At 35.6% G+C, this 57,671-nt stretch carries 41 protein-coding genes and 3 pseudogenes (2 of these 44 cut by a window edge); 18 read left to right on the top strand and 26 right to left on the bottom strand.

Annotated elements, in window-relative coordinates; genetic code table 11:
- Positions 1 to 1,655, top strand: the 3' portion of a protein-coding gene (gene cydD / locus BN1066_RS09905) for a thiol reductant ABC exporter subunit CydD (protein WP_077319287.1). The gene continues 82 nt to the left of window position 1, outside the view; the window shows 1,655 of its 1,737 coding nt (coding positions 83-1,737); the start codon falls outside the window, past its left edge; it ends in the stop codon at positions 1,653 to 1,655.
- Positions 1,652 to 3,361, top strand: coding sequence for a thiol reductant ABC exporter subunit CydC (cydC, locus tag BN1066_RS09910; protein WP_077319288.1), 1,710 nt, complete (start codon positions 1,652 to 1,654; stop codon positions 3,359 to 3,361). The genes cydD and cydC overlap by 4 nt, the downstream gene beginning before the upstream one ends.
- A gap of 558 nt (positions 3,362 to 3,919) precedes the next feature.
- Here the strand turns inward: cydC and BN1066_RS09915 are convergent.
- From BN1066_RS09915 to BN1066_RS09930, 4 genes are all read right to left on the bottom strand, one after another.
- Positions 3,920 to 7,057 carry a hybrid sensor histidine kinase/response regulator gene (locus BN1066_RS09915; RefSeq protein WP_143695779.1) on the bottom strand — a complete coding sequence of 1,046 codons (3,138 nt, stop codon included), beginning with the start codon at positions 7,055 to 7,057 and terminating at the stop codon, positions 3,920 to 3,922.
- A gap of 563 nt (positions 7,058 to 7,620) precedes the next feature.
- Positions 7,621 to 8,724, bottom strand: coding sequence for a bifunctional diaminohydroxyphosphoribosylaminopyrimidine deaminase/5-amino-6-(5-phosphoribosylamino)uracil reductase RibD (gene ribD / locus BN1066_RS09920; RefSeq protein ID WP_077319289.1), 1,104 nt, complete (start codon positions 8,722 to 8,724; stop codon positions 7,621 to 7,623).
- A complete protein-coding gene (locus tag BN1066_RS09925; RefSeq protein WP_143695780.1) occupies positions 8,724 to 9,476 on the bottom strand; it encodes a GTP cyclohydrolase II in 753 nt (250 codons plus the stop codon). Before BN1066_RS09925 ends, ribD begins: the two co-directional genes overlap by 1 nt.
- Before the next feature lie 468 nt (positions 9,477 to 9,944).
- Entirely contained in the window at positions 9,945 to 10,550 is a 606-nt protein-coding gene (locus BN1066_RS09930; RefSeq protein WP_342745601.1) for a TetR/AcrR family transcriptional regulator, read from the bottom strand.
- Between the two features lie 618 nt (positions 10,551 to 11,168).
- Here BN1066_RS09930 and BN1066_RS09935 point away from each other — a divergent pair.
- The 4 genes from BN1066_RS09935 to brnQ all read left to right on the top strand — a co-directional run bounded on the left by BN1066_RS09935 (position 11,169) and on the right by brnQ (position 19,002).
- Positions 11,169 to 12,056, top strand: coding sequence for an ABC transporter ATP-binding protein (locus tag BN1066_RS09935; RefSeq protein ID WP_077319291.1), 888 nt, complete (start codon positions 11,169 to 11,171; stop codon positions 12,054 to 12,056).
- A gap of 2 nt (positions 12,057 to 12,058) precedes the next feature.
- Positions 12,059 to 13,663, top strand: coding sequence for an ABC transporter permease (locus BN1066_RS09940; protein ID WP_077319292.1), 1,605 nt, complete (start codon positions 12,059 to 12,061; stop codon positions 13,661 to 13,663).
- Positions 13,664 to 15,200: 1,537 nt separating this feature from the next.
- Positions 15,201 to 16,946: an ABC transporter ATP-binding protein gene (locus tag BN1066_RS09950; protein ID WP_077319294.1), complete on the top strand. Its 1,746-nt coding sequence runs from the start codon at positions 15,201 to 15,203 to the stop codon at positions 16,944 to 16,946.
- Between the two features lie 691 nt (positions 16,947 to 17,637).
- Complete coding sequence (gene brnQ / locus BN1066_RS09955) at positions 17,638 to 19,002, top strand: branched-chain amino acid transport system II carrier protein (RefSeq protein ID WP_077319295.1); 1,365 nt, start codon at positions 17,638 to 17,640, stop codon at positions 19,000 to 19,002.
- 575 nt (positions 19,003 to 19,577) lie between these two features.
- Here the strand turns inward: brnQ and BN1066_RS09960 are convergent.
- Positions 19,578 to 20,234: a GntR family transcriptional regulator gene (locus BN1066_RS09960; RefSeq protein ID WP_077319296.1), complete on the bottom strand. Its 657-nt coding sequence runs from the start codon at positions 20,232 to 20,234 to the stop codon at positions 19,578 to 19,580.
- 291 nt (positions 20,235 to 20,525) lie between these two features.
- Between BN1066_RS09960 and BN1066_RS09965 the strand changes: the two genes are divergently transcribed.
- Both BN1066_RS09965 and BN1066_RS20775 read left to right on the top strand, forming a co-directional pair.
- Positions 20,526 to 21,260, top strand: a complete 735-nt coding sequence (locus tag BN1066_RS09965) for an EcsC family protein (RefSeq protein ID WP_077319297.1) — start codon at positions 20,526 to 20,528, stop codon at positions 21,258 to 21,260.
- Positions 21,261 to 21,341: 81 nt separating this feature from the next.
- Positions 21,342 to 21,557, top strand: a pseudogene (locus tag BN1066_RS20775) (radical SAM/CxCxxxxC motif protein YfkAB); the annotation flags it as partial.
- A gap of 740 nt (positions 21,558 to 22,297) precedes the next feature.
- On the opposite strand, the gene BN1066_RS09975 reads toward BN1066_RS20775, so the two are convergent.
- Positions 22,298 to 22,789, bottom strand: coding sequence for a nucleoside 2-deoxyribosyltransferase (locus BN1066_RS09975; RefSeq protein ID WP_077319298.1), 492 nt, complete (start codon positions 22,787 to 22,789; stop codon positions 22,298 to 22,300).
- A 438-nt stretch (positions 22,790 to 23,227) separates the two neighbouring features.
- On the opposite strand from BN1066_RS09975, the gene yfkAB reads away from it, so the two are divergent.
- The 5 genes and pseudogenes from yfkAB to BN1066_RS10000 all read left to right on the top strand — a co-directional run bounded on the left by yfkAB (position 23,228) and on the right by BN1066_RS10000 (position 28,719).
- The gene (gene yfkAB, locus BN1066_RS09980) at positions 23,228 to 24,361 is read left to right on the top strand and encodes a radical SAM/CxCxxxxC motif protein YfkAB (protein ID WP_077319299.1); all 1,134 of its coding nucleotides are present in this window, start codon (positions 23,228 to 23,230) and stop codon (positions 24,359 to 24,361) included.
- A 360-nt stretch (positions 24,362 to 24,721) separates the two neighbouring features.
- Positions 24,722 to 25,675: a mechanosensitive ion channel family protein gene (locus BN1066_RS09985; protein WP_342745603.1), complete on the top strand. Its 954-nt coding sequence runs from the start codon at positions 24,722 to 24,724 to the stop codon at positions 25,673 to 25,675.
- A 417-nt stretch (positions 25,676 to 26,092) separates the two neighbouring features.
- Positions 26,093 to 26,236: pseudogene (locus BN1066_RS09990) on the top strand (flagellin); the annotation flags it as partial.
- A gap of 312 nt (positions 26,237 to 26,548) precedes the next feature.
- Positions 26,549 to 28,159 carry a T7SS effector LXG polymorphic toxin gene (locus BN1066_RS20780; RefSeq protein ID WP_245799840.1) on the top strand — a complete coding sequence of 537 codons (1,611 nt, stop codon included), beginning with the start codon at positions 26,549 to 26,551 and terminating at the stop codon, positions 28,157 to 28,159.
- Positions 28,156 to 28,719, top strand: a complete 564-nt coding sequence (locus BN1066_RS10000) for an Imm43 family immunity protein (RefSeq protein ID WP_077319301.1) — start codon at positions 28,156 to 28,158, stop codon at positions 28,717 to 28,719. The genes BN1066_RS20780 and BN1066_RS10000 overlap by 4 nt, the downstream gene beginning before the upstream one ends.
- Before the next feature lie 86 nt (positions 28,720 to 28,805).
- Here the strand turns inward: BN1066_RS10000 and BN1066_RS20220 are convergent, their stop codons facing one another.
- From BN1066_RS20220 to BN1066_RS10015, 4 genes are all read right to left on the bottom strand, one after another.
- Positions 28,806 to 28,964 carry a hypothetical protein gene (locus tag BN1066_RS20220; protein WP_179104351.1) on the bottom strand — a complete coding sequence of 53 codons (159 nt, stop codon included), beginning with the start codon at positions 28,962 to 28,964 and terminating at the stop codon, positions 28,806 to 28,808.
- The gene (locus BN1066_RS10005) at positions 28,933 to 30,249 is read right to left on the bottom strand and encodes a helix-turn-helix domain-containing protein (protein WP_077319302.1); all 1,317 of its coding nucleotides are present in this window, start codon (positions 30,247 to 30,249) and stop codon (positions 28,933 to 28,935) included. The genes BN1066_RS20220 and BN1066_RS10005 overlap by 32 nt, the downstream gene beginning before the upstream one ends.
- 838 nt (positions 30,250 to 31,087) lie before the next feature.
- Positions 31,088 to 31,327: a DUF2599 domain-containing protein gene (locus tag BN1066_RS21240; protein ID WP_077319303.1), complete on the bottom strand. Its 240-nt coding sequence runs from the start codon at positions 31,325 to 31,327 to the stop codon at positions 31,088 to 31,090.
- Positions 31,324 to 31,692 (bottom strand): hypothetical protein, encoded by a 369-nt coding sequence (locus tag BN1066_RS10015; RefSeq protein WP_077319304.1) that lies wholly within the window; start codon positions 31,690 to 31,692, stop codon positions 31,324 to 31,326. The genes BN1066_RS21240 and BN1066_RS10015 overlap by 4 nt, the downstream gene beginning before the upstream one ends.
- A gap of 120 nt (positions 31,693 to 31,812) precedes the next feature.
- Between BN1066_RS10015 and BN1066_RS10020 the strand changes: the two genes are divergently transcribed.
- Positions 31,813 to 32,109, top strand: coding sequence for a hypothetical protein (locus tag BN1066_RS10020; RefSeq protein ID WP_077319305.1), 297 nt, complete (start codon positions 31,813 to 31,815; stop codon positions 32,107 to 32,109).
- A 579-nt stretch (positions 32,110 to 32,688) separates the two neighbouring features.
- Here the strand turns inward: BN1066_RS10020 and BN1066_RS10025 are convergent.
- Complete coding sequence (locus tag BN1066_RS10025) at positions 32,689 to 32,904, bottom strand: hypothetical protein (protein WP_143695783.1); 216 nt, start codon at positions 32,902 to 32,904, stop codon at positions 32,689 to 32,691.
- A gap of 180 nt (positions 32,905 to 33,084) precedes the next feature.
- Positions 33,085 to 33,843: a DUF3891 family protein gene (locus BN1066_RS10030; RefSeq protein WP_077319307.1), complete on the bottom strand. Its 759-nt coding sequence runs from the start codon at positions 33,841 to 33,843 to the stop codon at positions 33,085 to 33,087.
- Between the two features lie 732 nt (positions 33,844 to 34,575).
- Here BN1066_RS10030 and BN1066_RS10035 point away from each other — a divergent pair.
- Both BN1066_RS10035 and BN1066_RS10040 read left to right on the top strand, forming a co-directional pair.
- Positions 34,576 to 35,427, top strand: coding sequence for a VOC family protein (locus BN1066_RS10035; protein WP_077319308.1), 852 nt, complete (start codon positions 34,576 to 34,578; stop codon positions 35,425 to 35,427).
- Positions 35,428 to 36,006: 579 nt separating this feature from the next.
- Complete coding sequence (locus BN1066_RS10040; RefSeq protein WP_077319309.1) at positions 36,007 to 36,960, top strand: calcium/sodium antiporter; 954 nt, start codon at positions 36,007 to 36,009, stop codon at positions 36,958 to 36,960.
- Between the two features lie 1,089 nt (positions 36,961 to 38,049).
- Here BN1066_RS10040 and BN1066_RS10045 read toward each other — a convergent pair.
- The 8 genes from BN1066_RS10045 to BN1066_RS10080 form a co-directional block, all read right to left on the bottom strand.
- A complete protein-coding gene (locus BN1066_RS10045) occupies positions 38,050 to 38,655 on the bottom strand; it encodes an alpha/beta hydrolase (RefSeq protein WP_077319310.1) in 606 nt (201 codons plus the stop codon).
- 12 nt (positions 38,656 to 38,667) lie between these two features.
- On the bottom strand, positions 38,668 to 39,090 hold the full coding sequence (locus BN1066_RS10050; RefSeq protein WP_077319311.1) for a MarR family winged helix-turn-helix transcriptional regulator: 423 nt from the start codon (positions 39,088 to 39,090) through the stop codon (positions 38,668 to 38,670).
- 461 nt (positions 39,091 to 39,551) lie between these two features.
- Positions 39,552 to 41,132: a Vga family ABC-F type ribosomal protection protein gene (locus tag BN1066_RS10055; protein ID WP_077319312.1), complete on the bottom strand. Its 1,581-nt coding sequence runs from the start codon at positions 41,130 to 41,132 to the stop codon at positions 39,552 to 39,554.
- 847 nt (positions 41,133 to 41,979) lie between these two features.
- Positions 41,980 to 42,687 carry a trehalose operon repressor gene (treR, locus tag BN1066_RS10060; protein WP_077319313.1) on the bottom strand — a complete coding sequence of 236 codons (708 nt, stop codon included), beginning with the start codon at positions 42,685 to 42,687 and terminating at the stop codon, positions 41,980 to 41,982.
- 130 nt (positions 42,688 to 42,817) lie between these two features.
- Positions 42,818 to 44,482, bottom strand: a complete 1,665-nt coding sequence (treC, locus tag BN1066_RS10065) for an alpha,alpha-phosphotrehalase (RefSeq protein ID WP_077319314.1) — start codon at positions 44,480 to 44,482, stop codon at positions 42,818 to 42,820.
- 270 nt (positions 44,483 to 44,752) lie between these two features.
- Positions 44,753 to 46,660: a PTS system trehalose-specific EIIBC component gene (gene treP, locus BN1066_RS10070; protein WP_077319315.1), complete on the bottom strand. Its 1,908-nt coding sequence runs from the start codon at positions 46,658 to 46,660 to the stop codon at positions 44,753 to 44,755.
- Positions 46,661 to 47,176: 516 nt separating this feature from the next.
- Positions 47,177 to 47,737 carry a hypothetical protein gene (locus BN1066_RS10075; protein WP_077319316.1) on the bottom strand — a complete coding sequence of 187 codons (561 nt, stop codon included), beginning with the start codon at positions 47,735 to 47,737 and terminating at the stop codon, positions 47,177 to 47,179.
- 866 nt (positions 47,738 to 48,603) lie between these two features.
- A complete protein-coding gene (locus BN1066_RS10080) occupies positions 48,604 to 49,740 on the bottom strand; it encodes a conserved virulence factor C family protein (protein WP_077319317.1) in 1,137 nt (378 codons plus the stop codon).
- 462 nt (positions 49,741 to 50,202) lie between these two features.
- On the opposite strand from BN1066_RS10080, the gene BN1066_RS10085 reads away from it, so the two are divergent.
- The gene (locus BN1066_RS10085; protein WP_077319318.1) at positions 50,203 to 50,676 is read left to right on the top strand and encodes an acyl-CoA thioesterase; all 474 of its coding nucleotides are present in this window, start codon (positions 50,203 to 50,205) and stop codon (positions 50,674 to 50,676) included.
- Positions 50,677 to 51,382: 706 nt separating this feature from the next.
- Here BN1066_RS10085 and BN1066_RS10090 read toward each other — a convergent pair.
- The 5 genes and pseudogenes from BN1066_RS10090 to BN1066_RS10110 form a co-directional block, all read right to left on the bottom strand.
- Positions 51,383 to 51,838, bottom strand: a complete 456-nt coding sequence (locus tag BN1066_RS10090) for a YaiI/YqxD family protein (RefSeq protein ID WP_077319319.1) — start codon at positions 51,836 to 51,838, stop codon at positions 51,383 to 51,385.
- A gap of 160 nt (positions 51,839 to 51,998) precedes the next feature.
- Complete coding sequence (locus BN1066_RS10095; RefSeq protein ID WP_077319320.1) at positions 51,999 to 52,406, bottom strand: ectoine synthase; 408 nt, start codon at positions 52,404 to 52,406, stop codon at positions 51,999 to 52,001.
- A gap of 260 nt (positions 52,407 to 52,666) precedes the next feature.
- A pseudogene (locus tag BN1066_RS10100) lies at positions 52,667 to 53,446 on the bottom strand (alpha/beta fold hydrolase).
- A gap of 629 nt (positions 53,447 to 54,075) precedes the next feature.
- On the bottom strand, positions 54,076 to 55,533 hold the full coding sequence (locus tag BN1066_RS10105; RefSeq protein ID WP_077319321.1) for an aldehyde dehydrogenase family protein: 1,458 nt from the start codon (positions 55,531 to 55,533) through the stop codon (positions 54,076 to 54,078).
- 199 nt (positions 55,534 to 55,732) lie between these two features.
- Positions 55,733 to 56,398, bottom strand: coding sequence for an RluA family pseudouridine synthase (locus BN1066_RS10110; RefSeq protein WP_077321437.1), 666 nt, complete (start codon positions 56,396 to 56,398; stop codon positions 55,733 to 55,735).
- A 401-nt stretch (positions 56,399 to 56,799) separates the two neighbouring features.
- On the opposite strand from BN1066_RS10110, the gene BN1066_RS10115 reads away from it, so the two are divergent.
- Positions 56,800 to 57,303 (top strand): GNAT family N-acetyltransferase, encoded by a 504-nt coding sequence (locus BN1066_RS10115; RefSeq protein ID WP_077319322.1) that lies wholly within the window; start codon positions 56,800 to 56,802, stop codon positions 57,301 to 57,303.
- A gap of 127 nt (positions 57,304 to 57,430) precedes the next feature.
- Here BN1066_RS10115 and BN1066_RS10120 read toward each other — a convergent pair whose 3' ends face one another.
- On the bottom strand, positions 57,431 to 57,671 hold the 3' end of the coding sequence (locus BN1066_RS10120) for a glycoside hydrolase family 2 TIM barrel-domain containing protein (protein ID WP_245799760.1). The gene runs 1,976 nt beyond the window's last position; the window shows 241 of its 2,217 coding nt (coding positions 1,977-2,217); its start codon lies off the right edge, out of view — the gene reads right to left on this strand; its stop codon occupies positions 57,431 to 57,433.

Below are 57,671 nucleotides of genomic sequence, written 5' to 3' on the forward strand. Positions count from 1 at the left end.
CCATTGTAGTACAAGCTTACTTACTTGTTTCCATTATTGATGGCGTCTTTTTAAAGGGACAAACATTTCAGGAAATCCTCCCATTATTGGGAGGATTATTCTTCATTCTATTAGTAAGGAGTTTTATTCCTTACTTTAGTGGGAAAATTGGAATTCAACTAGGTTCTAATGCTAAACAGCAATTTCGTCAAAAGCTAATCGCACACTTTGTAAAGAATCCGGTTTCAGCATCTTTAAAGGGACAATCTGGACAAAAGGTTAGTGTGTTGATGGATGCTATTGATGAAGTAGATAGCTATTTTAGCAGTTATATTCCACAAGTTATTCGTTCAGCGATTATTCCTCTCATTATCATTATATTTGTGTTTATCGAACATGTTAATTCCGGATTAATCATGCTAGTAACTTCACCATTTATTCCGATATTTATGGTAATTATCGGTATGCAGACAAAAAAGAAGTCTGAAGAGCAAATGGAAGAATTGGCTGCTTTTTCAGGTCGCTTTCTCGATACATTACAAGGGCTCGTCACGTTGAAATTATTCGCAAAAGCGAAGCAGCAAAAGCATACAATTCAAACGAGTAGCTTACGTTTTCGCGATGCAACCATGGAAATCTTAAAAGTAGCATTTATGTCGTCATTTATGCTGGAGCTTATTTCCATGCTGGCGATCGGGTTAGTTGCTTTGGAGGTAGCATTGCAATTAATTGTGTTTGATGGTATTTCATTTTTCAAAGCTTTTTTTGTTCTTGTTCTGGCACCAGAGTACTTTACATCACTGCGTGAACTGGGAACAGCGTTTCATAACGGAAAAAGCAGTATGGGAGCTGCCCAAAAGGTAGAAGAAGAGCTGGAAAAGGATAAGGAAGCAAACCGTGTATGGGGAACGCGTCCACTTGCTAAAACATCAATACCTGTACAGATTGAACTACAAGGTGTAGGGTTTCAATACGGTGAAGATCAGTTTTCCTTACAACCAATTCATACATCATTCTTGCCATTAACGAAAAATGCAATTGTCGGAAAAACCGGTTCTGGAAAGTCAACGTTATTGCATTTAATTGCAGGGATTATTACACCCTCAGAGGGACAAATCCTGGTTGATGGGAAACCTTTATGGAACTATCAAGAGGAAGACTGGTTTAGGCAACTTAGCTATATTTCTCAGCATCCGTATATATTTGCTGGAAGTATTGCTGATAATATTACTATTGGTAATAAGACAGAAATATCAAGAAAAGCTATCGAGAGAGCAGCTGAACAAGCAGGAATTTTAGAAATGATTACTTCACTAGATAACGGATTTGATACGCTAGTAGGTGAAGGCGGAAGAGGACTTTCGGGTGGAGAAAAACAGCGATTGGCCTTGGCAAGAGCATTTCTAAAGAAACCGACCATTGTTTTGTTTGATGAGCCAACAGTGGGGTTGGATTTAAAAACGGAACGAGTCCTTCAATCCTCTATTCAGAAATTGGCTGAGACTGCTACGGTTATTACTGTTGCTCATCGACTACACACGATAAAAGATGCAGACCATATCCTGTTTTTGGATAATGGGCAGCTGATTGCAGAAGGAACACATGAAAAATTACTTCAAAACGTGGATGAATATCGCGAAATGGTCGAAGTGCAACGAGGAGGGAAAGGAGAATGAAGGAACTGGCATTTGTGGCAAAAATGATGATGAAGGAAAAAAAGGACCTTATTCTTTCGATTGTTTTTGGGTTTATTGCCGGAATTGCGACGGTTATGCTGTTTTCTGCTAGTGGTTATCTGATTTCGAAAGCTGCCTTTGCCCCACCTTTTTATACATTAATTATTTTAATCGCTTCGGTAAAATTGTTAAGCTTTGTACGGGCCTTTAGCCGTTATGGAGAACGATTTGTTTCGCATCGGGGGACATTTACGATGCTTAGTCAATTGCGAATGGCTTTTTATGAAAAATTGGAGCCGTTAGCGCCCGGAATATTTCAAAAGTACCGAAGCGGGGATTTACTTGCACGTATTGTTGGTGATGTCGAAAGTTTACAAAACTTCTTCTTACGAGTTGTCTATCCTCCTATTGTGCTTGGGCTTGTATTTCTTAGTACGATCTTTTTTACAACCTTTTATTCTATTCAAACCGCTATCTTGCTATTGATCGGCTTCTTACTGACTACAATAGTCATTCCTGCGCTTTTTGCAATTCGTCAGCGTAAAATTGATAGCCAAGTACGTATGAAACGGGCAAGTTTATCGACAGAGGTAACAGAGTTATTATATGGTTTTCGTGATTTGAAAATTTATCAACAGCTGCAAGAGAAGGAGAAGCGGTTGTTAGAAACCTCATATTCATACATTAAGGAACAAGAGCAAGAAGAAAGAACGACACTATTCAATCAGTCTTTAAATAACTTTGTTTCTCTCCTCGTTACTTGGGCAGTACTTGCAGTAGGTGCTTACCTCATTGGTCAAGGGAATCTGGAAGGGATTTTCTTAGCAATGCTTGTTATGATTTCACTTACGGTCTTTGAAGAAGCGCCAGCAATGGCAGTTTTCCCTATTCATTTCAATGAAAGTAAACAGTCATCCGAGAGATTATTTCAAATGGTAGAGAAAAATGACGAACCAAAAGACCTAACTAGTCCGCTTGAAATTTCTGGTGCACCGACGGTTGAGATGACAGACGTTACATTTTCCTTTTCGGATGAGCAACGTGCTGCAGTAAAGGCTGCTCATATTCATCTTCCTGCTGGCTCAAAAACAGCTATTGTCGGAGCGAGTGGTTCCGGAAAATCTACATTAATGCAGTTAATACTGAAATTAGTTACACCGAATAAAGGAAAGGTCTGTATGAACGGTAAGGATATTTCGGATATTCATCCGGAAGATATCTGGCAGATTTGCAATGTTGTACTTCAAGAAAATCATTTCTTTTATGGAACGATTCGTGACAACTTATTGTTAGCTGATGATACTGCGACGGATGATGCATTACATTCCGTTCTTGCAAAAGTTCAATTAGATCATTGCCAATTGGATGATTCGGTTTATGAAAAAGGAGAAAATTTATCTGGCGGGGAAAAACAACGGTTAGCAATAGCTAGAGCAATGCTAAAAGGTGGTAGGTTTTGGCTGCTTGACGAACCTGCTTCTTCCTTAGATGCGATTACGGAACAAGTGATTTATCGTCATTTATTTAGGCAAGCGAAAGACGATACGGTCGTCTTAATTAGTCACCGATTAGCTGGAATGGAGCAGATGGATCAAATTATTGTAATGGAAGATGGGAAAATCGTCGAAACAGGTACGTTTACTGAGTTGATGCAAAAACAAGGCTATTTCTATGAAATGAAAGAACTGGAGAGCAATTTATTATAAGCTGATAGGATAAAGTGAAACTTGGGAGTAGTAAAGGAATAGTAATAAGAGGAAGAGAGCGTAAAAAGTTTGTGTAAATGGATATGTCTACAATTCCTATTTACACACAAAATGGTTTATACTCCCAACAGGAATTTTACTGCTTCATTTAATTGAAGGAAATCTCATTCTGGTAGCTTCATTCTCTCCCGGAATGAGGTTTTGTCATTTAGGGATTTATACCTGCTATCCAATGGTAGATATCTTTGTGTAGCTTATGCGCTCGAGCTGGAGCAAACGTCACTCTTCTTCCTACGATAAGCAACATCTACCCGAATCTAAAGGAAGGCCGACTAAAAGCGTACTTGCCGCTCAGGCGTCGGCATACCCCTGTTTTAGAGGCATGTTTCCTTTATCCCGGATGGAAGAGTCCGTATTTTACTCATTTCAAAAAAGAGCTTGAGATTTTGCATACGGATGAGAAAAATGACTCCTAAATTCCCACTTCGACTTCTCGATAATCTCTACAACTCTTAAAGTGGAGTCTTACGATACCTACATTCAGGCAAATAGACTTTGTCATGAAAAGTTATAAAGTTTTGCTTTATTGACTTTCATCATTTCATCTCTTATTACAAAAGATACCTTTGTTCCGTGCCCGGGCGTGCTGGCGATTTGCAGCCCCGTTCCAAAGAAGCGTTTTAATCGCAGATCGGTATTAATTAGTCCGACTCCTGATTTATGGTCCGTTTTTCTTGCAAAAATTTGTTGTAATGTCACTTGATCTATTCCAACTCCGTCGTCTTCCACTGATATTTCTGTATATGACTGAAAGACAGAAATGCGAATAATAATTGTCCCGCCTTCGATACGTTTCATAATACCATGGCGGATAGCATTCTCTACCAAAGGTTGTATGGAGAGGAATGGAATTTTTAAGTCATCACATTTATCTTTCTCCCAAACAACTTGAAGCCTATTTCCAAATCGCACTTGTTCAATATACAAATAAGACCGAACCATACTTAATTCCTCTTCAATCGGAATTAATTCATTCATATTTTTGAACTTAAATTTATTCCTTAAAAAATGGCTAAACTCACTAAGTAAATCTCGCATTTTTTCTAAATCCATTATACTTAGACTTGCTAACGCATTTAAGGTGTTAAATAAAAAGTGAGGCTGGATTTGCGCTTGTAGCCAAGCGGCCTCTAATTGCAACTGCTCTTGAACAACTCGTTTAATCGTAGTTAATGCCTCAATCCGTGATCTTATTTCCATTGCTTCTACCGGTTTGGTTACATAATCATTTGCCCCAGCTAAAAATCCGCTACGGATATCATGCGGCTGACTTCTAGCAGTAAGTAATAAAATTGGCAGCTCCGTTAGCGAAAAACGTTTACGTATTATTTGAGTTAGCTCATATCCGGACATTTGTGGCATCATAATGTCGGAAATTACTAAATCCCATTCTTGCTGATGCAATACAGCTAGTGCTTCTTTTCCGCTTGTTACTGCGGTAATATCATATTCCTCCGGACGAAGGATTGCTTTTAACACCTCAAGATTTACTGGATCATCATCAACAATCAATATGTTTAATCGATTAGTAGTACGATTTTGTGTGGTTGTATGATTATTATCTGGATAGATCTCAAATTCTTCTGTATCCAATTGGCTATCGTCTGGAAGCGGTTTAGTACGTAATGTCAATTGTTCAGAAGACTTAGAAGTTAGCTTGTTCTCGTCTGCCAATTTTAGAGAGAAAATGAATTCTGAGCCTTTTCCTAAATTGGAATTCACTTCTAATGTACCACCATGAAGTTCGACTAATTGTTTAGAAATACTTAACCCTAAGCCAAACCCTCCCTCTATCATCGTCTCATTAGGATTTGCTTGTTCATAAGGTTGGAACAGGCGTTTTAGCAAATCTCTATCCATGCCAATTCCTGTGTCTTTAATTGCGATGAATGCTTTGTCGTCTTTTATAAAAGCGCGGATATAAATCTGACCTTCGCTTGTATATTTCACAGCGTTGTGAAGTAAATTAAACACAATTTGAATCACTCGATTTTCATCAGCAAATACTGGAGGAAAGTCCTCAGGTATTTGATTAATAATTTTTACTGGTTTACCTTCTACCGTAAACTGTAATATATCGATTACCCCTGTAATAATTGGTTCCACGGCTATGCATTTCCTGTGCAGACGCGGATTTCCTTGCTGAAGGCTCATCACATCAAGTAAATCATTTAGTATTAAATTCATCCGCCTTCCTACAGATAAAATAGTTTCAAGCTCTTTGACACTTCTTTTCTGTAATAATTTTTGTTCCCTTTTCAAAACAGCTTGTGACATGTTTAAAATGCCATGGAGTGGATTTTTGAATTCATGTGATGTGTTTGCCAAAAATTGATCCTTATGATCATTCATCCTTTGCAATGTAGCTGCAAGTTCTTTGGTGTCACTATGCATTTTAAAATAATCCTTAAACCATACAGCTGCAAAACTTCCCATTGCAATATATAAATCAAACGGATAGTGGATAACAGTAACTCCATTTTCTCGCCAAAAGATTGCCCAAGTAAAATGATGAAGTAGTGCAGTAAGAGAAAAGAGCAATAAAAGATTACTTTTTGGATCTTTTATAAATTTATGCAATATAGCGTTAGCTGTAATAATGGTTGCCGTTGCAACCAACAGAAAGTAAATAGGAAAAATTTTAATGATTTGCGTTGGATTTAAAAATAATGTGATTCCGGCAGTGCTCAAAAGAATTACTGAATAAATAGGATAAATCCTGCGCCAATACGGAAGAAAATGATGATCTGTACATTTTAACATCGCATAGAATCCAATGAGTAGAGCAGCATTAGCTAAGCGAAAATCCCACACATGGCCAATATACAATAATTGGTGGAATAATTTTTCATCATTACTTAATAAATTTGTGAGCATTGCAGAAAAAGTAAGTAAAGAGAAATATAAGAGTTTCTTTTCCTTGTTTCCAAGAAAAAATAACATGGCTGCATAAATAGAATGAACTAGAAAAATAATTGCAGTTGAAATCTGCAGTGTATAGGAATTTTTCATGTCTTTGATAATAGCAGTTTCTGAACCAAACTTAATAGAGCGAATGATACCACTGCTACGGATATCAACAAAGTTTGCAGCTTGTATCCAAATGTCAATAACTCCGTTTTCGTCTGCTGTAAAGGTTGTGGAATAAGGTAAGTTTTTCGGTGAGTAGCTGTTTTTATTTTTTGCCACCTGCCCGGATTTTTCTAACAAACGACCATTGACATAGACTTCTGAAGCGCTTCGTATACTGGATACTCGCATACTATAATTAAGGTCTTCATCAGGATTAACAAGAATACGCAAACGGTAGGTAGCAAATCCATACGGTGAACGTAATGCTTCGTTCCATTCGCCTGGAACTTGAATAAGTCCCGGATTACCTATGTCTTGTTGTCTTTCTTGTATTAACAGTGTTGAAGGGTAAAATTCCCACTCGCCATCTAATAAGAGAACCTTATCATCTTTTGCATTCCAGCCTCGTAAATCTAATTGCCCATCCTTAATAGGTGGTAGCTCTTGATTCTGAAATGATTTCATCCACAATAATCGAGAACTCGACAACACAATTAAAAATAATCCTAGTAATAAAAAAATAGTCCTTTTTTTCATCAGAAAACTTGCCGATTTTTTTACCAAATTGATTTCTCCTTATACACAGATTAGTGGAATAACTAAAGCATACTCAAAATGTCTCTTCAAAAGAAGGAGAAGCGTCGTAAAGTTTGAGGGCATAGTTTAAACTGAATGGATGCATTTCAAAGATAGACTTGTAAGAAACAAGCCATTTTTCCTAGCTTTTTAAAAAGCCACAAAAGAGAGGATTAATTCTATTATAGCTGTAAATACTATTTTGTTCATATCTATATCTCCAAACTTTTCCCAGATTGTTTTTATAAATAAACTCTACTATACTGCTATTCTTAATAATAAAATAAAGATTTGTATATTATCCTATTTTTGTGAAAATTTAGCAATTGATTGGAGGGATTAATTATAAGGAGAGACTAAGTAAAATCTAATTGTAAAGCTTAGATGTATATATAAATTCTAGCGCAAATAATGAAAGTTTTCTTTTAGTAAGGTTCTGGATGTCGGGGTACGACGAGGATTATTAGACTTAAGTTCTGTAAAATCCCCTCACTTATCAAAAAACAGCAGCAAGCATATTATTATACTTGCTGCTGTATATTACGAGCTATTCAACGATGATTTTGTTTGTACATTGGATATCCTGCCCACTTCATATCTTTACCAATTTTTTCAATCGTAATATCTGTTAGCTCAATTGCTTCTTTCATTGTTTCTACTCCTGTACCTTCTAGGAAGGTAGGTGCATCTTTTCCACCAATTAATTTTGGAGCCATATATAAGATCACCTTATCAATGAGCTGCTGTTCTAAAAAGGCGGCATTAATCGCACCTCCTGCCTCCAAAAGAAGGGAGGATACACCTTCTTTTCCTAGATACATTACTACTTGATGGGGGTCTACCATGCTTGTATCCTCTGTCACAATCACCGTTATGCCCAAAGCCTCTAATGCTTTTCGTTTTTCTTTATCATGGTTCATTGTTGTGAAAATCCATGTTTCCGCCTGCTGATCCTGAACAAGTTGATAGTTGAGTGGAATTTTTAATGTAGAATCCATCACGATACGGATTGGATTACGTCCACTTGGAATACGTGCTGTCAGCGCCGGATTATCCTTTAAAACCGTATTTATTCCTGTTAAAATCGCCATATGTTGATGTCGAAGTTGGTGAACATCTTTTCTCGCTGCATCGGATGTGATCCATTTGCTGTGAGAAGTATGTGTAGCTATTTTACCATCCATGGTGATGCCTGTTTTTAGCGTAATAAAGGGTCTTCTTTCTACAATAAATGTGTTAAAAACCTCGTTCATTTTATTTGCTTCTCTTTCTCGAATTCCAATCTCGACATCAATTCCAGCATTTTTCAGTATTGCAATGCCACTACCAGAAACAATCGGATTTGGATCTAAGGTAGCAATTACCACTTTTTTAACCCCAGCATTGACGATCGCTTCTGCACAAGGGCCTGTCCTACCATGATGTGAGCAAGGTTCCAGTGTAACGTACAGTGTCCCTCCTCGCGCCTGTTCTTTCGCCATACGTAATGCGTGAATCTCGGCATGCGGCTCTCCTGCCTTTAAGTGTGTGCCGATACCAACAATACGTTTATGATTGACAATAACACACCCGACTAATGGATTCGGGTCGGTTTGTCCTTTCATAGTACGTGCATGATTTAAAGCAATGTCCATATAAAACTCATGTGTCGTCATTACAACAGTGCTCCTTCCGGTTGAAAATGCCCGGATTTGTTTATCTTTGTTTGCAAATATTTGCGGTTATATTCAGATATGTCGCCCCATAATGGGGTTCTTCCATTAATAGGAACCTCAGCCTTTTTAAAAGCCACCAGCTTTTCGGGATTGTTAGTAATGACCGTTACAGGTTTTGATCGTAACCGTTTTAGTACATAGAGGGCATCTTGATAATTTCTTGAATCATTCACAAAGCCTAGGCTTTCATTTGCTTCGACTGTATCATATCCATTTTCCTGAAGGATATATGTCATCGCTTTACTAAATAAGCCAATTCCTCTGCCTTCATGATTAGCCAAATAGAATAATGCCCCAGAACCGTTTTCCTTAATTCGTGTCATTGCTTCTCGCAATTGAAAACCGCAGTCGCATCGCTTGCTGCCGAAAATATCGCCTGTATGACAAATAGAGTGCATTCGGACGAGTGCATTGTCAGTATTGGCAAAGTCACCATAGACTAGCACACTGGATTGTTGAGACTCAGCTAAATTTACGGAGGATAACTTCTCAATGATTGATTGATAATCGTCAGTGACTACTTTAGAGTTAAGCCAGCAATACCAATGAAATAGGCTTGTCTCTCCGTATAAATTGACAGGCAATTGAATAGGACCGACTAAATATATTGCATCGTAATCTGTATCTATCCGTTGTATTTTATCTTGTAAAATAGAAAAAACATGAGGATCTAGCTTCCTTTGTTGTTCCATTTTGTCATCTCCCTTCATTATTCTTAAGTATAATGAATTCTTTTGTGAATGCAAAGATTGAAAAAACTGCCCTTAAGTTTCCCTCTATTACTCAATGCACTCACATTACTATCATTCAATGGTTTTATAGATTCATTCTCGATATACTCAAAATTGATAAACTAATCGAAGCATCGAAACAGCAGCTTGCAAAGTCAGAGCAAATTACTACAAAGTTAAACCACTAATCTCAAATAAACGATCCAACGTCGAACCAGATGCAAGCTGTATAAATTAAGGAGAGCGTCACACCAAGCCAAAAGGATATGAAACAAAGTGGAAAAGAACTGTATAAAGTGCTAACGCATGAAATGGCAGGAGCTTGTCCGCAGAAGTATTAACAATAGCAAAAAATCAAGCTAACAATAAAAAAGTATTAGGCAAAATATTACTTCTACGGAAGGGAGAGCAGTGCAATTAATTTTGACTTCATGTTCCTTCTCGCCCATCTTTCCCAACAATTCCGTAAAAAAACAGTTTGATGATATCTTCTGTCAAAGGCAGAATTTGTTGATAGATATCTTCTCGTTGCATCGCTTCCTGAAAGATTTGTAAATACATTAGCAGCGACTGGTTAGACAATTGTGGATCAATATACCCTTGCTTTTTCCCTTCATTAAACAAGTCCATCGTCATGGGTAATGCCTTATTGACGTATACTTCTTGAATATAACTGTTGTCATTCTTATATTCTCTCATCATCGTTTGAAAAAAATTGTCGTTTATTTGTTTAGATGTCTCTGTTTTAGCGAAAACAATCGCTCTCATTTTTTCTTGGAATGGCTGATCACTATATATGATCTGTTCATATCTTTTTAGCTCTTGATTTATATAAAAAGCGATTACATCATGGACTAATTGATCCTTACCCCCAAAGTAATTATATATGGTAACTTGAGAAACATTTGCCTTTGCAGCAATTTCTTTGATGGAAACCTTTTGTATGCCAAATTCCATAAATAAAGCTAGTGCGGCTTGTAAAATATGTGATTTTTTTAGTTCTCGTCTTCTTTGGAAACCATCCAATTGATTCACCTCCACTTTAGTTTATTAAAAAATATGTAATAAAACAATAAAATTATTTCATATCCTATTGCAAAGGGGAAAAAATTTGTATATTATGAATAATATTATTAAAATTATTTCATAACTTCTTGTTGCTTAGGAAATTATAAAATTAATTCATTGTCGATAATTTTTTTAAAAAAGTAGCTTCATCGTCTAGCTTAAAAAAGCACTGTAGTTATAGCAAACTTCGACCTTTTTTTTCTACGATAAGTTAATGTTAGAGCGAATCTAAAGGAAGGCCGACTAAAAGTGGGCTGCTGCTCGGGCGTCGGCATACCCCTGTTTTAGAGGCATGTTTCCTTTATCCAAATGTAAGGGGATGTATTTTTCTCATTTCAAAATGTGCTTGATATTTTTCGTGCTGCTGAGAAAAATGCTCCTAAATACCCGTTTCGTTTGGGTCGACAGGACAGGGTTGCTACGTCAGCGATACATCGCGATTTCTCAAGGAACAGAACTCCTTGAATGAAGTTTCATTTTATCGCTTTTCAGAAGGTTCTAGTTTTGTACGTCACTAACCGAGTGCTTCTAACTTTTGTTTATTACTTTAGGTTAAAGAAGCCAAATATGAGAGGAGTGAATTTCATGACGGTTTTGCAAACAAGAAATTTAACCAAAAAATTTGGCAAGTTTACTGCATTAGATCAAGTGAATATAGAAGTAGATAAAGGCCAAGTATATGGTTTTATTGGGCCGAATGGTGCTGGAAAATCAACTACGATACGAGTGCTACTGGGAATTTTAAAAGCGACAAGTGGAGAGGTTAGGATTTTTGGTAAGGATGCTTGGCAAGATGCTGTAGCTATTCATAAGCGAACAGCTTATGTGCCGGGTGATGTTAATCTTTGGCCGAACTTAACTGGGGGAGAGGTAATTGACTTATTTATCAAATTGCGTGGTGGAATTAATAACCATCGTAAGGAAGAGTTAATTGAGCGCTTTGAACTGGACCCCACTAAAAAATGTCGTACGTATTCCAAAGGAAACCGACAAAAAGTAGCATTAGTATCAGCTTTTGCTATTGATGCAGATTTATATATCTTAGATGAGCCAACGTCAGGACTCGATCCATTAATGGAGCAGATTTTTCAATCCTGCGTTTTGGAGGCTAAGGAGGAAGGAAAAAGCGTTCTACTGTCCAGTCATATCTTATCTGAGGTAGAAAAATTATGTGATCACATTGGCATTATTCGTCAAGGGAAAATAATTGAAACCGGATCCCTCTATGAATTACGTCATCTGACAAGAACCAATTTGCGAATCGAAACAAAACAGCCAATCCCTTCCCTTGTTGATATAAAAGGTATCCATGATGTTAACAAAAAAGATAATAAGCTTTCTTTTCAAGTGGATACAGAAGAACTCGATTCAGTAATTCGCTATCTCAGCCAATATGGAATTGTAAAATTGGAGAGTACTCCGCCAACATTAGAGGATTTATTTATGCGGCATTATGAGGGGGATGTGCAATAGCCATGATAAATCATTTAACGAAACATACAGGAAACCTGTGTCGCTTTTTACTAAAACAAGATCGATTGCGGATTTCGCTTTGGCTAATCTCTTTATTTCTTGTAACCGTAATCGTAGCTATCTCATTCTCTGATTTATATCCGACTAAAGAAGATAGGCAGATACTAGCTGAAACGATGCGTAATCCGGCGATGACAGCGATGGTCGGAACAGGATATGGTCTGGAAAACTATACTTCCGGTGCTATGATGGCTCATCAAATGCTACTCTTTACTGCAATCGTTGTTGCAATTATGAGTATTTTGTTCGTTACCCGTCATACACGAGCAGAGGAAGAAGATGGGCGAATGGAGCTAATCCGTTCATTACCAACAGGAAGATTGTCCAGTCTACTGGCAACATTGATAATGGGATTACTAATCAATTTAATTTTAGCATTCATGACAGGCTTGGGGCTTGCAGCTCTTCATATCGAAAGTATTGATTTAAACGGATCGATCCTATATGGAGCTGCTTTAGGGGCAATCGGCTTTTTCTTTACATCAATAACCGCTATCGTTGCCCAATTAACGGAAAGCTCCCGACTAGCAACAGGATTTGCTTTTTTTATATTAGGTCTTGCTTATCTATTGCGCGCTATTGGCGATGTTGGTAATGAGGTATTATCTTGGTTATCACCTTTAGGGTGGATTCTCAGCTCAGAAGTATATGTTAATAATTATTGGTGGCCGATTTTATTAACTGTAGGAACAGCTTTTCTTCTTTGTCTTATTGCGCTTTATTTAAACACGATACGTGATATTGGGGCTGGTTTTCTGCCTTCCAGACCAGGAAAACGAAACGCTTCTGTTTTATTACTGAGTCCGTTTGGTCTATTATTTCGATTGCAGCGTACAGCTATGATTTCGTGGGGAGTTGGCTTATTTATAATTGGCGCTGCGTATGGATCAGTACTTGGCGACTTAGATGCTTTTTTAGCAGACATAGATCTGATGCAACAAATGCTTCCTTCTATAAAAGGATTTTCGTTGATCGAACAATTTATTCCAATGCTAATGAGTATTATGGCGATGTTAAGTACAGTACCGGTGTTAATGGCGGTGCTAAAGGTCATTAGTGAAGAAAAAAACAATCGAATGGAGCATCTATTAAGTAGAGCGGTGTCACGATCAATTTTGCTAGGAAGCTCGTTAGCTATCTCTATAATTGTTTCTGTGGTAATGCTTTCCCTTTCCGCTATTGGATTGTGGGTAACAGGAACGGTTGTTGTTGATGGAGGGTTGGATATAAAGGTTGTTTTTCAGGCCGCTTTCATTTATTTACCTGCTGTTTGGGTAATGATTGGGTTAGCAGTACTTCTCATTGGGATTTCACCTAAAGTTAGCAATTGGATGTGGTTATATTTAATTTATTCTTTTATTGTTGTATATTTGGGAAACTTAATTCAATTTCCAGAATGGATGAGTAAACTGTCTCCATACGGGTACATTCCGCAATTTCCAATTGAAGATATAAACTGGTTCACGATATTGATATTAACTGGTGTCTCTTTTGTATTTATGGTCTTAGGCTTTATCGGTTATAAACAACGAGATATGGAAGGATAATTCTAGTTTAATGACTTCTCTAAAGTCAGTGATTCGAGCGAGCGTTAATTTTTGAAGAGGAGCTGTAGATCAGCAAATCTTCCGTTGTAAAAATAAAAATGTATTTGAAAACTAGAAATAATAAAATGTATAAACAATCCGCTTTCCCTAAAAATAAGAGCTTATTAGGCTCTTTTATTTTTAGTAAAAATTTAAATGGTCAAATTGTTTTAGCTATCATATAAAAATTGAATATCTTAAATCATTTCATTTTGTTCTACTCACTTCCTATTTTTTCTATAGTAACCTTCATAAATGGAACTAAAAGCTGTATCTAGATCACTACTAAAAGGTTTGTTTATCTTTTCTCGATATTCAAAATACATTATGGGGAAACCAATTACAAATATGTTTACAAGCTGCAAAAAAACATTTAGGAAACTCTTTCAGGTAAAATTCACCTGTATAGTAAGCTACTATACTAGCTATTATTAAATAGATAAGATGTCTTGCCTATCCATTTTATCGTATTCTCGCTTGTTTCACTGTATCAAGCGGTGATTTTTTATTAAAAAACACTTCTTCAAATCATCTTATAAAAGCGATGTGATACCATTATTATTGGCGGTTCCATGACAGTTGTGAATAATAACTGAAAAATTCCGAATCTAGGACTTCTTTTATCTGTGAAAAAAATATATACAAAGCTTCATCTGATTTTATAGAATGCACGTAGTTAATCGATTTATGTTCTTTTTCTAGTAAATCTATATACTTCACTTCTCAATTCTTGTTAATAATAGCATAATATATGTACAATGGAACAAAAAAGTAAATAACTAAGTGTTTCCTTTATATTTAAACCAATCGAAAAGTAAATAGAAGCACTCTTTTTATTATTTTACTTGTGCATTACCTTACGTCATATTTTATATTGAATATGGAAAGAGGATTCCTGTTCAAAATCAGGGGCTTAAAAATAAGACCTTAGCCCCCCTTTTTTGTAACGTTGCGATTAAGCACAATCGCTATATAGCGAAGTTAAATAGCAGCATGAACGCTTTAGCTGATGCGAGACGAGATATCTTTCAAAAAAGTTATCTACTATGCAGGAACTGATATTGTTTTCTAAACCACGAAGGCAATCGTGTCATGTTCACCTTGCTTTTTGAACAACCTCTTGATTTTATCCCGCATGTAAGGTGCCGTAGTCTCCCTCATCAAGAGTTGAAGGAACATGGAGAAGTTCAGGAGAGAGAAAACGGCACCTAAATGCCCGATTCGTTCAAGGGCCTTTAGGTCATACCCTTGCGGTACTAACATTCCGTGTTCCACGGAAAGAAGTTTCACTTTATCCCGCATGTAAGGTGCCGTAAGTCTCTCTCATCAAGAGTTAAGGAATATAGAGAAGCTCAGGAGAGAGAAAACGGCACCTAAATGCCCGATTCGTTCAACTAATATTCCGTGTTCCACGGAAAGAAGTTTCACTTTATGTTCGAATCAAATTACGTATAACAATAAACTGTCCAATGTGTAAAAGTGGAGGTAGTCTATTTAAATGAAAAAGGATAATCAAGGTTTAAAACAGTTCATTTCTTTTATTTTATCTACAAATATACCAAAATTTGCTTTATTTGTTGGCTTAATCGGCAGTGTAATTACCACTATTATTGGCTTATCTATTCCGGTATTGACAAAGGAATTAGTAGATGGCTTTTCGATTGAGTCTATCAGTTGGATGCTTATTTTAGCGATTAGTGCAGTGTTTATTTTTCAGGCAATTATTGATGGTATTTCGATTTACATGTTAGCTGCAGTTGGTCAAAAAATTGTAGCAAGATTACGAGAACGTATGTGGTTAAAATTTATCCGTTTGCCAGTTAGATATTTTGATAAGACGAATAGTGGAAAATCGGTTAGTCGGATTGTTAATGATACGGCGGTAGTAAAAGACTTAATCTCACAATATTTTCCACAATTTATAAGTGGGATTATATCAATAATTGGTTCGATAATTATCCTGCTCGTTATGGATTGGAAAATGACGTTAATGATGCTTATATCTGTACCAGTTACGATTGCGTTCATGGTGCCTTTAGGTAGAAAAATGTCTAAGATTTCACGTAGTTTACAAGATGAAACAGCTGTATTCACTGGTGATATTCAACAAACATTAAGTGAAATTCGCCTAATGAAATCTTCTACGGCAGAGCATTATGAAGCAGAAAAAGGAATTAAGGGGATTGGTAAACTGCTTTTGCTTGGATTGAAGGAGTCAAAGATACTTGCATTAATTAGTCCAATTATGTATTCCATCATAATGGCAGTAGTTGTTATTATCATTGGATATGGAGGCATCCGTGTTGCAAATGGTACGATGTCGACGGGATCACTTGTTGCTTTTCTCCTATATTTATTTCAAATTGTAATGCCAATCACGTCATTTGCTATGTTCTTTACTCAATTACAAAAGGCAAAAGGAGCAACCGAGCGAATTATAGCAATATTAGAGCTGGACGAAGAGACTACAGAACAAGGTACAACTCGTATTCACCAAGATATTTCGCATCAGCCGATTTATTTTCGTAATGTATCATTTGCGTATAATGACAAAGATATGGTATTAGAAAATATCACCTTTACCGCTTATCCTGGAGAAATGATTGCTTTAGCAGGCCCAAGCGGTGCAGGAAAAACAACGTTATTTAGCTTACTTGAACGGTATTATCAGCCAACAAAAGGAGATATTCTTATTGGTGATACATCTATTCAGGATTTATCGTTAACCGACTGGCGGAAGCAGATAGGTTATGTTTCCCAGGAAAGTGCGATGGTTGCAGGGACGATACGTGAAAATCTTACCTATGGACTCGAGAATGCGAATGAAATTCCGGATGAAAAACTATGGGCAGTAGCAGCAATGGCTTATGCAGATGAATTTATTGCTGATTTTCCAGATCAATTAAATACGAAGGTAGGAGAGCGAGGTATTACACTATCCGGTGGTCAAAGGCAACGGATTAACATTGCTCGTGCATTTTTACGGAACCCGAAAATCCTTATGATGGACGAAGCAACTGCGAGTTTGGATAGTCAATCGGAAAAAGTCGTCCAACAAGCTTTAACGCGACTAATGAAGGGGCGAACAACTTTTGTTATTGCTCACCGTCTAGCAACGATTGTAGATGCGGATAAAATTATTTTTATTGAAAATGGTCAATTAACAGGAATGGGAAAACATGAGGAGTTATTAGAAAAGCATTCGTTATATCGGAAGTTTGCTCATCAGCAACTAGCTGATTAATGAGAGACTGATTCGTCAGTCTCTTCTTTATTGTGTAGTAACGCATATCTGTTTTTAGATGATGAACATCTTTTTTAAAAGAAGCTTCGTCGTCAGCTTAAGCCGCTTAGGACTAACAAACTTATGATAGCAACATCGGTTTTTCTGTCTCTTGCTCTTTTAACCTAATGTAAGTGTGCTTTATTTCTCTCGCCTAAAAATCTGCTGTTTTTTGCGAAGGTTTTAGAAAAAAGCCATCTGAAAAACCCTTCTTTCAGGGTGACGGGGTAGAGTTTTGATTGTTTAATAAGGTATTTTGCAGCAGTTTACTGTTTCCATACCGAATTAAAACCCTTTTATCCCGCACGGAACTGGCCGTAGACCTCTCATCCATGCCATGAGGTGAACCCTAGCAGAATAAGCGTGAGATCCAACGGCATGTTAGAAGTCTGATTATGTTCATTCTAACAATCAGTGGGGTTTTTTTATCTCTTATTGATTGAAGATTTACTTGTTTTTTCCAATGCTAATGGCATTTTTCTTTTATAATCAATATTTTTATAAAATGGATATGTGACAATTTTTCGACTATACATCGAAATGTGGAAATAATTTGAGTAATATATTGCATGTTAGTATAAATAATAGTATGATATATTCCAGCGATATATTGCATATATTATAATTTACGACTGGGAGAGTACACCATATCATGAAGGAAAAACTATCATTTTCTACTTATACTGCGATAGGCGTAATGTTATTCGCACTATTTTTCGGAGCTGGAAACTTGATTTTTCCCGCCCAACTAGGACAATTATCAGGAGCAAATGTATGGCAAGCAGTTGCCGGTTTTTTAATTACGGGAGTAGGATTACCGCTATTAGGTGTGTTAGCGATGAGCTTTTCAGGCAGTGAGAGTCTTCAAGACTTAGCCAGCAGAGTTCATCCAATCTACGGAGTATTATTTACATCTTTGCTCTATTTAACAATTGGACCTTTTTTCGCTGCACCAAGAACAGGTACTGTTGCATATGATATTGGTATTTCTGGTTTTATAGGCGGAGAATTCGCACAAATCGGACTATTTATTTTTACTTTGCTGTTTTTTGGGGTTACGTTAGCATTTTCTCTTTATCCTTCAAAAATTGTTGACTATGTCGGTAAACTGTTAGCACCAGGAATTGTAATTTTACTGTTTATTTTACTTGCAATGGTGTTTATAAAACCAATGGGTTCGTTTGAAACTCCACAAGAAATATACCAAAATGGACCTTTTGTAAAAGGATTTATCGAAGGTTATAATACCATGGATGCACTGGCATCACTTGTGTTTGGGATTATTGTAATTAAAGCAATTCGTTCCTTTGGAATCAGCTCAAAAAAAGAAATTTTACGGGCAACTGCTAAGTCCGGATCTGTTGCAATTGTTTTGCTTGGTTCCATCTACCTAGGGATAGCTTATTTGGGGGCTACAAGTACGGAGGCTTATGGAATATTTGATACAGGTGCTCCTGTTTTAAGCAGTGCAGCAACGCATTATTTTGGAACATTCGGTATGATTCTATTAGCTATTGTAATTATTTTGGCTTGTTTAACGACAAGTATTGGTTTAACAATCTCCTGTTCTGAATATTTTCACACCTTATTCCCTAATATTAGCTATCGGAAATTTGTTTTAATGTTTTCAATATTTACATTTACCATTGCGAATTTCGGTTTAACAAATATTATTACCTACTCTGTGCCAGTGCTTATGTTCTTGTACCCATTAGCAATTGTATTAATGTTATTAGCATTTTTATCACCATTATTTAATCATGCGAAACTAGTATACATCTCTGTGACTGTTATTACGATCTTAATTAGTAGTGTTGATGGATTGAAGGCATTATGCGATTCCTTGAAAATTCCTTACTTTGACTGGTTAGCTCCAATCATCAATTTCTATAAAGAGATTTTACCAATGTATGAACAAGGACTCGGCTGGCTTGTACCAGCAGTTATTGTCCTAATAATTACTGGTGTGGTACAGTGGGTACACAAAGCAACAGCAGTGGAAGCGGTAAGTAAATAGGCTTATAAAAAAGGACCTGCTTGTGAATGAGCGGTCCTTTTTTTATTGTATGCGGAAATTATATCCGTTTGTACATCACGGCTGATATTTGTTGTATGTAGCTTAGTGTCCTCAAATCGCTATAAAACTTCGAACTTCTTCCTTCAATAAGTCACCATCGGCGGAAGGTCGACTAAAAGCGGGCTTACCGTGAAGTGTGGCATCCCCCTGTTTTAGAGGCATGTTTCCATTTCCCGCATGTAAGAAGTCGTATTTTTCTTATTGCATAAATCTAGATACATTGGTTCTAATGACATGATCAAAGAATATCGTGTGTAGTAGCATACATTAAGAATGGTTGAAAGATAAAAGCAGTTGAAGTATTAATGTGTAATCGTTTTCGTTTTATTTAAATTAGGAAACACCCCTCATTTCAAAATAATGAAGCAGGAAGGTAATTTATGGTTGATCGTTTTTGAAAGAAAAATCCCATGATTACAGTCTTTCTATAGGGCTTTTCAGAACCCCCTTTGTCTAGCTAAAAGTTCTTCCAAATCTTTGTCCCTTTAATCTTTTAAATAGGCATGTATATAGGATTATTTTTGAGCCTGAAATTCTTCTATTGTCCGAAGCCAATTCTCCTTCATGAGTTCAGAAAGAGGTTCTTTTTTTCCTTCTTTCATTAGTTGAATAATTTTTTTATGTTCCTGTATGGACTTTTCTGTTAAAATGATGGAGTTGTGGAAAAATAAGCGTCTAACATGTGCTTGTAAATTTGCTACAATTCTATGAATATAAGGGTTATTTGCAGTGTCAACAATAATTTGGTGGAATTGTTCATCAATTTTCAAAGCTGCATAGTAATTCTCTGAATGAATGGCTTTTGCAAATCGTTCATTTGTGTTTCTCAATTGCTCCAATGTTTCTTCGTTTAAATTTTCAATCGCCAATTCAGCAGACAACGCTTGTAGTACAGCTAAGGGCGGCAAAAGATCATTTATCGATTCTTTTTCCACTTCTGTAACCTGTGTCGCTTTGCCTGGAAACATTTGAACAAACCCTTGCGTCTCCAATAATTGTAAAGACTCGCGAACAGGAGTCCTACTTATTCCTAATGCTTGTGCTAGCTCTGAATCATTCAATTTTTCTCCAGGCTGCAGGGTGCCATCGATAATCCATTGTTGAATTTGATTAAATGCGCTTTCTTTAGCGGATTGTCGAACTGGTTTAGAATGATTTACAGGTATCGGCATATCTGATCCCCCTCGTATATTATGTTTAGGTATTACTTAATGAAGCATAATAATTAGCTTCAAAAATCTTATTAGATCATTCAGTAATTTCCAATTTATTACTAGTCTAGCTTGAGGTTTGTCTTTTTAAGAATTTGAACCTTGATTACCAAATAATTATTTATTTACTTTGATACATTACCGCAGGTCTTTATCAAATAAATATATTGTTTAATAAATAGTATACAATAAAATAAGAAACCATGGAAATATACAATATATTAGTGTTGTTCATTTGAAGGAGGTGTTTAAATGGTTTCTTATGAACAAACGGTACAACGAGAACTTACTTGTTGGAGAAAGAAAATGTATCAAAAACCTAACTTATTTAACCAAGTCTCTAAAAAAGCACAATCGAAAATAAATAGTTGGATCCCTGCAAAAGCACAACGCTTTATTACTGAAAGTATAAAAAACATGGTGAGAGCCATTTTGACAGGGTCACAGATGATGACAAAAAAGCCACTTATTCAAGAGAAGAATTTATATAAGCAAGATGAACTGGTGAAAGGAAAATTAGTAACCTATCGGAAAACAGCCACGATTGAAGGAGCAGGTACAGGTGCAGGAGGAATATTTCTTAGTTTAGCTGATTTTCCGTTACTATTATCAATTAAGGTGAAATTTTTATTCGAAGCCGCTTCTATTTACGGTTTTAATACAAAAGAGTACGAAGAGCGCTTATTTATTTTGCACGTCTTTCAGCTTGCTTTTTCAAATGATAAGACGCGAAAGCAAACCATGTACACCATTGAAAATTGGGAACAGGAAAAGCATAAGCTGGTAGAAATGGATTGGCAAGTTTTTCAACAAGAATACCGTGATTATATAGACTTGGTTAAATTGTTGCAAATGGTTCCTGGATTTGGTGCGGTGGTTGGAGCATATGCAAACTATAATTTACTGGGTCAGTTAGGAGAGACGGCAATGAATGCGTACAGGTTGAGGCTGTTGACGATACCGGGCGATGAATCTAGTTTTATGTAAACATTAACCTCTAGCAAACGCAAAAAAGAATTTGGCAATATTCCAACTTCTTCTATTGCACCTTAGGGAGCTTATTTAGATGTGGAACAGCATGGAAGGATGAAACTATCGAACATTGAAATTACGACAACAACGCTTTGTAATACGTGCTGTGCTCACTGTGGTTACTGGAGAAAAGACTTGATGAAATTCCTCATTTGCGCACGTTAAGTATAACAGGGAGGCTCATGATGCAGAAAAAATCAGTCCGTTATATGGTCATACCGCTGTTTTAATATAGCACATCGTCGTGGTGTTTAACCGTAAATCAATGCAAATTTGATATTATTGTATAGAAGATATAACCAATATTATAAATCGGCTTGAGAGAGGAAAAATAAACATAATAAAGAAATACTCTTTAAACTAGCTAAAAGTTTGACAGCAGATATAGTAAAAGGAGCTGGGAAAAAAGCAAATACTAAATAGCAAAAACCGAACAATTCACTTATAATTGTTCGGTTTGTTTGTGTTAAAAAATCCTATCCTCGCTACGTCAACATATTTCGCTTTCCGCGGGCCCGGCCTCAGCTTCCTCGGAAAGCAAAAATCGCTTTCCTGCGGGATCTTCAGCTCGAGCTATTCCCGAGAGGAGTATACATATGTTGACTACGCTAAAAACTTACGTATACATTAGAAAATCTTGGCTTATCGCCAATTCCTTAGCGAAAGCCGTAGTTTTTCTTATACTATAAACCATAAAATTTTATACTTTCCTATAGTACAAGGACGATTTATGGTTCGTTTTTTAATCAACTGTTTTAGTTATGTGCCAGCCTCTTTCCTGTTTCACTGTTATAGTTAGCCATCATCAAGCAGTAATACAACTTTCCCAGAGTACTTATAGTGACAGTATTTACCACCATACTGCAATATTGAATTTATATTATACAGTATTTTAGCGCACTTTCTACATCAATACTGTTAGCATCAGTCTTCTTCCAATTTTTTCGTTACCTATTTTTCTAATTGTCTTAGACTCTCCATTAACCAGGTCATTAAATATAGCCGCCTTTATATTGAATCTGTGGCATTTTCAAAAAGTTATATTCAGCAACATAATCAGTGCCAGTCAGGTAAGCATGACAGCTCTCTGACAGCATTAGATTGACAATGCCTCCTTTTTCATGGACTAAGATCACTGGCTTTCCGGTAGCTACAGCATAACCAATCTCCATAGCTGTTCCTGAGTCAACATGTCCATGCCTTTCACCATGTAAGAAAGTTTCTCCATCATAATCAATTACAGCAACAACATGAGTAGCCCAATCAATATTTTTGATGTCATTTTGATAAACTGCATTAGCCCACTGAGGAGAGCCAAAAGGAAGAAAGTCAAGTTGCTCCTTTCTAGGAGAGAAATAAGCTTCAACAAAAGGATTCGTCTCTAATGCCTGCTCGACTCTTTTTACTCTCTCAACCTGCTCATCATTGAAAAATGGAGAGGCTAGGTATACCCTTGCTTTTGTAATCTCCGTCTTTGAATTCATCTATAATCAACCTCCTATGTTAATCTAAAAAGAAAGGAGAGTTTTTCATGTGAAAAAGTCCTCACTTATAATCTTTTTCAGTATTGCTTAATAGAAAGCTTAAGCACAATAATTAATTTAGCGCATCTTAAGTATACTGTAAAGCATTAATTAAAATTATTTTGGAACTATCCAATTTAGTAAAATTCCTCATGTGGTACAGATACGCCCAATTTCAGTTTCAATCCAATAGGAAATAGTCTTTTTAATTTGATCTGTCTCAATCAATGATCTTTCCAGTCTGTCCAATAAAGCCATAATCTTCAGATGGTTAACAACTTCAATAGAGGGGTTCTCTGTTGTATGTTATTAATTAAAGTTACATAGCATTTTGCGTTGACATAAGCCCTAACCTTTATTCATACTTATGATGGGAGTTATAAGATAGGAGTAGTTAAAATGAGTAAACAGTATAAAGTCATTACCAAAAGCAAGCCTACACCTCAAAATGATCCATGGGAAGCATATTTGGATGTTGAACAATATGGAAAAATGACATTATCAAACATTGAATTTACAACAACAACACTTTGTAACATGCGCTGTGCTCATTGTGCGGTTGGCTATACGCTGCAAGGAAAAGATCCTGACGCATTACCATTGGAATTATTAGAGCAACGGTTAGATGAAATAGCGCATCTTCGCACGTTAAGTATTACAGGAGGAGAACCGATGATGTCGAAAAAGTCGGTTCGCAATTATGTTGTACCATTATTAAAATATGCACATGAACGAGGCATAAAAACGCAGATTAATTCTAATTTAACTTTGCCATATAGCCGTTTTGAGGAAATACTTCCTTATTTAGATGTGCTGCATATTTCACACAATTGGGGAACAGCAGAAGAATTCGCTGAAACAGGATTTGCTAGGATGGAAAGAAAGCCATCGTTGGAAAATCGAAAGAAATATTTTGAGCGTATGGTTGAAAATGCACAAAAAATTTCTCAAGCAGGTATTATGGTATCTGCAGAAACGATGCTTAATCGGCGTACATACCCATATTTGGAAAAAATTCATGACCATGTGCTAGAAATGGGATGCTCGCGTCATGAGATCCATCCGATGTACCCTGTTGACTTTGCAAGTAATTTAGAGACATTATCCTTAGAAGAAATGAGAACAGGTATCGAGCGATTATTAGATCATCGGAATACAAGTGTATGGATGTTGTTTGGTACGTTGCCTTTTTATCCATGCAGTTCTTCACAATCTGATCTAAACTTATTAAAGCGTCTATTTAACGAAAAAAATGTGTCGGTAAGAAATGACCCGGATGGCCGTTCCCGTTTAAATGTAAATATATTTTCAGGTGACATTATTGTTACTGACTTTGGAGATGAACCGAAACTAGGGAACATTCAGACTATGTCGCTTCCTGAGGCATATGACCGCTGGATGCAGACGAAAACAGCAAAATCATTAAATTGTCACTGCCCGGCTGTAAAATGCCTTGGTCCTAATATTCTTGTTAAAAATACATATTACCAGGATGTAGATTTTCAACAACGAAAAGCGGTTATTGAACTGTAAATACTATGAAAGTATGAAATAATTATTATTGATTCACCAATAAAACGCCACTAGCTAGTTATAGTGGCGTTTTTGCATGTTAAAAAGCACGGCATATGATTTCTAGAGTAAGAGTATAATAACGTAATCAGTTGTGCCAGAGGTTTAGAGCCCAGTTTGCTGGGAGATAAAGGGAATAGAAAAGAGAAAATCATTTTCACTTTATATAAGTATAAAAGATTAAATCTCTTTTAAAAACGCGCAGCAGCTGTTGATCTCTATCCTCACCCAATAAGTGAAAGTACTACTTACAACTTCTATTCTCTAGAAATACTTATATACATATAGTAGCAAACAATTCGTTGGGGGTTGTGCACGATTATGTCAATCGAGTTTCTTCAATTTCTACAAGCCTATAAAAACCTAATATATACCGGTTTATCTATCGTTATTTTACTATTAATTTTCTTCTTTAGAAAAGGTATTACACGTTATTTTTTTACCTTATTGTTAAAAGTGAGCAAGCATTGGTTAAATGGTTTGTTTGTGCAGCTTAAGTCAGCATTTGAACGACCTGTAGAAGGATTTTTGGTAATATTTGGTATCTACATATTTTTAAGGTTGTTTCCCTATGTAGATCATACAAATGGTTTTTTTGTTCATTTAGAAAGATCTTCTGTAATTTTCATGGTTGGTTGGGGGCTATTTAATTTATCTTCTTCTTCATCGCTGTTATTTGCAAAAATGAACGATAAATTTGATTTGAAGATCGATTCGATCCTTATTCCGTTTTTTTCCAAGGCAATCCGATTTATTGTAGTGGCTATAAGTTTTAGTATTATTGCACAAGAATTTGGCTATGATGTCAATGGGTTTGTAGCAGGATTAGGGATAGGAGGACTTGCTTTTGCTTTAGCTGCAAAGGATGCATTAGCCAATTTCTTTGGTGGGATTATTATTATTACGGAAAAGCCATTTACCATTGGTGATTGGGTATGGACACCGAGTGTAGAAGGGACAATTGAAGATATTTCCTTTCGCAGTACCAAAATAAGAACCTTTGCTCAAGCGCTTGTTACTGTGCCAAATGCGACACTGGCTAAAGAAGCAATTACAAATTGGAGTAAAATGGGAAAGCGACAGATTTCATTCAACTTACGATTAACCTATGAAACATCTCGTGAGAAAATAAAGAGTGTTATCTCCCAAATAGAACTTGAACTACGTAATAATAATGAAATACATCAGGATACAATTTTTGTTAATTTTGATCAATACAAAGAAAATGGGTTCGAATTATTTTTATATTTTTTTACAAATACAACAGATTGGTGAGAATATTTAAACGTAAAAGAAGCAGTGAACCTAGCTATTCTCGACATCTTAGATAGGGAAGGGGTAGCAATTGCTTTACCGACACAAAAGCTGCTTGTAGACACTAACGATAGTGAAATATTATTGCGGGAAAAAATGTAATTATATAAAAAGGAGAAGCTTATCTAGAGTCATGCGAGCGCTATTCCTACGCTTCTTAATAGAACTGCATGATAGAAGCAAAATTGAATTGTTTATTACGTGTTGTAAAAAAAGATAGTTAATGGATGATACTGCAACTTCAGCGGCTTTATTTTCCAACATGATTTACCCCCTGTATTTGATAAAATAAGTATATCAAATTGTTATTATCTAATCAAGAACTCATGTTCTATATTGGTATGTCATAAACGACAGTGTAAGCCGATGGTTTACTTTGCTGCTGAATCTCGTATCCGTGACGTAGATATGGCTAAAGAAATGATGGCATTCACAAAGAACAACATTCTTACTCAAGCAACTCAATCTATGCTTGCGCAAGCTAATCAAACGCCACAAGGTGTACTTCAATTACTTCGTTAATTGAAACTATAATAGTAGAAATAGAAATCCCACGGAGCAAATTTCTGTGGGATGTTCTTATTGATGACAAATTTCATCAACTTTTTAAAAGTGACTGTCTAAAAATTTATTATTTTACGAAAAGCAAAAGAAGGAAGGCTTCAAGAGTCTATACCTAAAGCAAAGATGTTTAATATGTGTAAAAAAAAGAAGGGTTAACTCTCCTTCTTTTTTTATATGCTTTATAAATAAACAATTTAATATATTCCGTACTTTTAGTATAATGCAACTAAAGGGGGAATTGAGTTTCATCTGTGATGGGAGGAGATGTAAATTAAAGCGCTTTATGTAGGGGAATGTCATAGCCTTCTCGACCAAACATTAGCGCAACTAGAACAGATACATACACAAATCAAAAACATTCAGAAAAGTATAGAAGGCATTATCGCCTTAGAAGAATCTTTTAAAGGGAAGACAGCTAATTCTATTCGAACCTTTTACAAAGAGGTACACCAGCCGTTTCTGTTGTTTCTAGAGGGGTTCATTGACAATTATTCGAATACATTACGGGAAATAAAACAATCAATTAATGAACTGGAACCAGACAGGAATGGAGTTATTCGAGAGGATTTTCTTGCGGGTGGTGTTCAACGAGGACTTAAACGGGCAGAACATGTTGCAATGATGCTAACCGATGAGGCAAATGCTGTCCTCCGATCGGTCAGAGATATTATTGATGTTAGGGATTTAGATGATGGGGAGTTCTTGGATAAAGTACAACATGCAAAGAAAATGACGTACAAGACCATTGAAAAGCTGTATCTATTTGATCGACATAATACAGCTAAGCTAGAGCCTGTGGAGCAAGATCTCCATACCATGAAAAACTATGTAAGTCGAATTAGAGAACTAGGAAACAGCGGTCAAATAAATATTGCAACGTACCAAGCAAGAAAAATAGCTGACCAAAAGATTCATCAGCAGCTGATGCAAGGTCTCATGAAAAAGGCTGGAAAAAATGCCATAGACTTAGAAGTCATCATGGGGGAACTTGGCAAACGTCTATTTTCGAAGTTTATCCCACTAGCAGCGATTCCGATTAACTATTTGCAGAAACATTTTGGACTGAAAACAATAGATTACAGCTATCGGGCTATACATGCTACTTTAGCAGCAACGGGGGATAGTTTAACTGCAAGTGAGTTTTCAACCATCGAGCATCTTGTTATTTCAAAAGTAAAGGTTTCGGATTACAAGGGAGTAAGACAAGGAACTTATTATACCTTAGCTGATGGCAGGAAAGTGCGGAAGTTTGAATCGGAAACAGGTATTAACTATGAATTGGTTCATACGATACCAGCTAGCCGACAAAAGCCAAAGGATCCAGAAAAAAGCTGGTTACAAAAAGCAGCAGATGGTACGAAAAATGCGTTTGTAAAAGCAAGAGAATTTAGTGCAGCAGCTGTAAAAGAAACAGCGGACTTTCTTATTTTAGATGACGTTAATACTATTTTGGATTCAGAAGCATCTAAAAAGGAAAGGATAATAGCAGGTGCTTCTATTATTCCCCATGGTAAAGTTCTAAAGTTGATTAAAGCTGGCGGAACAATTAAATTTGTGAATAAGGGTGGAATAACTGCAAAGCGAAAACCCCTGCAAAGACATCACTATGCAACTAACAAGAGTAAAAAATACACTCCAAAAATTGAAAAGATCACTAAAAAATATGGTTTGGATTTAGATGGTGATTGGAATAAAGAGTTGCTTCCTCATCAAGGTAGACACCCAAACGCTTATCATGAATTTGTCTTACAAAGGATTATAGCGTTTGACAAGGTTGCAAAAGGTGATAAAGAGAAATTTTTGAGACTATACGAGAGGTTAAAAGAAGAGGTTAGAAAAAATCCAGACATGCTGTACAAAGATTACTGGAGGTCAAAATGAGATATTTTAAATTACTAAAAGAGTACCATGATGATAGCGAAATATTTTGCTTTTGTGAAAATGATTGTGGTCGTGAGCAGTATGAACTATTAGAAGGAAGGGTCATAAGCAACTGGAATGAGTCACCTGTATTTTATTATAACCCAAGTGAAGGTGACAATACGGTCGATTATGTACACAACGATTTATCTTGGTTTATTATCTCCTCTAAGTTCAAATCAATACTAGAGAACATCGATAAAGGAAGTGTTCAATATCTATCAGTAGATATTAAAGACAATGAAAATAACAATTTATTAAAAGGCTATACAGTAGCAAATATAATAAATGTTGTCGATGCCATTGACTATACTCATTCTATCTATAGTGTTTTCGAATTAGAGGATGAAAAGGTATATAATTTTACTAAATATGCCTTAAAAGAAAGTGAAATAAAGGGACATATATTCAAATTAAAAGGAGACGAAATTCCAATATTTGTATCAGAAAAAGTAAAGGAGCTAATTGAACAGCACAATATCACTGGTTGTGACTTTTTGGAAGTTAAAGTAGTGTCCTAGAGGAAAGGAAGCTAAACATATTGTCAATTAAAAAACTATAAACCATGATGCTATTCGATGGTTTATAGTTTTTTAATTGACTTAGATTAGAGAGCCGTTGGTTTAGGTTCATATGGTGTTGCTGTTGGTTTAGGTTCAAATGCTGTCGGTTTAGGTTCATGTAATGGTTTCTCAGCATCAGTTACAAACAATGAACCGCCCAAAAGTAACATACTACATGTCACTGATACTACTAATTTTTTCATCTTCTATCCCTCCTCCTAATTTGATTATTTTGTCATAACTACTAGTTGCTAATTTGTAATACTGCATAGCTTCCTTATACCTACCCTTTTTCTCTAGATGACCAGCAAACAATTTTGCATAAAATACTAAATATTGATAATCCTTTTTTTGCATTAGGTAAGGTATAAACTCTTTTTTTATTATAGATTCAAATTTATTTACATCCCGACTTAACAATTTTGCATATGCTTGGATAATGTAGTTGTAAAACCTATAATATTCTTCACCTTTAACCAAACTAAGTGTATCTTCACCCAATCGTAAGTATTCTTTTGCTTTCAAATATTCGCTGTTTTTATAAGAAAATTGCATTAATCGAGTAATAGCTTCTAATTTGGATGCACAATCCAAATCTCCACTTGCTAAAGCAAGTGAGTAATTTTTAATGGACTGTTTTGATTCTTCTACTATTAAATAAAAGCGACCTAGATTAAGATGGGTTAACTGAATGATTTGTTCATCATTTTCTAATTTACCTAAACGCATAGCCTGATTGTAGTTTTTTATCGCAATATCATTCATTTTAATTCTTTGATATGATATTCCTAACAGTATATGGCATTGTGCACAGCGAACAAAATTGTAATCACGCTGAAACACAGTCATTGCTTTCTTTGCATAATTAATAGCTTCCATCCCATTTAATAGTTTGCTGTGGGCGATTGAAAGGGCATAATGCAAATCGGCGATTTCGACTTCGTCAATGTTTGCTAAGCGAATCTTTTCCTCTGCCAATTGGTAACATTGCATAGATTGTTGGTAGTCTTCTTTGAATGAGTAATAATCCCCTTTAAATTTATACCAATAGTAGGCATGTGTATCACTAAATGTGTCTACCATTTCATGGAGATCATTTATTTGCTTCAAGGCTTTTTTGAAATCCCTTAAAACGATATAATAACGAATTTTATGTATTTCAAACGTTATCGCTTGGTCGTTAATGTTAGTACTAATTAGCTGTTGTAATTCTTCATACTTCTCTGTCATAACGCGTTTATCATACCTGTCAAACAGCATATCGTACCATTCTTTGCATTTTTTTTCTACTTCTAAATATTTTTTTTCATTATCGTTTATCTCTATCCCTAAACGATTACAAAGTAATTTTATAGTATTCGGGTTGACATCTGCCTTATTATTTTCTATTTTAGACAGATAAGACACTGAAACAATGCCTTCTGACAATTCTTCTTGTGTCATATTACGCTTCTTTCGTTCTAATTTAATAAAAGAACCTATTTCCATCAAACCTTAATCACCTCAAACTCAACTCTTGTAAATTACTATCTATTATTATAGCACAAATTAAAATAGTCTATGTTGGGAAAATAATCTGATTTTTGTTTGTTTTTCATATTAAAAACGGTTAATATCTGTTTATTTTTCTTTAAAAAGGAAAAAGAGATATTTAAAAGTGTCAAATCCAAAAGATTTAACGAATTAATTTGTTATGGAGTTTCTGTGGGTATGATTTCCAATCCAAGACCTCAGTAAAATTAGATAATACATACAATCATGCCACCACTCCATATAAAAACTCCTTTTCCATTAAAATCCAAAAAGCATAAAAGAAGTTAATACCAAAAACATCGTAGTTGAAGGTAAAAGTTATGAATACAAAGCAATAAAAGAAGGGAGCACCCTTACTGTCAAGGTAACTGGAGAAGATGGCTACATAAAATTAACTAGAAATGGCGACAAGGTAGCTAAGGTAGAAAGTGATTTTCTGAAAAAACGATAAATTACAAGTTAAAGAACAAACAGATAGCTTGATACAAAACATAAAAGAATATAAATCCATTTCTCATACTAGTGATGGTGCTGTTATAACTAATTTTAAGGCAGCAACTAGAAAGTTTCCACTTAATGATAATTAACTAGGGATTGTAAAAACTGTGTCAGTAAGAATGCTTATGGCTCTTGCTCACACAGTTACAGTTTTTTATTTAGTATAGAGCCAAAAAATCTAAGCGAAAATGAAACAGCTGTAGCCAATGAGATCGATTGACCACAGCTTTTAAAATTTTTACGTGTTGTAAAATAATCGATTGTTAAGGTTCGATACCGAAATCAGATCGATTAATTATTTATTTGGGGGATTGCAAAAATTTTTAAGCACTAAAGCGTAATTACTAGTTTTTCGCCATGGCTCTAAATTCCATGGATTTTTTAAACCTCTTACTGTCTCAGTATGGCACCGTAATTTTGCCTTCATGCTTGCAGTATTTTTCCAGTTCTTAGTCCCTTTATGTTTATTATATATTACTTGCCATCTGTATTTTTCATAATGAGCTTGGACGACTGGATTAGGGTGTTTCGTCATACAAGTTTTTTAGAGTAAACGGATAAAGCAATTCCGTCAGATCGTTTTCTCCATTTAGAATTGGAATAATAATCGGAAAATTTGGTCGACGGATTTTTAGCCGCTACAGTTGCTACACTGTTATTCATTCCCAAATGTTCCCGTTCAAATCTATCAATTTCAGTTGTTTCATACACAGCATAAACAGCATCTTCACTTAATGGATCACCTGATAGTAAGGCTATAAAGGAATCCCCATCAGCAAAATCAATTTTGCCTTTTTTTGGAGTATACTCATAACCTAAATCATCAGTTTCTGCATTCGCAGTCATTGGAACATAAGTAAAAATAAGAATAAACAAGTAAGAACCCCAAAGTTTTTTCACTTTTCCATCTCTTTTGCGCCAATATTTTATTTATTGCAATGATTATATTTATTTGTAAAAATGTCAATATTTTATGTTATAATATTGTAACAAAAGATTAAGGAGGTAGGAGGACTTTAAATGTTAGGAGAAGAATTTACTTTGCTAGCGCCTTTATTTTATCTTATACTATTTTTCACAATGGTAAATTTTCTATATTTAGCTTTTTTTCAGAATAAAATTAAGAGTAATTATTATGTGCTATTAAACTCAGTATTTTTCCTAGTGATAGCCATGGTGCTATTATTTCAAGAGGGAGTCATAGTTGATGAATTTAATAAGTCACCAGGTTCTATGAATTTGATTCTTTCAATCATTTCAGGGATTGTATTCTTAATAAGTTTATTTTTTATAAACAAAAAGAAAATAAGTAAATAATACTAAAAATCAATAGTTAAACCTCTATTGGAATGTAAATGTCATTAGTTCTTTATTAGATTGGACTAGTGCCATTTCCTGTTTCTATACTAATCAGTAATTGCCAAGAGGTACGAAACAGGAAGTTCGCTCTCAAATACTGTTGTAAAATATTTCATCCAAATTTTTTAAAATATCTCAATATGTTAAGAATACTAAACCTAATGAGACAGAATTTATAACTTCCGATAATATGTTATGTAAACTAGAAAACTACATAACTATTTTTTATAATTATTAAACGCATTCACAATATCGTTAAACTCAAATGGATCTAAGTATCCCCTCTCCTTTATGTTTGCAAAAAAAGTAAATCGTTCCAGCCTATCAATCTGAACATAGGAAGTTTTAGTTAATCCAGAATGAGGGCTATTTTTTATCTGAATCCGATTTTGTTTACGTGGTGTTCCTGTTATTTTTAACCCATAGACGTCTCCATCTTTTTCCTTGACAACAATAAGAAAGACAGGGCGTCTTTTTTGCCCTGCCCAGATCCTTTTTCATAGGGGAAATTTAAATCATATATATAACCCAGCTTCATTAATCAATCTCCGTCCAAAATTTATAATTAGGATGATCAGGAGATATATCAACGTTTCCATATTTATCAACTCGTAATGGTTTTTTATTAGGAAGTTTAGATATATCAACCTTCTTGGATATATTTTTTAGTATTTGATCATATTCTTTTTGTATTTGACGTCTATTAGGACTTTTAACTACTGCATGAGCCATTTCTTCGTCTCCTTCGTACACATACCAAAATCACCTCTTGGATATTAGTATATGCGATATTATCTAATATATCAGAAAAATTAACTTTTGTCTAAATAGCACCTCACCTAAGATTAAGTATAAAATTCGTATTATTGAATCTTAACCGGCTAGGAGGGATATTGAGTTTCACAGTAAAAAGTGCGACAATATCCAGCTTAACTAATGCGGTACAAATGAGATTGTAGTTTCCCGGAAAGGAGCTTGCTGATAAGCTGGAATTAATCCTTTATCTACAATGCTTTCTGTAACTAACCATTTATACGGATAGGAAAAGGAAACTTCCGATACAAATGGAAAATCGGATAGAGCAACAGTGGTTTTATCTTTCCAAGTAAGGTTAATTTTTTCCCCGGTAAACGATTCTAAGTTAGCCGGTAATGGAATTCCTTCTTTAAAAAAAGGGTGCTGATTGGTTCCTGGTTCATTAAGGCAAATAAACAAAGAGAGATTATCACAAAGCTGTAACAGACTATAATATTTAGCAAATAATTCAGAATCAAAATTTCCTGCCATTTGAATAATTCGCTGTTGTCGCTGCTTTTCTTGTTTTACAAATTTGCGACTGATTGGGGAAGCATCACCTTTTAGAAAGCGGGTGTAATGAATACTGCAAAGTAAGCCTGCATATGAATCAACTGCTTCTACTTGATCAATACCGGAAGCATAGAGCATTGTTTTTGCGGAATTAGGAAAGTCAATAAAGCTGTATGGCTTTTCAGCTAGATCATTCCAAAAGGGTTCCTGATCGAATGGTTTCCAACCAATATCATGCTTATCGATTGCATAAATCACAGACGCTTTATGTTCTGACTTAGGAAAGTGAATTTCTTTCCATTTTTTAATCATATCACCTGAAGTTTGGGCATGATGGTCTTGTTCAATTAGGATATAACCGTTTTTATGCGCTCTGACGATCAAAAGTGAACCTCCTTTCCTCCTTTGATTTATAGTTCGTTTACATATCAAGAGAGTTATGATTTTTTGCATTTAGAAGAAAAGTATAAGTACAGAATTGGATGACTTGGTAAAGTTTTATCCCGAATATAAGGCACCTTGAGGCTTCCACTTCAAGAGTTGTAGACGATACATAGAAGTCTAAATGGGAGATAACGGCACCTAAATTCTCGATTCGTTCGGGTCAACAAGACAAAGAAAGCTATGTCAGCGATGCATCGCAGTTTTTCTAGGAGAGGGTATGCTTCGATAGCGTCCGCACAGAAAAAGTGTACTTCTTTTTCAAGGATGTCCGAGATTCTAGTCTTTATTCTAACTCTATCAATAGGGGATGGACGAAAACTCCTATTGAATAAGTTTACCTTTTCAAGTTTTCAATGTAATAAATTAGGTTTCTACTCTAGGTAAGCTTCCATTCATTATTCCTTACCCGTATTTGTTGTTTTAAAAGCATAATCTTTATTGGTTTACTTATAAATTAATTAAATTACTGTAATTGAATTTATAAACTCAATATTGCTATCCATTTTACTATTAATTTTTAAAAATTCAATAAGATAATTATATTGACATAGGAAGTATTAATAACTATAATTACTTACAATTAATAAGTGTATATAAAAAAGTAACCTAATCAAAATATATTGGATCGTTAAATATAATGGCAAACTGTCAACTAAAGAGGAGGAATCATCAATGGAGAAGAAGTTTTTTAAAAATCCAGTCACATACGTTGGGGAAGTTCAGTTACATGTTACAAGATTGAAAGAATCCCTTTCGTTTTATCAGGATATTATTGGCTTTTCTGTCCTTGAAAAATCAAACCGAAAAGTAGTGCTAACAGCAGATGGGATAACGCCTTTACTTACCATTGAACAACCCGAGAATATGGTAAGTAAGCAAATGGGAAGAACGGGGTTGTATCATTTTGCTATCTTATTACCAAGTCGGAAGGATTTAGCATCTTTTCTAAAACACTGTGTCCAATATAATATTCCATTCGGTTCTGCTGACCATGCTGTTAGTGAAGCCTTATATTTATCTGATCCGGATGGAAATGGCATCGAAGTATATCATGATCGACCTTCAACAGAGTGGAACTGGGTTCATGATCAAGTAACCATGGTAACAGAATCATTAGATATAAATGGAATACTAGCCGAAACAAGTGATCATTGGACAAAGCTTCCAAAGGAAACAATTATAGGGCATATCCATTTACATGTAGCCAATTTGCAGGAAGCAAAAAAGTTTTATGTAGATGGTCTCGGCTTATCGATTGTATCCCAATATCCCGGAGCACTCTTTATGGCAGCTGGAAATTATCATCACCATATTGCAATTAATAGTTGGAATGGAGAAGGAATTTCAGCACCAGATCAACATAGTGCAGGCTTGGGGTGGTTTAGCTTCATTATGCCAGATAATCAAGCCATTGAGACAGCAAAGAAATGCTTAGTAGAACTTAAAGTACCAATTAACAGTAGAGATGATTATCTCGAAGTGGCAGATCCTTCAGGTAACACGATTCATCTGAAAACAGAATAGTTAAGTAGAACATTTGCACTTAATTTTTTGCAAATGTTTTTTATTATTTAGGAAAATATATTCGTTTCTGTGTTAACTTTTTTGAAAATTAGCGTCGTCTAGCTTAAGTGTTTCAAGCGATTTGCTTCCCTATGTTGTTTTAATTCCTCCTCTGGCAGCAACGGCTTCCCCGTCGGATTTCCAGTGCTTGCCAAGCTGGTTAAAACGCTTTTATATTCTATTTCATGAAGAAGAACAAGTTTTTATTAGGTTTCTTGAGCTTCTTTCGTTTTTTATCTAAAAAGTTATTTGGATGAGGAGATACAGTTTTACTCCATTTGAATAAATGTAAATAAAATTTTAACAAATATGTTTACATTTTTTGATACTTTCTTTAATGTTAACACGTACTATAAATATATTTTTTAAAATTGGGTATATCAAAAGAACAAGTTTCTAATTTGTAGAGTGTACTTTCAATAATAGTTAGGGAAACGAAGAATAGGGCATAGTATGGAGTATTGTTTATGCAATTACATATATTTCGTTGATGATAATATCCGGTTTTTAACAAAATAATAATCAAAAGGGAGATGAATCATGGCATATTTACTATTAATTTTCGGTTTTGCCTTATTAATTAAAGGAGCAGATTTCTTTGTTGACGGTTCTTCCAATATTGCCAGATTGTTAAGAATTCCCCCTATATTAATTGGGTTAACGATTGTAGCATTTGGTACTAGTTCTCCGGAAGCTACAGTAAGTATTATTGCTGCTATGCAAGGCACAGCCGATGTTTCGATTGGTAATGTTGTTGGTAGTAATATTTTTAATTTAACCCTTGTTGTAGGGCTAGCTACAATTTTATTTCCAATTAAAGTGCAAAATGAAACGATTCGTAAAGAAATTCCATTTACATTGCTGGCGAGTATTGCTTTGCTTGTTCTAATTAGTGATACGTTTTTAGAGGAATTTAACATAAATTACATATCTCGAAGTGATGGGTTAATCTTTTTACTGTTTTTCTCCGTTTTCATGTACTATGTTATCGAGGTAGCTTTAAAAAGCAGACAAGTCTCGGTGAAAGAAGATGTTCCAAGTGATATTCAATGGGGAAAAAATATTTTTATCACAGTACTTGGACTAGCCGGTATTATCATTGGCGGACAAATGGTAGTTGATAATGGAAAAGAAATTGCCTATGCTTGGGGAATGAGTGAGGCACTTGTAGGCTTGACGATCATTGCGATTGGAACCTCCCTTCCAGAGTTAGTTACATCGATTGCTGCTGCTTTGAAGAAGGAAAGTGAAATCGCATTGGGAAATATTGTAGGGAGTAATATCTTTAATATATTATTTGTTTTGGGAGTTTCTGCGGTAATAAGTCCGCTTCAGGTAAATAGCAAAGTTATCACGGATATTATTTTGATGATTGTGCTAACAGTCTTATTGCTTATCTTTTCACGAACTAACTACAAAGTTGGAAAAGCGGAAGGCTTCATCCTTGTTATAGGTTATATTTTGTATTTAACTTATATTATTATTCGAAATTAAAAAAGTGGAGCGTTGTTTTAAGCAACTCTAGATATACGGAGAAATTTCAAATATGTTATTATACAATACAAACTGCATAAGAATTAGCAATCAGCAATAAGACGCTTGGGGGTTTCTTTCCAAGCGTCTTTCATCATGCGGTTATTTGTATTTAACTTTGTTTCCTAATGTAATGTATGGAAACTTCATATGTTCCTCATTTTTTAAAAAGAATAAAACTTATTTACCATTAAAACATCGGTTAGTATACCTTTTTCCACTGTTTTTTGTAATTGCCAATGATTTTTCAGGATGGATACCTTTTTATCCCGAATATAGCTGGTAGTTAGACTTGTTCTTCCATGCTACGAAGTGAAAAGAAAAGTGTGAGACCTAACTGTAAATGAAATATCCGATTCTGTTCAGAGGATTAGGTCCCCCCTTGCGGTACTAACAACGGTGTGGGGGATAAAAAACTTTATTTCCTATAAGGAGCCGTAAAAATGAATGTCGAACGCCAAGAGGGTCGGGTGTAGTGCGTTTGTCAATTCCTTAATGCTCACTTTATTCCGCTTACCATTGACAATCTAAAATAAAAAGGAATAATGAACCAAAATGTATGGTACTTATTCCTACCCACTACTTAAACATTAAAGTAAATATATCTTTTAAAAAAAGTGAAACGAAATTGAACACGCCATAAAAAAATAAATACATGATCAGGAATACGAATGCATCCTTTTTACTAAAAGAAAAAGAGATCTCGTATTGATCCATATTACCACCTCGTCTTATTTAAGATACACCAGATTCTTATATCCTTACAAGCATTCTTTATGGCTTATTTTTTTCTGACTTTTAGAGTTGTATGATACACAGAAGTCTAAGTGGGAACGACATCTAAATTCCCGATTCGCTAAACTAACAATCAGTAGGAGATGGAGGAAAACTCCTACTGAATGAAGATTCACGTTATGATTGTAGTAAAATGAATCACCTTTTTCCATCTATACGATCACAGAAAGATTCCTAAATCCATATAAAGATTCTCTTCCGCTTTTCTTAAATCGGAGTTCTACTAGAATGGTGATTATAATTTATTAACCCATCCTAGTTAAGCTGTCGATACCATTTAGCTGCTTCCTGTACTTCTCTTAATGTCAATTGATGCCCGCTATTTTCCCAATGTAAATGTACATTTGCTGAAGCATCCTGTAACAACTGTTTAAGATCTTCTGATTCTTGAGCAGGGCAAATAGGATCATTTGTTCCTGCTGCAATAAATACATCGACTTTAGATAAATCAGGTAACTCAATGCCGCGTCTTGGAACCATTGGATGATGCAAAATCGCTCCCCGCAGGGCATCCTGATGGTGAAATAATAAGCTTGCAGCAATATTTGCACCATTAGAATAACCAATGGCAAATATGTGATCACGAGCAAAGTTATATGTTACAGCGGCTTCATTTAGGAAATTAAGTAATTCTTCTGTTCGAAATACTAAATCTTCTTCATCAAAAATACCTTCGGCTAAGCGTCTAAAAAAACGGGGCATTCCATTTTCGAGTATATTTCCTCGTACACTAAGAATATTAGCTCCCGCATCAATTTCAGTTGCAAGCGGTATTAGATCCCGTTCGGTCCCTCCAGTACCGTGTAGTAACAGGAAAGTCGGTTTCGATTGGTCACTTCCTCGCTGAAAAATATGTTTCATCCTGTTCCTCCTTTAAGCTCGTTTTCCTACCGTTTTTAAAACATTTATCACGGTCTGTTTTTGTTGATCACTAATGCCAGCAAACAAGTCTTCCATTATTTTCTGATGCTTTGGAAAAATTTCATCCATTAATTTTTTTCCTTCATTTGTAATATCGATATAGACAACACGCCGATCTTCTTGACAATGTTGTCTTTTTAATAATCCTTTCTGTTCTAATTTGTCAATAACATATGTAATAGAACCAGTTTTAATCAGGACACTTTCCGATATTTCCCGAACCGTTTGCTTTCCCTTATGATACAGGGTTTCAAGAATAGTAAATTCAGATGTTTTCATTCCGTAGTTTTTTATATCCTGCATCATTCGTTCTTGTAGTGCTTTTGAGGCTTTGACTAAGACGACAAAAGCCTTTAATGAAAGATTCTCTTGCATCATCGTTCCACCTTGTTTGTATTGAATTAATATATTCTTAATTAAATATAATCTATTCTGTTTAGGCTGTCAAAGTATATGAAATACCGGCGGAGAAAGGCATAGAACAGGGAAAAGCTGAAACGTTAATTTTTACCTTCATGTTTCTACCCATAGAAAATGGTTAATGGTGCCGTTGATTTTACGTATATTTTTATACATTACTTTTAAGAGTTAACCCTTACCCCTTTTTTAAGGCTGAATGAAAAGATGATATTGCTTAGTTTAGGTGCAATATCATCTTTCTTACATCATTAGCCCGCATGTAACTGGCAGTAAGACCTGCCCTTCCATGCGGAGGTGAAATCTTGGACGATACGTGGTCCAACTGCAAGTCAAATGCCCGACTCTGTTTACCCGATTCTGTTTATTCTAATAATCAGTGGGGGATAAAAGCCCCCCCACTGATGCAAGACAATGTATCATTCTCTTTGCATTTTTAAGTTTCTTTTTTGCTTCAACAGTTCTTGAAATTCTTCTTCCAGTTTATCAGAAGGCTCTATACTTAATTTGCTCAGCACTTCGGTAAGCTTCGTTTCGACTACGATTAATTGTTGTTCGATCATGTCTTCCTGTGGTTTAGAGAAGTCATTTTTATAGGCGTCATAAGACCCTTCAAACACAGTGATCTTTTTATTCCCTCCGAAGGCAATCAAGCGATTTGCAATGGTTTTAATAAATCTCCGGTCATGGGAAACAAACAATACGGTTCCTTCATAATTTACAAGCAGTTCTTCTAAAGCTTCTACTGCCTCAATATCAAGAAAATTTGTCGGCTCATCAAGAATGAGTGTATTAATATCACTAACAAATAATTTAGCAAATGCTACTTTTACCCGTTCTCCTCCGCTTAGAACGTTTACATGTTTATAAACATCGTCTCTGTGAAAATGCAGTCTTGCTAGTACCGTTCGAATCAGTGTTTCATTTTGACTGGATGTGTTGCTTACATTCTCTAAAATTGTTTTGTTCGTTTCAAGTATATCTAAATTTTGGCTAAAGTAGCCGACTTTCATTGCTGGAGCATGACGAACTTGATCATTCTCTTGCATCAGGTTTTTGATTAATGTTGTCTTGCCGCTGCCATTAGGTCCAATAATGGCAATTTTATCTCCACCTTTAACATGGAAGCTAACGGGATTCCATAGGAGACGTTGACTAATGACTCCCTTTAGATCTTCTACCCGTAGAAGAGTTCTTCCGTGTAGTTTGTCTGCATATGGCAAGTTCATCTTGACTGGTGGCGTTTCCTTTACTTTTTCTACCTGTTCCAGCTTTTCCAGTCTTGTTTCGATCGCTTTAGCTGCTTTTCGTAATTTCTTTTGTTTATTTGCAAAATAAGGCCTGGCACCTGTAATTTTTGCTTCTGAACTGCTTGTTTGCTTTGGTTTCTTTGTTGCTCGTTGTGCTTTTTGCTCTTTTAATTGAAGCGCTTGTTCTAATTGTGTTTTCTTGGCTATATAATTTTCATAAGCCTGTTGCTGCTGATTTAGCTGCATGTTCTTCTGTTCCTGATAATGAGAGTAATTTCCTTTATATTCCGTTACATAGCCATCTTCCAGTTCCCATATCGTTGTACACAATGCATCAAGAAACTCACGATCATGGGAAACAATAATTAGTGCGCCTTTCCATTTTTTTAGCTGTGTTTCTAATTTTTCAATGTGCCATGTATCCAAATTCGTTGTTGGTTCATCTGCTAATAAGATATCTGCCTGGTTAGCTAGGGCTCTGTTAATATATTCTTGAGTTACTTCGCCACCACTTTTTGTCGTAATCATACGTTTCAATTGTGGAACTAATTCGATTGTTCCATGGGTTATAATTTTTCCCGTTTCCGGTACAGTTTCTTTTGCAAGAATTTGTAACAATGTTGTTTTTCCACTGCCGTTTTTCCCAACCAAACCAATACGATTTCCTTTATGGACAGCTAGTGATTCGATTTCAATTAATTTTCGATCTTTTATATAGTGAATTAAATTTCTCGCTTCTAATAAACGCATACGTTCATCTCCTCATATAGGCTGAAAACTTGGCTATTACCAAGTGATTAGGTGTAAGAGGCTTCATTGCATGTTTAATTATTGTCGTCTTTTTTTATACATTGTAGATAACTTTTTGAAAAGTATCTTCGTCGCCTCAAGTGCTTAAGCGACTAGCAAACTTGAAACTGCTTCCTACGATAAGTTAACATCGGCTCAATACTAAATGAAGACCGACTAAAACGGGCTTACCGTCGACATATGCCTGATTTATTGGCATGTTCTGTCTCAAATGTAAGGAGACGTTTCAAAAATCTGCTTATTATTTTGAAGACTTTATAAGAGAAATGGCTCCTAGATCCATTCCTTCAAAGGCTTTTAGGAAATCCCCTTGTAGACTGACATTCCGTGTAAAAAGCACGGAATGAAGTTTTCGCTTTACCTTGTCAAAAGTTCTTCCGTTTGTACGTTGCACCCCTGAGCGCTTCTAGCTTTTGTTTTTTTACATACAAAAAAGCCTCCTATTCATCCCAGAATAGGAGGCATCGTAGATAAGTATGGTTAAAGATACGTATTCCATTATGCCACTTAGTCTATTTACACAATATAGATGTAAAGAGAGTAGTACATAAAAGAATAAAGATCGTTACCAATTACATCGAGCATCATCCTATTCTGAAATGTTCATAAGTTGCATGCAAGAATAAACAGATCAATATCTGTTGTTATTGCCGCTTCCTTATCCATTTATTTCAGTAAATAGGATTAATAAATCATGTAATTGGGTCACCCTTTCCGTTATTATTAGTACCATTATATAGAAAATAATTGCTATTGTCTATCCACTTAAGCTTATAGGACAAGATTTTTAATTAATTCTTCTTGCAAAGTCTACAAACTTAAATTTATCGGGTCGATGTCGAGATTCCGTAAATTGAAATAGTCTCGCATCCTCTAAGTAAACTAAACTTTTGATCACAACAGTATTCGTATGGTGTTTTAAATCCAATAATTTCCTGTCTTGTTTAGTTGGTTCTTCAACGGTAATTTCTTTTTGAGCAAAGCTAATGGAAAGACCAAGTTCATGCTCAATATAATCGTAAATAGATCGCTCGCATGTTTCTATACGAGGCATAGGAATAATCGATTCGATAAAATAATCTTTGTCTAAAATGACATTTTCTCCATCAATCGTTCTTACGCGAATAACGTTCCAAATTTTGTCCTTTGTATTGATTGTTTTATATATGGGACTGGAACGTTTTACTTCTTCCATCTGAATCACTGTTGTTTTAGCATCTAAGTTTAATTTTTTTGCTAATTCTTTAAAGCTGACAATTCCTGAGACTGGAAAATCAAGTCGTGGACGGTCAATAACAATCGACCCTTTTCCCCGTATTTTTTGAATATAGCCATGCTGTGATAATAAATGTAATGCTTTTCGAATCGTTTCTCTCGATGTTTGATAAATTTCGGCTAAGTCGTTTTCGGAAGGGAGTAAGGAAGATGTTGGTAACATATCGTTATTAATCTGTTCAACTAAATCATGATAAATCATTAAATATTTCTTTTGCATCGTTATAACCTCTTTATTTACGATAATAGGCAGCAAGCTCCATTATGATATGGATAACGAAAAAGAGCTAGACTGCCTTTTACAAGGTTGACGGCATGAGACAAAATAGATTCAACCAGAAAATATTGAATCAGTTATTTATTAAATAATAAATAATGGACTCATAAGGTCGTAATGGTATGGTGCCTAATTTAGAAGGCGAATCAGAATAATTGGACAGAAGAATAATCGCTTTTTCATTCCGTAAATCATCAATAGTAATTTCCGTATCCGTATCATAAAAATTGCTTATTACGACTAAGCTTTCATTCTGCCAATTTCGTGAATATGCAAAAACATTTAGATGATGGATATCGATCATCTTAAAGTCTCCATAAGTAATGATATCATATTTTTTTCGTAAAGAAATTAGTTTCTGATAATGTTTAAAGATAGAGTTCGGTTTTTCCATCATCTTTTTAGCATTAATCGTTTTGTAGTCCTGTGCTAAAGGAATCCAAGGTGTACCAGTTGTAAATCCGGCATTTTTCGTTGATGACCATTGCATAGGCGTTCGAGCATTATCTCTAGATTTTTGCTGAAGAATTTTAATAATAGCTGTTTCTGATTTACCTTCTTTCTTTAACTGCTTATAAGCATTTAATGATTCTACATCACGATATTGGTTGATGGAAGTAAACCCGGCATTTTTCATTCCCAACTCTTCTCCTTGATAAATATAAGGAGTACCTTGCATCATATGCAGGGTTGTAGCAAGCATTTTTGCTGATTCAGCATGATATTCCCCGTCATTTCCGAAACGGGAGACAATCCTGGGTTGGTCATGATTACACCAAAATAATGCATTCCATCCACCACCTTCGTACATGCCGACTTGCCAATTATTAAGAATTTCCTTTAATTGGATAAAGTTAAAAGGAGCTGTTGTCCACTTTTTCCCGTTTGGATAATCGACCTTCAAATGGTGGAATTGAAAGGTCATATTTAATTCTTGGCGGTCACGCCTAGTATAGAGAATACAATTATCCAATGAAGTTGATGACATTTCGCCAACTGTCATCATATCGTTTGGTTCAAACACTGTTTGATTTAATTCATGTAAAAATTCATGAATTCTCGGTCCATCTGTATAAAATCTCCGTCCATCTCCTTGGTCATCATTAGGAAAACACTGGTCTTTGGAAATTAAATTGATCACATCAAGGCGGAAACCATCGATTCCTTTGTTTGCCCAAAATTGTATCATTTCATATATTTTTTCCCGGACTTGAGGATTTTCCCAGTTTAAGTCAGCTTGTGTTTTATCAAATAGATGTAAATAATATTGATCTGTTTTTTTATGATATTCCCAAGCAGAGCCACCAAATTTAGATAACCAGTTATTTGGTGGACCGCCATTTACTGGATCTTTCCAAATGTAGAAATCACGATATGGGTTATCTTTAGATTTAGCTGCTTCTTTAAACCAGATATGGTCTGTTGAAGTATGGTTAATAACTAGATCCATAATGAGCTTCATATGGCGATGGTGAACCTCTGTTAACAATTCTTCAAAATCATTCATCGTTCCATAAAGCGGATCAATCGCATAGTAGTTACTAATATCATATCCATTATCTTTTTGTGGTGATTGATAGACAGGAGTGAGCCAAAGAACATCTACTCCTAATTCCTTAAGGTAATCAAGCTTTTGGATAATGCCTTGTAAGTCACCTATGCCATTTCCAGTTGTATCAAAAAAACTCTTTGGATAAATCTGATAAACTACAGCTTGTTTCCACCAAGCTTCATTCATGTTAACACCTCATTAGCTGTTTTTTTCGCATCTAAGGTGCCGTAAGACCCTATTTCAAGGAAATACGAAGAACTCTAAGTGAGAGATCACGGCACCCAATGCAACTTGGTAGGTTATTCCATGGTATTAAGAAAGTTTCAACGTTTTAAGTGTAAAATGAAGTCAACCCTAATTTCTTCGGTAATCGTACTTTGTGCACATTACAGTAAAGTTCTTTCTCTCTTTATGCAGAGTTTGTACGTTGACCAATCGCTAGTGTTTTTAAAAAAGCTATCCGAGTAATCTATGCTTGCGGAGAGCTATAATATACGTAATGACAAAAGGCACAATGATAACAATGACCATTCCGATAATAAAGGAGAACCAATGTTCTGGAATAATGGAAAATATTCCCGGCAAACCACCTACACCGATAGAAGTGGCTAGTACCTTTTGCATGGTGATAAACGCTCCAGCAATAGAGGATCCGACAATAGCAGCAATAAATGGATATTTAAAACGCAAGTTCACTCCAAACATTGCTGGTTCCGTAATACCGAGCCATGCGGATATTCCGGATGTTCCCGCAAGTCCTTTTAACTTATCATCTTTTGCTGCAAGCATCATTGCAAAAGCAGCTGCTCCTTGGGCGATATTGGATAACGCCAGGATTGGCCATAGAAACGTAGAGTTAGTGCTGCCGATTAATTGTAAATCAACGGCAAGGAAAGTGTGGTGCATTCCTGTAATAACCATTGGCGCATACAGAGCTCCATACACGAAGCCACCAACTACCGCGTAATGATCAAACAATGCTACTAACCCATCTGTAATCCAATTTCCAATGGTAAAGGTAATTGGTCCAATAATAATAAAAGTTAAGAATCCAGTTACTAGTAATGCGACAGGTGCTACAACAAGCAATTGAATAGAATCCCATACGCGCTTCCGTAAGAATAGTTCAATTTTCGCCAGTACCCAAGATGCAAATAATACAGGTAATACTTGACCTTGATAACCAATTTTATTTACTTCCAGTCCGAATAAATTCCATGTTGGCACCGTTCCTTCTTTTAAAGCTGCACCATATTCCCATGCATTGAGTAAAGCTGGATGTACAAGGATTAACCCAAGCACAACGCCTAATAATTCGCTGCCACCAAATCGTTTCATTGCTGACCAGCCAATTAAAGCAGGTAAAAATGTAAGTGCTGTATTTGCAATGATATTAATCATATCAGCAATACCCGCCCATTGTGGGTACATTTCAATAACAGCTTGATCCCCAAAAATTCCAGGATTAGCTAAAATGTTATTGATCCCCATCAAGAGGCCTGCTGTTACAATAGCAGGCAAAATAGGAATAAAAATATCTGCAAGAACTTTAACCCCTCGTTGTAAGACGTTTTGTTTCTTTCCGCCAGCTGCCTTTACTTCCTCCTTGGAAGCTTGACGAATTCCGGTTTTTTCTACCATTGCTTGGTATATTTTATCAACGGTTCCTTGACCAATGACAACTTGAAATTGACCATTTGTTGTAAATGACCCTTTTACTACATTTATATTTTCCAATGCGGATTGGTCTACTTTGTTTTCATCTTTTAATGCAAACCGAAGTCTCGTGACACAGTGTGTAGCTGCCTGTATATTGTCTACGCCACCAATTGCTTTGACAATAGCTTCTGCTTCTTTTGCAAACTGGATTGTTGACTCCATCTGCTTACTTTGTGTAACTTGTTTTGTTACGGATAAGATAACGTCTTCGGTTTTTGTAACGGTGTTTATCGTTCTATCTTCTATCTTCCACACATCTCGATTTGTAATTATAATCGGTGTGATTAAATTAAACCCTTTTTCTCTTAATCCATTGATATCGAAAGTGATTAATGTATCACCCGTATTTATTTGATCACCCTGTTTAACAAAAGCGTCAAATCCTTCTCCGTTCAACGAAACCGTTTCAAGACCGATATGAATAAGCAATTCTATCCCAGTATCACTTCGTAATCCAATAGCATGTTTCGTCGGGAAAAGCTGTATGACCTTTCCAGAAAAAGGAGCTACGACCTTTCCTGTAGTTGGCTCAATGGCTATGCCATCTCCCATCATTTTTTGTGAAAATGTTGGATCTGGAACTTTTTCTAATTGTAAAACGCTTCCGCTAATGGGTGCATAAATTTTTTGATTTCCAATACCCATTGGATATCCTCCTCTTTAAGCTTCTTAATATAGGATTAACCAAAATAAACATGTATATACAAGTCAATTTTAGTATAACTTGTATATACATGTTTTGCAAGCGTTGCCTTTTATGGTGGTTAAAGATGGTTTATTTCAAAAATTAAGAAATTAAATTCGAGGATTTGGTAGTATTCAATTAAATTTGGAACGGTACTTATCTAAGATAAATGGGGTAGATGGAAGGATGAGAACTAAATGGGGTTGCGAAAAAGTATATAAAAGGGGGGAAGAATACAGATGATTTTATATCAGGGACAACAAATAGGTAATGTAAAATTGCAATAACATAGCAGCAACATCAGACCGTTTCGAAGTGGAACCAAAACAACGCAAAGTAGGGAGGGGCCGCTTCGAAGCTGAACCAAAACAACGCAAAGTGGGAGAGACTGCTTCGAAGTCCAACCAGAACACGGCAAAGTAGGGAGACCAATTCGAAGTTGAAACACGTATTACGATAACCAAGATAAAGATATCTTAAGCATAATCTACGACTTGTAATCTGTCGTTTGTTTGCGAACTGAATTCTTGCAGCTTTCCTTCGTAAACAAATTGGAAGCTTTCAGTTGTTTGTAAGTCATATGGGGAAATCAATGATATGGGCTTATTGAATTGAATGACATTGCTTTCTTGAAGAATTGCAGCAACAAATTGCGAACAGAAAAAGGCATTTTTTCTCTTAATTGGCCGTTTTAATAGAAAACCAAACAAACCTATAAAATTATAGCGATAATGATCTTTTTCCGCTTGTAATTGCTGAATATAGTTTTGCATTTTTTTCCATTGGTCTTCTGTAATAGAAATGGAATAAACTACTCCAGTTGCTTGTTTAAATATACCACCTTTAATATCTTCTTGAACAAAACCACCGATAAAAGGGTTCTTAGGAGTTTTTCTTCCAAAACTATAAACTTGTTTAAGCTGTTCATCAAAAGCTATCGAAGCATGATTGAATGGTTTTTTTGTATATAGTTTGATCAGTCTGGTTAGCCATGTTCCTGTATCAGTTAGCAATAAGTATACTTCTTTATCTTGCACAATTATCTCTCCTAGAATTTATAGCTTTTCTTATGAAAAAATAACCTGTATAAAGGGCGGTTCAAAAAGGTAAAAATAACGCAACGTTCTTCGTGACTGTGTTTTTAAATACAAGTCTTCCTCTGGTCTATCAGAAATTGTACGCCAGAGATTTTTTGACTTTCATTAATATCTTTTTTATGTTGGATTATGCAGTTCATGTTGATATGGTCGCTTTTGGTTTAAGAAAAAAATGATATTATAAATTAGTACGCACCGGAGGCTAAAAAGATTCAAAATAACCAGAATTTTCCATAAGATTTGCTTGAGCCCAATTAGAAAATTAATTTAGTTTCTGATGTCACTTATTATTGTATAAATGATGTCAACGTTTGGTAACTGGCTAAGGCAATATTATTAGATACGTCTTAAGATGTATTTCTATACGTGAAATAATTATAGTAGCTTTTCTTATTGTTCGTCGGATTATTTTTTTGCCTATTTCCTGAACTAGAAAGTTCTACTAAGTAACTTAGTGCTCTTGTATATATTAATGATGTTTTTAGTTCAACATTAATCATCCATTTATACTATTGTATGATAAACAGTAGCTGTCTATATAATAAACTTTACTACTGAATATTGCAAGGTACTAATTTATTAAGGTTACGCTGGTTTTATGATAAGGCTATCTTGCATGATATGAAGAGAGCCTAAAATAATAAAGAACTGTTTTATCTTAGAGGAATTTTTTATATGTTTATTGTTTAATCATTTTCATACAAATGATTAAACAGCCTCAGCCCTATCATATAGAGCTAAGGCCGCCTGAATAATTCACCCTGTTTGATTGGGGGAGTTCAATTACGAGGTAACTTAAGAAAATATTATTGTCTTTCTTGCATAGCTTTTGTCATTTGACTCCAAATAGAACCCTTTGCTTCTTCCCCACCTTTAATCCGCGCTAATGCCATTTTTACTTGCATTCGTACTTCAAATTCAGGGTCGTCAAAAGCATTTTCTAAAGCTTTAACTGCTGTTTCATCTCCTAATTCATATAAAAACATAGCAGCACGCCAACGGACTAATCTGCTTTTATCTGTTAGTGCTTTGATCATTTCAGGTATTGCTTCTTTAAAACCAAGATCGGATAAACAGTCTCCCGCCGTTCGTCTGACATTTACAGCCTTATCTTTTAATGCCTTAAATAAATAAGGCAGCACATCTTTATCTTCAATCATTCCTAGATAAGCTGTTGCCAACCTGCGAATGGAGGCTTTTTCATCGTTAAGGGCTTTTTCTAATACTGGTAAATCATCCTTTGTTGGATTTATTTGATCTAATGCCGCATACCGTTCTTTCCAGCTTGGATTATCCAGCACGTCTAAGGCCACTTTTTGATTGCGTGAAGCAACAAAAGAATCATCACTTGTTAATGCATAATTTACTAAATCATTTAACCGTTTTTCATTATAGCTGGCAGAAATCTCTTCCACTACTTCTTTCCCAATTGCCTCAAGTTCTCCATAGCGTGGGCTCTGCTCAATCCATTTTCGTTCTTCAAGAAGGTTATCTGCGGCTGCAGAAACACGCATGACCGCGTCCATAAAACGGGCAGGTAATCCAAACCGTTTTTCTGTATCCTTTGCTACTAATTTTACTTGCATTGGAATGTAGCGAAATAGTTGGAGATATACATTTACTTCACCGAAAGCGTCCTCTGTAACGGCTTGGTTTTTGGGAATGGGTTCCTTATTAGCTTCGTTAGATCCCAGTAACTCTCTAACCTTTGGCAGAATTTCTTCCCAAGGAACACGTGGATTACGTTCCAATGCAATAAAGTCAATAACTCTGTATAGACCTTTTACTCCATTAACTTGAAATAAAGCTTTTATATAAGCAGGTGCGTCTTGTTTATCACCATCTATTGTATAATTTAGTGTTTTGCCTTCTGGCAATTGTTCGTCTACATTTATTTTCATGGAATATGGGCTAGGAGTAGGCTCAATAGATACTATTTTCATGTTGCATCCCCCTTTTATAGTAGTTCGTAAATAAATAGTAACAAATAAACAAATAGGAATCTAATTGAAAGGGTTTTCGATAGAAACTGGCACAGTAACTTTGAAAGGTAAGAGAATATGGAGAAGTCTAAGTGGAAGATAATGGTGACAGGAAATGGAAAGCTACGATAGCGGCATATCGCATGAAGAAAAACATTTTTTAAGAAAAAGGAAAACTTCATTGAAAAGGCATCACACGAAGAAAAAGCGGTTTTCTTTTTCAAAGATAAGAAAAGTTTCAAAAGCGATACATTGCGATTTTTCAAGCACACTTTTATTTTAAACTTTTGTTTCATTTCAAGGAAAAGCCCACTGAATGAAGTTTCACTTTATGTTATAATACTAAAGCTATCTATTTTTTAAAAGTAGAGGTGAATCTTCTTAAGGGGAAGATGTTTTTAATTGTACAAAGGGGAGTAGAGAATGGAAAAACTAGCAATGAGCGCATCAAAAATAATCCAAACAAGATTAGTTCTCCCGCCTGATACGAATCATTTAAACACCATTTTTGGCGGCAGAATATTAGCTTATATTGATGAGATTGGAGCACTTTGTGCGATGAAGCATGCTAAAAGCACCGTCGTAACAGCATCGATTGATTCTGTGGATTTTCTCTCACCTGCAAAAGCTGGGGACGCTTTAACACTAGAAGCGTTTGTAACATATACAGGAAGAACATCCATGGAAATATACGTAAAAGTAGTTGCCAAAGATTTAATTAATCAGCATGAACGATTAACAACGGAATCATTTCTAACAATGGTAGCTGTTGATGAACAAGGAAAGCCTAGACCTGTTCCGCAAGTATATCCAGAAACTGAGGAAGAAAAAATATTATTTGAGTCAGCACCTTTCCGCAGAGAAAATCGGAAACAGCGTGCTGCAAATCGAAAATAAAGCAGTAGCTGTTGATTCTTGGGGAGTCAACAGTTTTTATACTATGGATTTTGTTTATTCCGCATGTAACTGACAGTTAGACCCCAACTTCCATGCTACGAGGTAAAACCTAGGAGGGTAAGTGGAGATCCAACTGCAAGGCAAAAGCCCGATAGTTTATCCTAACAACCCAGTGAGGGATAGAAGAAAACCTCCACTGATTGAGGATTCATCTTACGTTGGTTAATTTTTGTATATCTTTTCTCTACATTTAATTTTGACGGCAAGTCCCTAAAGGTTGATTCACTCATTCTACGATTTGAGCAGTCTCTTTGTTAAGTTCCATGTTTGTTGGAGTCAAGGGATTTTAGCTTGAATTCATGTAGATATGTTTCTATATGATTACCTTTTTTAGAGTAGCATTCTAGCTTAAGTAATCAAGATACTAGCAAACTTCGGTTTTTTTACTACGATAAGTCAACATTGGACTCTCCATCGCCGTTTTCACTTTATTCCGAGTGTAGGAGAGCCGTATTCCTTTTTTAAAAAAAGCGCCTATGATGTTGCGATATTTATAGGAAACGGCTCCTAAATTATCGATTCGTGGGTTGATAAGACAATGTATGTTTCGAGAGGTCTACACTGCACGCAGAAAAGTGTTTTTTTTCAAGAACACCTGCGAACTCAGCCTTTGATCTTCTGTTTCAAGTCCAGTTGTACGTTACTATTAATCACTTGTGCTTTTGTTCTTTAGTAATGCTTTAAAACGAATTTCAAATTGTTTAATATCATCCTCCGTAAAAGGTTTTGGGCCTTTTGTACGCTTGCCGCTTTTTCTCGCCATCGCACTTAAATAGCGGTTTTGTAGGAGTTGATCAATATTTTTGTTCGTATATTGGAAGCCTTTATGATGAATGACATAACAGTCTTTGGCAAGGGCTAACGAAGCCAGTCCATAATCTTGTGTCACAATAATGTCATCTTGTTTTGCAAGCCTGATAATACGATAATCAGCAGCATCAGCACCTTCATCAACATATATTGTTTCTACTCCTTGTGGTTCTTCTTTCATCGAAAAGTGGGAAAAACTTTGAACGAGTATAACGGGTAGATTGAATTCTTTAGCTATTTTTTTAATGGACTCTTTAACTGGACACGCATCGGCATCTACAAGTATTCTCATTTAAAAAACCTCTCATTCATTCCATCTTTGTACTGAAGTAGTATAACCACCATATTTTCCTAATCGTTCTCAATAGCCGGAGTTCTTTTGCAAAGTACCAAGATGTAAATAGGTCGTTTTAGTAGCTATTCAATATGAAAAACATCCTCGTGTAGATATACTACTCTTCTGTTAATACAGGATACGTACCTTCTTCGTCATGAATTTCTGTCCCGGTTAGGGGTGGATTAAATACACAGACAAGGTGCAAATCAGCAGTTGTCGCACGAATATAATGTCTATCATGTTCATTTAACGCATACATCGTTCCTGGAGAGATTTTGTAAATAACTCCAGTTTTCTTACCGTTCTCATCGGCAATTTCGATTTCTCCCTCTCCTTTAATACAATAACACGCTTCAAAGTGATTCTTATACCAATGGTAGTTATCAGCACCTTTTTTAATAACAGTGACTGTCATTGAAAATCCCATACCATCTTTCTGAAGCAACAGCCTTCGACTATTCCAATTTTCACCGACAACATCTAAATCAGTATGAATAATGTCCTCTAGTTTTCTGACAATCATTACAATCACTCCCTATTTCTTTTTCCACATTACAGAAACGAAAGCTGCTTTACTAATAAATGTACGCTCTCTCTCCTAAATATCATATTATATGAACACGCTACACTTTACAAAAAGGTTCCCCTTTACCGTTCCAGATTATTTCCCTCTTGAATGTTCATGACAAATTAGCATAGCATTCTTTTCGTAAATTCATAAATGCATTGTTCCAGTCACTTATGTACTTTGTTTGGAAGTTTTCTCTATTGCCTTACTTCAACCTATTTAGATGAAAAAACTGATTCAAGGAATTCCTCAACTATCTGATTAAATTGTTCAGGTTGCTCTAAGTAAGGTAAGTGTCCACTGTTCGCTATCTCAACGAATGCAGAATTCGTTAAATATTGATCAATTTCTCTCATATAGCTTTCGGGAACAAAATGGTCATTCACCCCTCGTACGATTAAAACCGGGCATGTAATACTAGAAAGATACTGACGTTGATCATAGTCGGCTAACTCTGAAAACAATCTCTGTATATGTGCAGGATTTTAAGACCGAAGAGAATGGTGAAACCCTCTTACAATCGTTTCATTATCCGCTACTCCCATTTCCCTCAATAATGTATTAGCCCAAGTCTTCCCTTGATCATGAAGACTAAGTAAATCATATACTTCAATCCGCTTTTTACGATCCTTAGGTTCTAAGTGAGTAAATGCATTTATAATGATGAGAGCCGAAACAAGGTTGGGATAATAAGAAGCTAAATCAATCCCTATCCTAGCTCCTTTTGAAAGTCCACAAACAATAATCGATTTTAACTTCAAATGATCTACTAAGCTATGTACAACGTCAAAATATTGCTTAAAATCAATCTCATCTCCTTGCGATCTTCCATGTCCAGGTAAATCTATTGATATCACTGTCCATTTCTCTGAGAAATATTTTCTTTGATAGAACCAGTTATTCGCATTTCCGCCAAGACCATGAAGAAATATAATGACAGGTCCGCTACCTTCTACATGATAAAAAATTTTTCTACCATCATATATAAAATACACGTTTATCATCCTTTTCTATCGAATCATCATACAGTAACTATGTTTTTTCTTCTTATTTGTAAAGACTCTACAATATTTAAGCAAACTCAAACCATCTTGTTATCGTTGGGCATTAGAATTATTAAATGGATATATCCAGACGGCTCGATTTCTAACCACAACTTCAGGCACATCTTCTTCTTCGTACTTTCTTTCCATCCTCTACTACGGTAGCACAAATTGAGACGCATGCGCATGAAGCGCATCACGCTTTCGAGAAGCGTATTTTTTTACATGATCATCCACTTTTCTATAGCCGATCGTGAATACCAGTATACCTCACATGGATTTAAAAGAAAAAGGTCGAACGGCAAAGATGACTCATAGTATGTCATGGGTTGGAAGGATGTATGGATAAGATCAATTGAGCCTTTTTAGAGAACGATCAAAATGTCTGCGGTCTTTTACATATGATTTTAAAGAACTTTGCCTTGCGGTGGATGATACATTCAGATTTTATCATTATGATCGATTCCAAAAACGACTAAATGGCCTTAGCCCTATGTATATAGAGCTAAAGCCATTAAGATATTTTATTATTTCCGCTCTTTACCTGATAGGGAGGGTTCAAAAGATGGCAGATCCTTTAATTAGAAAGGATAATCCCTTGGCTCATTTTGTATAGAAATCCATTGAAATGTTGTGAACTCATCAAGCGACCATTTTCCACCGATCCGGCCAAGTCCGGATTCTTTTTCTCCACCAAAAGCAATTAACGGTTCATCATTTACACTTTGATCATTCACATGAATCATACCCGTCTTGATCCGTTTAGCAATTTCGACGCCCTTTTCAACGGAACCTGCGTGAATAGCTCCACTTAATCCATATTGTGTATCATTGGCAATTTGAATTGCTTCCTCCTCTGTATTAAAAGGAATAATTGTTGTGACTGGGCCAAACACTTCATTTTTGGCAGTGGACACATCATTTGTATCCGACTTAAGAATATATGGATACATTACATTGCCTTCTATTTTCCCTTCAAGCACAATCTGAGCGCCTTCATTTTTTGCTTTTTCAATTTGTCCTAAAATCCGTTTAACAGCTTCCTTGTTGATTAACGGGCCGATCATGTTTTCATGATTTTGTGGATTGCCTGCTGTAATTTTCTTCACCTTTTCTGAAAGCTTATCGATGAATTTATCGCAAATGCTCTGATGGACGATGATCCGATTAATAGCCATACAGATTTGTCCATTATGGAAATAACTACCGAAAGCTGCGGAGTCAACAGATTTTTCCAAATCGGCATCCTCTAATACGATAAGTGCATTATTTCCACCCAGTTCCAGAGCCGCTTTTTTCATATTCCGGCCGCAGCGTTCTCCAATATGTTTGCCAACTTTATTAGAACCCGTAAACGAGATTAATCTTGGTATTGGATGATCAACAAAGCCATCACCAATTTCATCAATAGATGCCACAGTAACATTTAATAATCCTTTTGGTAATCCAGCTTCTTCAAAGATCTTAGCAATGAATAGACCTCCGCTTATCGCCGTCTGTTCATCCGGCTTTAAAACAACCCCATTTCCAGCTGCTAACGCTGGAGCTACAGAGCGGATCGACAAATACATTGGGAAATTAAACGGGCTAATGATACCCACGACGCCAATTGGCCTTCGATACACACGATTCTCTTTACCTGGCACTAAAGATGGAACCATCTCTTCACCCATCCTTTTAGGAAAGCTGGCAGCCTCTTTTGTGATCGAAATACAGAAGTCCAATTCTACATTTGCTTTTACAAAAGATGAACCGGTTTCACGGATAAGTAAATCAACGATTTCTTCCCGGCGCGATTCCATGATTGAAGCAGCTTTTTCCATCACTTCCGATTTTTTAAAAGCATTTACTTCCTCCCATGCCATTTGTGATTGTTCGGCAGATCGGTATGCCTCATCAATATCTTCCAGAGTCGCCATTTTGATTTTAGCGATAACTTCATTACTATATGGATTCCTATCCTCATAAACAGAATCACTGCGACCTTCTCGCCACGTTCCTGCAATAAATTGCTTATTCCATTGATTATATGACCCCATTTTAAAAACCACCCCTTTATTCGGATTTTATTATAAATACCCCCCTTATGTATTCTATAATAGAGTCTTATTTAAGTAAATTTTAAAGCTCATCATGATTCTTTGATTTTTAAATTACTTCAATATAAACATAATTTACGTTCACTTGATCGGGTGAAATTTATGAATATTTTCCTATTAATATCGATTATATGAAACTTTACCAAAGGTTCCACGGATATTCCTTTGGTGGAAGTGATTCTATCTTAACCATTTTCTTTTTAGTCGGATGTTCAAATTGTAATAAATTTGCCCATAATGCAATTTGTTGGCCTGGATGACTTTTTAGTCCGTATTTTTGATCACCGTAGATTGGGCATCCAGATGTGGAAAGCTGAACGCGTATTTGATGAGGACGTCCAGTATATAACTGTATGGAAAGTAGACTTAAGTCTTTTATTTTGCTGATCATTTCGTATTTTAGTATCGCTTTTTTGGCATTCTTATAATGATCCGGAACAGTATACACTTTATTTTCACGTTGATTCTTGAATAAATAATGTTGCATGACCCCATGACTTGCAGGAGGTGCTCCCCTTACAACAGCTAAATACCTTCTGTCAAACGCTCTCCTGCGAATGACGTCTGATAATCGTGAAGCAGCCTTAGATGTTTTGGCAAATGTCATCACACCGCCAACAGGTCGATCCAACCGATGAACTAGCCCTAGAAAAACGTTGCCTGGCTTTTGATAGCGTATTTTTAAATCATGTTTTAAGATTGTAAGTAAATCCTTATCTCCAGTGTTGTCTTTTTGCACAGGGATATTTATCGGCTTTTGAACAACGAGCAGATGATTGTCTTCATATAAAACAGAAATTTGCATGTAATACCAAGACTCCTTCAATACATAATGCATCGATTGTATCGTATATTGGTAAACTTTCAAAGGTCTTCCTAATTCCATTTCTATTAATATATAGCCCTCACCAGCCATTCACCTTCTTTAAACAATCATTCTTTTAGCTTTACCAATTACTGATGCTGCATAAAAGCCAAAAATCGGAGATTGATTATTCTAATATACTCATAATCAACATATCCTAGATCGAACATGTATATGGCATCTTTATCATCTAGGGAGATTTCCAACTGATTTCGCGTGTTCGCTTGGATTTGTCAGCTATGCTTTTTACCCCTTGTTTAAAAAGTGACAAAAATGAATATATAGAGTATTCTTTTTAGAAATATGGTGATTTTGAACTTGGATCAGGGGGGAATTTAAGCATGGAATTATGTACGCCGAGTGAGGAGTGGGAGGCAGAACATCAAGCATATTGGGAAGAATGGGGAGAGGAGGCAATGATTCCAGCCAGCTTTGATTTAACAGGTTACGATAATTATCATACATATTTACAGGATTTAGCTTCTAAACAACAAGGGGAAGGAAATTGGGTTCCTAATTCAAATTATTTTCTTGTTAATGAAAATGAGAGAATCATGGCAATGCTTAATATTAGACATGAGCTTAACGACTTTTTAAGGAAGGTGGGGGGACATATTGGTTACGGGGTTAGGCCATCGGAACGAAGAAAAGGTTATGCAACAAGGATTTTACGGGAAGCTTTGGCTGTATGCCAAGAATTAAAGATAGAGCATGTACTGGTAACCTGCGAAGCTAGTAATTTTGGTTCAGCAAAAGCCATTATAAATAATGGCGGTATAGAAGATGAATCGTATAAGGATCGTGCTGGGAAGATAACGAGAAGGTTTTGGATACGGAATAAATAATGATTTAAAATGTTGCTTGATCTTGAAGTTCACTTTCAACTCTATGGAAATAGAAAAACGTAGCTTCCTGATTATGGGAAGCTACACTTTTGGGATAGAAGAAGGAGGAAAGTCTTTAATGACTTTATCATTTTCTTCCTAACTCTACTATATTATTTGTGGTGACATCTTCAAAAGAGATTTCAAAACTGAGTGAGAAATCATCAAATTTACATCTGTACTTATCCAGCTGATCTTGTCCACAGGAATTACTTCCTAATCCATTTTGTTGCTTATCGAGATGCAAAACCAAGTAATCTCGTTCGACTAAATTGATCGTGTGCTTTGCTTTTTCCAAATCCACATCTTCGTATTTAGAAACACGAAAG

The sequence above is a fragment of the Virgibacillus proomii genome (genome assembly GCF_900162615.1).
In the GTDB taxonomy this organism is placed as follows: Bacteria; Bacillota; Bacilli; order Bacillales; family Amphibacillaceae; genus Virgibacillus; species Virgibacillus proomii.

Bases quoted from the DNA above. Each gene is read 5' to 3' on its own strand.
- BN1066_RS10045 (WP_077319310.1), bottom strand. From the start codon at position 38,655: ATGAAACATATTTTTCAGCGAGGAAGTGACCAATCGAAACCGACTTTC.
- BN1066_RS09950 (WP_077319294.1), top strand. From the start codon at position 15,201: ATGAAAAAGGATAATCAAGGTTTAAAACAGTTCATTTCTTTTATTTTA.
- BN1066_RS10115 (WP_077319322.1), top strand. From the start codon at position 56,800: ATGGAATTATGTACGCCGAGTGAGGAGTGGGAGGCAGAACATCAAGCA.
- BN1066_RS09940 (WP_077319292.1), top strand. From the start codon at position 12,059: ATGATAAATCATTTAACGAAACATACAGGAAACCTGTGTCGCTTTTTA.
- yfkAB (WP_077319299.1), top strand. From the start codon at position 23,228: ATGAGTAAACAGTATAAAGTCATTACCAAAAGCAAGCCTACACCTCAA.
- BN1066_RS10040 (WP_077319309.1), top strand. From the start codon at position 36,007: ATGGCATATTTACTATTAATTTTCGGTTTTGCCTTATTAATTAAAGGA.
- BN1066_RS09925 (WP_143695780.1), bottom strand. From the start codon at position 9,476: ATGGAACAACAAAGGAAGCTAGATCCTCATGTTTTTTCTATTTTACAA.
- treR (WP_077319313.1), bottom strand. From the start codon at position 42,687: ATGCAAAAGAAATATTTAATGATTTATCATGATTTAGTTGAACAGATT.
- treP (WP_077319315.1), bottom strand. From the start codon at position 46,660: ATGGGTATTGGAAATCAAAAAATTTATGCACCCATTAGCGGAAGCGTT.
- BN1066_RS09935 (WP_077319291.1), top strand. From the start codon at position 11,169: ATGACGGTTTTGCAAACAAGAAATTTAACCAAAAAATTTGGCAAGTTT.
- BN1066_RS10005 (WP_077319302.1), bottom strand. From the start codon at position 30,249: ATGGAAATAGGTTCTTTTATTAAATTAGAACGAAAGAAGCGTAATATG.
- BN1066_RS10105 (WP_077319321.1), bottom strand. From the start codon at position 55,533: ATGGGGTCATATAATCAATGGAATAAGCAATTTATTGCAGGAACGTGG.
- BN1066_RS10050 (WP_077319311.1), bottom strand. From the start codon at position 39,090: ATGCAAGAGAATCTTTCATTAAAGGCTTTTGTCGTCTTAGTCAAAGCC.
- BN1066_RS10110 (WP_077321437.1), bottom strand. From the start codon at position 56,398: ATGCAAATTTCTGTTTTATATGAAGACAATCATCTGCTCGTTGTTCAA.
- BN1066_RS10090 (WP_077319319.1), bottom strand. From the start codon at position 51,838: ATGAGAATACTTGTAGATGCCGATGCGTGTCCAGTTAAAGAGTCCATT.
- BN1066_RS21240 (WP_077319303.1), bottom strand. From the start codon at position 31,327: ATGACGAAACACCCTAATCCAGTCGTCCAAGCTCATTATGAAAAATAC.
- treC (WP_077319314.1), bottom strand. From the start codon at position 44,482: ATGAATGAAGCTTGGTGGAAACAAGCTGTAGTTTATCAGATTTATCCA.
- ribD (WP_077319289.1), bottom strand. From the start codon at position 8,724: ATGACGACACATGAGTTTTATATGGACATTGCTTTAAATCATGCACGT.
- BN1066_RS10095 (WP_077319320.1), bottom strand. From the start codon at position 52,406: ATGATTGTCAGAAAACTAGAGGACATTATTCATACTGATTTAGATGTT.
- BN1066_RS09960 (WP_077319296.1), bottom strand. From the start codon at position 20,234: ATGCCGATACCTGTAAATCATTCTAAACCAGTTCGACAATCCGCTAAA.
- BN1066_RS10020 (WP_077319305.1), top strand. From the start codon at position 31,813: ATGTTAGGAGAAGAATTTACTTTGCTAGCGCCTTTATTTTATCTTATA.
- BN1066_RS10035 (WP_077319308.1), top strand. From the start codon at position 34,576: ATGGAGAAGAAGTTTTTTAAAAATCCAGTCACATACGTTGGGGAAGTT.
- BN1066_RS09965 (WP_077319297.1), top strand. From the start codon at position 20,526: ATGGTTTCTTATGAACAAACGGTACAACGAGAACTTACTTGTTGGAGA.
- BN1066_RS10085 (WP_077319318.1), top strand. From the start codon at position 50,203: ATGGAAAAACTAGCAATGAGCGCATCAAAAATAATCCAAACAAGATTA.
- BN1066_RS20220 (WP_179104351.1), bottom strand. From the start codon at position 28,964: ATGAAAAAATTAGTAGTATCAGTGACATGTAGTATGTTACTTTTGGGC.
- BN1066_RS09985 (WP_342745603.1), top strand. From the start codon at position 24,722: ATGTCAATCGAGTTTCTTCAATTTCTACAAGCCTATAAAAACCTAATA.
- BN1066_RS10000 (WP_077319301.1), top strand. From the start codon at position 28,156: ATGAGATATTTTAAATTACTAAAAGAGTACCATGATGATAGCGAAATA.
- BN1066_RS09975 (WP_077319298.1), bottom strand. From the start codon at position 22,789: ATGAATTCAAAGACGGAGATTACAAAAGCAAGGGTATACCTAGCCTCT.
- brnQ (WP_077319295.1), top strand. From the start codon at position 17,638: ATGAAGGAAAAACTATCATTTTCTACTTATACTGCGATAGGCGTAATG.
- BN1066_RS10055 (WP_077319312.1), bottom strand. From the start codon at position 41,132: ATGCGTTTATTAGAAGCGAGAAATTTAATTCACTATATAAAAGATCGA.
- BN1066_RS10080 (WP_077319317.1), bottom strand. From the start codon at position 49,740: ATGAAAATAGTATCTATTGAGCCTACTCCTAGCCCATATTCCATGAAA.
- cydC (WP_077319288.1), top strand. From the start codon at position 1,652: ATGAAGGAACTGGCATTTGTGGCAAAAATGATGATGAAGGAAAAAAAG.